Annotated in this window: 49 protein-coding genes (1 of these 49 running past the window's edge); 23 read left to right on the forward strand and 26 right to left on the reverse strand. The window is 63.7% G+C overall.

The genetic code is table 11. The features are described from left to right. Positions 1-233 precede the first annotated feature (233 nt). The 3 genes from ACXAF5_RS20325 to ACXAF5_RS20335 are packed head-to-tail and all read left to right on the forward strand — an operon-like array spanning position 234 to position 7344. Complete coding sequence (locus ACXAF5_RS20325; RefSeq protein ID WP_474947990.1) at positions 234-1736, forward strand: hypothetical protein; 1503 nt, start codon at positions 234-236, stop codon at positions 1734-1736. A 30-nt stretch (positions 1737-1766) separates the two neighbouring features. Then, positions 1767-4211 carry a hypothetical protein gene (locus ACXAF5_RS20330; RefSeq protein ID WP_474947991.1) on the forward strand — a complete coding sequence of 815 codons (2445 nt, stop codon included), beginning with the start codon at positions 1767-1769 and terminating at the stop codon, positions 4209-4211. Positions 4212-4236: 25 nt separating this feature from the next. Next, positions 4237-7344 (forward strand): hypothetical protein, encoded by a 3108-nt coding sequence (locus ACXAF5_RS20335; RefSeq protein WP_474947992.1) that lies wholly within the window; start codon positions 4237-4239, stop codon positions 7342-7344. Positions 7345-7391: 47 nt separating this feature from the next. Here the strand turns inward: ACXAF5_RS20335 and ACXAF5_RS20340 are convergent, their stop codons facing one another. Beyond that, positions 7392-8087 (reverse strand): FadR/GntR family transcriptional regulator, encoded by a 696-nt coding sequence (locus ACXAF5_RS20340; protein WP_474947993.1) that lies wholly within the window; start codon positions 8085-8087, stop codon positions 7392-7394. Positions 8088-8167: 80 nt separating this feature from the next. On the opposite strand from ACXAF5_RS20340, the gene ACXAF5_RS20345 reads away from it, so the two are divergent. Beyond that, entirely contained in the window at positions 8168-8920 is a 753-nt protein-coding gene (locus ACXAF5_RS20345; protein ID WP_474947994.1) for a sulfite exporter TauE/SafE family protein, read from the forward strand. Positions 8921-8973: 53 nt separating this feature from the next. Further along, the gene (locus ACXAF5_RS20350) at positions 8974-10122 is read left to right on the forward strand and encodes an HPP family protein (RefSeq protein ID WP_474947995.1); all 1149 of its coding nucleotides are present in this window, start codon (positions 8974-8976) and stop codon (positions 10120-10122) included. A 51-nt stretch (positions 10123-10173) separates the two neighbouring features. On the opposite strand, the gene ACXAF5_RS20355 is transcribed toward ACXAF5_RS20350, so the two are convergent. Beyond that, positions 10174-10695, reverse strand: a complete 522-nt coding sequence (locus tag ACXAF5_RS20355) for a CBS domain-containing protein (RefSeq protein ID WP_474947996.1) — start codon at positions 10693-10695, stop codon at positions 10174-10176. A gap of 78 nt (positions 10696-10773) precedes the next feature. Between ACXAF5_RS20355 and ACXAF5_RS20360 the strand changes: the two genes are divergently transcribed. Further along, positions 10774-10956, forward strand: coding sequence for a hypothetical protein (locus ACXAF5_RS20360; RefSeq protein WP_474947997.1), 183 nt, complete (start codon positions 10774-10776; stop codon positions 10954-10956). 80 nt (positions 10957-11036) lie between these two features. Here ACXAF5_RS20360 and nqrM read toward each other — a convergent pair whose 3' ends face one another. Both nqrM and ACXAF5_RS20370 read right to left on the reverse strand, forming a co-directional pair. Continuing rightward, on the reverse strand, positions 11037-11276 hold the full coding sequence (nqrM, locus tag ACXAF5_RS20365) for a (Na+)-NQR maturation NqrM (RefSeq protein WP_474947998.1): 240 nt from the start codon (positions 11274-11276) through the stop codon (positions 11037-11039). A 40-nt stretch (positions 11277-11316) separates the two neighbouring features. Continuing rightward, complete coding sequence (locus ACXAF5_RS20370; RefSeq protein WP_474947999.1) at positions 11317-12306, reverse strand: FAD:protein FMN transferase; 990 nt, start codon at positions 12304-12306, stop codon at positions 11317-11319. 211 nt (positions 12307-12517) lie between these two features. On the opposite strand from ACXAF5_RS20370, the gene ACXAF5_RS20375 reads away from it, so the two are divergent. The 7 genes from ACXAF5_RS20375 to ACXAF5_RS20405 all read left to right on the forward strand — a co-directional run bounded on the left by ACXAF5_RS20375 (position 12518) and on the right by ACXAF5_RS20405 (position 20162). Continuing rightward, positions 12518-13861 (forward strand): Na(+)-translocating NADH-quinone reductase subunit A, encoded by a 1344-nt coding sequence (locus tag ACXAF5_RS20375; protein WP_474948000.1) that lies wholly within the window; start codon positions 12518-12520, stop codon positions 13859-13861. A gap of 4 nt (positions 13862-13865) precedes the next feature. Then, positions 13866-15065: an NADH:ubiquinone reductase (Na(+)-transporting) subunit B gene (locus tag ACXAF5_RS20380; protein ID WP_239325152.1), complete on the forward strand. Its 1200-nt coding sequence runs from the start codon at positions 13866-13868 to the stop codon at positions 15063-15065. Continuing rightward, complete coding sequence (locus ACXAF5_RS20385) at positions 15058-15870, forward strand: Na(+)-translocating NADH-quinone reductase subunit C (protein WP_474948001.1); 813 nt, start codon at positions 15058-15060, stop codon at positions 15868-15870. The genes ACXAF5_RS20380 and ACXAF5_RS20385 overlap by 8 nt, the downstream gene beginning before the upstream one ends. Continuing rightward, positions 15870-16523 (forward strand): NADH:ubiquinone reductase (Na(+)-transporting) subunit D, encoded by a 654-nt coding sequence (locus tag ACXAF5_RS20390; RefSeq protein ID WP_239325156.1) that lies wholly within the window; start codon positions 15870-15872, stop codon positions 16521-16523. The genes ACXAF5_RS20385 and ACXAF5_RS20390 overlap by 1 nt, the downstream gene beginning before the upstream one ends. Continuing rightward, positions 16523-17131, forward strand: coding sequence for an NADH:ubiquinone reductase (Na(+)-transporting) subunit E (gene nqrE / locus ACXAF5_RS20395; RefSeq protein WP_239325158.1), 609 nt, complete (start codon positions 16523-16525; stop codon positions 17129-17131). The genes ACXAF5_RS20390 and nqrE overlap by 1 nt, the downstream gene beginning before the upstream one ends. Before the next feature lie 13 nt (positions 17132-17144). Further along, a complete protein-coding gene (gene nqrF / locus ACXAF5_RS20400) occupies positions 17145-18368 on the forward strand; it encodes an NADH:ubiquinone reductase (Na(+)-transporting) subunit F (protein WP_474948002.1) in 1224 nt (407 codons plus the stop codon). A gap of 219 nt (positions 18369-18587) precedes the next feature. Then, positions 18588-20162 carry an HAL/PAL/TAL family ammonia-lyase gene (locus ACXAF5_RS20405; RefSeq protein WP_474948003.1) on the forward strand — a complete coding sequence of 525 codons (1575 nt, stop codon included), beginning with the start codon at positions 18588-18590 and terminating at the stop codon, positions 20160-20162. Here the strand turns inward: ACXAF5_RS20405 and ACXAF5_RS20410 are convergent. Beyond that, positions 20122-20628 carry an RES family NAD+ phosphorylase gene (locus tag ACXAF5_RS20410; RefSeq protein ID WP_474948004.1) on the reverse strand — a complete coding sequence of 169 codons (507 nt, stop codon included), beginning with the start codon at positions 20626-20628 and terminating at the stop codon, positions 20122-20124. The genes ACXAF5_RS20405 and ACXAF5_RS20410 overlap by 41 nt on opposite strands. Further along, positions 20628-20978: an MbcA/ParS/Xre antitoxin family protein gene (locus tag ACXAF5_RS20415; RefSeq protein ID WP_474948005.1), complete on the reverse strand. Its 351-nt coding sequence runs from the start codon at positions 20976-20978 to the stop codon at positions 20628-20630. The genes ACXAF5_RS20410 and ACXAF5_RS20415 overlap by 1 nt, the downstream gene beginning before the upstream one ends. 179 nt (positions 20979-21157) lie before the next feature. On the opposite strand from ACXAF5_RS20415, the gene ACXAF5_RS20420 reads away from it, so the two are divergent. The 4 genes from ACXAF5_RS20420 to arsB are packed head-to-tail and all read left to right on the forward strand — an operon-like array spanning position 21158 to position 25328. Continuing rightward, positions 21158-21988 (forward strand): metalloregulator ArsR/SmtB family transcription factor, encoded by an 831-nt coding sequence (locus ACXAF5_RS20420; RefSeq protein WP_474948006.1) that lies wholly within the window; start codon positions 21158-21160, stop codon positions 21986-21988. Between the two features lie 42 nt (positions 21989-22030). Continuing rightward, entirely contained in the window at positions 22031-23029 is a 999-nt protein-coding gene (locus tag ACXAF5_RS20425; RefSeq protein ID WP_239325170.1) for an ArsJ-associated glyceraldehyde-3-phosphate dehydrogenase, read from the forward strand. Then, positions 23026-24300, forward strand: a complete 1275-nt coding sequence (arsJ, locus tag ACXAF5_RS20430; RefSeq protein ID WP_239368489.1) for an organoarsenical effux MFS transporter ArsJ — start codon at positions 23026-23028, stop codon at positions 24298-24300. Before ACXAF5_RS20425 ends, arsJ begins: the two co-directional genes overlap by 4 nt. Continuing rightward, positions 24297-25328 (forward strand): ACR3 family arsenite efflux transporter, encoded by a 1032-nt coding sequence (gene arsB / locus ACXAF5_RS20435; RefSeq protein ID WP_474948007.1) that lies wholly within the window; start codon positions 24297-24299, stop codon positions 25326-25328. Before arsJ ends, arsB begins: the two co-directional genes overlap by 4 nt. Positions 25329-25340: 12 nt before the next feature. On the opposite strand, the gene ACXAF5_RS20440 is transcribed toward arsB, so the two are convergent. After that, positions 25341-26642 (reverse strand): replication initiation protein, encoded by a 1302-nt coding sequence (locus ACXAF5_RS20440; RefSeq protein ID WP_474948008.1) that lies wholly within the window; start codon positions 26640-26642, stop codon positions 25341-25343. A 696-nt stretch (positions 26643-27338) separates the two neighbouring features. Between ACXAF5_RS20440 and ACXAF5_RS20445 the strand changes: the two genes are divergently transcribed. Both ACXAF5_RS20445 and ACXAF5_RS20450 read left to right on the forward strand, forming a co-directional pair. After that, positions 27339-28718, forward strand: a complete 1380-nt coding sequence (locus ACXAF5_RS20445) for an AAA family ATPase (protein ID WP_474948009.1) — start codon at positions 27339-27341, stop codon at positions 28716-28718. Next, positions 28711-29799 carry a ParB/RepB/Spo0J family partition protein gene (locus tag ACXAF5_RS20450; RefSeq protein ID WP_474948010.1) on the forward strand — a complete coding sequence of 363 codons (1089 nt, stop codon included), beginning with the start codon at positions 28711-28713 and terminating at the stop codon, positions 29797-29799. The genes ACXAF5_RS20445 and ACXAF5_RS20450 overlap by 8 nt, the downstream gene beginning before the upstream one ends. Positions 29800-29810: 11 nt before the next feature. Here the strand turns inward: ACXAF5_RS20450 and cobA are convergent, their stop codons facing one another. The 14 genes from cobA to ACXAF5_RS20520 all read right to left on the reverse strand — a co-directional run bounded on the left by cobA (position 29811) and on the right by ACXAF5_RS20520 (position 48202). Further along, positions 29811-30710, reverse strand: a complete 900-nt coding sequence (gene cobA / locus ACXAF5_RS20455; RefSeq protein ID WP_474948011.1) for a uroporphyrinogen-III C-methyltransferase — start codon at positions 30708-30710, stop codon at positions 29811-29813. Next, positions 30707-33358, reverse strand: coding sequence for a molybdopterin-dependent oxidoreductase (locus tag ACXAF5_RS20460; protein ID WP_474948012.1), 2652 nt, complete (start codon positions 33356-33358; stop codon positions 30707-30709). Before ACXAF5_RS20460 ends, cobA begins: the two co-directional genes overlap by 4 nt. Beyond that, entirely contained in the window at positions 33355-33687 is a 333-nt protein-coding gene (gene nirD, locus ACXAF5_RS20465; RefSeq protein WP_474948013.1) for a nitrite reductase small subunit NirD, read from the reverse strand. Before nirD ends, ACXAF5_RS20460 begins: the two co-directional genes overlap by 4 nt. After that, a complete protein-coding gene (gene nirB, locus ACXAF5_RS20470) occupies positions 33684-36122 on the reverse strand; it encodes a nitrite reductase large subunit NirB (protein WP_474948014.1) in 2439 nt (812 codons plus the stop codon). The genes nirD and nirB overlap by 4 nt, the downstream gene beginning before the upstream one ends. 4 nt (positions 36123-36126) lie before the next feature. Then, on the reverse strand, positions 36127-37812 hold the full coding sequence (locus ACXAF5_RS20475; protein ID WP_474948015.1) for an ABC transporter ATP-binding protein: 1686 nt from the start codon (positions 37810-37812) through the stop codon (positions 36127-36129). 5 nt (positions 37813-37817) lie between these two features. Then, complete coding sequence (locus ACXAF5_RS20480; protein WP_239368473.1) at positions 37818-38891, reverse strand: ABC transporter permease; 1074 nt, start codon at positions 38889-38891, stop codon at positions 37818-37820. 124 nt (positions 38892-39015) lie between these two features. After that, positions 39016-40383: a CmpA/NrtA family ABC transporter substrate-binding protein gene (locus ACXAF5_RS20485; protein ID WP_474948016.1), complete on the reverse strand. Its 1368-nt coding sequence runs from the start codon at positions 40381-40383 to the stop codon at positions 39016-39018. Positions 40384-40654: 271 nt separating this feature from the next. Beyond that, positions 40655-41824, reverse strand: a complete 1170-nt coding sequence (locus ACXAF5_RS20490) for an ABC transporter substrate-binding protein (RefSeq protein ID WP_474948017.1) — start codon at positions 41822-41824, stop codon at positions 40655-40657. Continuing rightward, positions 41821-42405, reverse strand: a complete 585-nt coding sequence (locus ACXAF5_RS20495; RefSeq protein WP_239325210.1) for an ANTAR domain-containing response regulator — start codon at positions 42403-42405, stop codon at positions 41821-41823. The genes ACXAF5_RS20490 and ACXAF5_RS20495 overlap by 4 nt, the downstream gene beginning before the upstream one ends. A 152-nt stretch (positions 42406-42557) precedes the next feature. Then, positions 42558-43847, reverse strand: a complete 1290-nt coding sequence (locus ACXAF5_RS20500; RefSeq protein ID WP_474948018.1) for an amidohydrolase family protein — start codon at positions 43845-43847, stop codon at positions 42558-42560. 105 nt (positions 43848-43952) lie between these two features. Further along, a complete protein-coding gene (locus tag ACXAF5_RS20505; protein WP_474948019.1) occupies positions 43953-45068 on the reverse strand; it encodes an ABC transporter ATP-binding protein in 1116 nt (371 codons plus the stop codon). Positions 45069-45072: 4 nt separating this feature from the next. Further along, positions 45073-45951 (reverse strand): carbohydrate ABC transporter permease, encoded by an 879-nt coding sequence (locus tag ACXAF5_RS20510; protein WP_239368463.1) that lies wholly within the window; start codon positions 45949-45951, stop codon positions 45073-45075. After that, positions 45951-46847, reverse strand: a complete 897-nt coding sequence (locus ACXAF5_RS20515) for a carbohydrate ABC transporter permease (protein WP_474948020.1) — start codon at positions 46845-46847, stop codon at positions 45951-45953. The genes ACXAF5_RS20510 and ACXAF5_RS20515 overlap by 1 nt, the downstream gene beginning before the upstream one ends. A gap of 119 nt (positions 46848-46966) precedes the next feature. Further along, a complete protein-coding gene (locus ACXAF5_RS20520) occupies positions 46967-48202 on the reverse strand; it encodes an ABC transporter substrate-binding protein (protein WP_474948021.1) in 1236 nt (411 codons plus the stop codon). 213 nt (positions 48203-48415) lie between these two features. On the opposite strand from ACXAF5_RS20520, the gene ACXAF5_RS20525 reads away from it, so the two are divergent. Both ACXAF5_RS20525 and ACXAF5_RS20530 read left to right on the forward strand, forming a co-directional pair. Continuing rightward, positions 48416-49444, forward strand: a complete 1029-nt coding sequence (locus ACXAF5_RS20525) for a LacI family DNA-binding transcriptional regulator (RefSeq protein WP_474948022.1) — start codon at positions 48416-48418, stop codon at positions 49442-49444. A 29-nt stretch (positions 49445-49473) separates the two neighbouring features. Continuing rightward, on the forward strand, positions 49474-50697 hold the full coding sequence (locus ACXAF5_RS20530; RefSeq protein WP_474948023.1) for an AGE family epimerase/isomerase: 1224 nt from the start codon (positions 49474-49476) through the stop codon (positions 50695-50697). Between the two features lie 66 nt (positions 50698-50763). Here the strand turns inward: ACXAF5_RS20530 and ACXAF5_RS20535 are convergent, their stop codons facing one another. The 5 genes from ACXAF5_RS20535 to ACXAF5_RS20555 form a co-directional block, all read right to left on the reverse strand. Continuing rightward, on the reverse strand, positions 50764-52092 hold the full coding sequence (locus ACXAF5_RS20535; protein WP_474948024.1) for a sensor histidine kinase: 1329 nt from the start codon (positions 52090-52092) through the stop codon (positions 50764-50766). Beyond that, on the reverse strand, positions 52092-52751 hold the full coding sequence (locus ACXAF5_RS20540) for a response regulator transcription factor (protein ID WP_474948025.1): 660 nt from the start codon (positions 52749-52751) through the stop codon (positions 52092-52094). Before ACXAF5_RS20540 ends, ACXAF5_RS20535 begins: the two co-directional genes overlap by 1 nt. Positions 52752-52847: 96 nt before the next feature. Beyond that, the gene (locus ACXAF5_RS20545) at positions 52848-53348 is read right to left on the reverse strand and encodes a phosphatase PAP2 family protein (protein WP_474948026.1); all 501 of its coding nucleotides are present in this window, start codon (positions 53346-53348) and stop codon (positions 52848-52850) included. A gap of 213 nt (positions 53349-53561) precedes the next feature. Further along, positions 53562-53876 (reverse strand): MazG-like family protein, encoded by a 315-nt coding sequence (locus tag ACXAF5_RS20550; RefSeq protein WP_474948027.1) that lies wholly within the window; start codon positions 53874-53876, stop codon positions 53562-53564. 36 nt (positions 53877-53912) lie between these two features. Next, positions 53913-54971 carry a LacI family DNA-binding transcriptional regulator gene (locus ACXAF5_RS20555; protein WP_239325234.1) on the reverse strand — a complete coding sequence of 353 codons (1059 nt, stop codon included), beginning with the start codon at positions 54969-54971 and terminating at the stop codon, positions 53913-53915. Between the two features lie 238 nt (positions 54972-55209). Here ACXAF5_RS20555 and ACXAF5_RS20560 point away from each other — a divergent pair, with 238 nt between their 5' ends. Next, positions 55210-56193: a substrate-binding domain-containing protein gene (locus ACXAF5_RS20560; RefSeq protein ID WP_474948028.1), complete on the forward strand. Its 984-nt coding sequence runs from the start codon at positions 55210-55212 to the stop codon at positions 56191-56193. A gap of 75 nt (positions 56194-56268) precedes the next feature. After that, a protein-coding gene (locus ACXAF5_RS20565; protein ID WP_474948029.1) for a sugar ABC transporter ATP-binding protein crosses the window boundary here: on the forward strand, positions 56269-57302 show its 5' portion. 472 nt of this gene lie beyond the right edge of the window; 1034 of the gene's 1506 nt are visible here — the first part of the coding sequence; the start codon lies at positions 56269-56271; its stop codon lies beyond the right edge, outside the window.

Consider the following 57302-nt stretch of genomic DNA (forward strand, 5'->3'; position numbering starts at 1 on the left):
CCCGGCCACAGCTGCACCGTGTGGCCGGGTGCGCGTTTTTGATGTCATCCCCCTGCGTTTACTGGCCCCACTGCGCATCCGTGCCCGCACCGGCTGGCCGTCGCAGCGGGGCCGGATCCGCAACAATTCCCCCGACCCGCATATAAGATTGTTACTGACCCCACGTCGCGAAAGGTGTACGGAATATTAAGACGACTTAACAGATAACATTATTACTTTGCCTGGAGGCGTCCATGGCCGAAGAACCGCTCAGCGGCCCCGAGATCAAGAAGATCATTTCAAAGAGCCGCAAGAAGCCCGTGAGCTTTGCGTTCAATCCCGGCAAGGATGATGCCGACGGTTACCTGCTGCTTCACCTGAAGAAACCCGCCAAGATGCTGGGCAAACAGGCGAAGTCCGAAGGCGACGGCGGCAAAGCCGCTTTTGGCACCTTTGAGACCGAAGGCAAGGTGATGAAGCTCGAGTGCGAGCTGTCGATCCCCGCCCTCAGCAAGAAGCTGAAGAAATACCTCAAGACGCAGAAGATCAGCCTGCAGCCCGTTGTCCTTGGCGAAGAGGATCTGGAGGCCGCCCTGGCCGAACACAACGCCGATCCGGACGCGTTTTATGACGAATTCGCGGACGCGGAGGACGACGACGACGCAGAGGATGACGGCCCCGACGCCGGTGCCGTCGGCACTCGTATCAAGGCCATGGTGACGGCGTTCAAGGCACTGCCCGATCCGGCACAGGCCAAGCTGGCAAAACCTGTCGAAACCGTGGTTGCTGCCTTCAAGGCCGGCAAGCTGGAGCAGGCCAATGCCGCCATCGACAAGGTGATGCCCGCCATCGAGGCCGCGCAAGCGGGCTCTGGCGATCCGGTTGGCCAGACGGACACCGCGGATCGCGCCGGGTTGGAAACCCAGCTGAAATCGCTCGCCGGGCGCGTCAAACAGCTTGAAGAACCGCAAAAGTCCAAGCTTGCCAAAGTGGTGCAAACCCTGGCCGGCACCCTGAAAGCCGGGGATCTGGACAAGACCGCTGCCGGGCTGGCCAAACTGGCGCAGGCGCTTGACACCGTCGCACCTCAATCCACCTCGGACAGCTCCGGCACCAGCCCCGAACAGGAACACTACACCAAGCTTTTTGCCGAAATGGAGCCGCAGGTGCAGACAGCCCTGCGCGACAACCGGTTCCCGGACGAAAAAGCGCGGGGCGATTTCCTCAAGCTTTGGGAATGGGGCAACAACAACGCCGCAGACGGGATCTATGACAAGGCCGTCGCCGCGCTGACCCGGGCGCAGCCCTTGCTGGCCGCCGCGATGGCGTCCGAAGGGTCCGATTACGCCGCCGATGTGCCAGAGGATGTAAAGCCTTTCGCGATCTCCCGGCTGAAATGGCAAAGCACCCTCACCACCATGCACAGCGAACTGAAGAAGCTTCAGGACGCGATCCGAACCGTGTGCAATGGCGACCCCGAATTGCAGCCGGTGGCCGACAACGTCGGAGAGTTGGACGCCTACCTGGATCGGCTTGACGACCGCCTGTCCGACAAGCTGGACGAGGTGGTGAACGCCGCGCCCGGCAGTGACCGGGAGGCCCTGAAAGCGCAGGCCCGCGGATTGCTGAAGGAATATCAGTCAGAACTTTCTGGCGACTTCTTTCGCGTGATCGACGCCGACAACGGCTTTGCCAATGTGGCGATCACGTCGTCCGCTGCGTCGGCGCTCTCCGAAATCGAGAGCGCACTCAAATAACGAGGTCTTTGACCGACAGGAGTTTCCGTCATGCCCTGGGATGATCTTTCCAAACCGCAGCAGACGTTTATCAAATCGTATTTCACCACCGGCAAGGGCCTCGCCAAACTCGGCAAGAAGCGCAACCTGAAGGAAAACAAGGACCTGATCGAAGGCTATCGGACCTATCTGAGCGCCGAACAGGCCGCCTTGTCGGCCTTGCGCGGCCTCGAAGGTTCGCCCGAGCACACCTTCTTTCACGATGAATATCTGAACGCCAAACGCATGAGCGAGGCCAACGGAACCTTTGTGATCGGTGCCGGCGACTTCCAGAATATCGCCCGCCGCGCCCTGCGTCAGGGCATCACAAACGCCCGCAAGGGCAAGGAAGGCGGCGAAAAAGCCGAACTGGCCGAGGGTTTCTACCGCCAGATCCAGAGCGCGGTCAGCGAGGATCAACCCAGACTCAAGGAGTTGGAGACCAAGGTCGAGGGTCTGGCGCAGCTTGATACCGAAAACGTGCTCCAGGTGCCGGACACCGCATTTGCCCAGGCCCACGCCAATCTCTCCTCGCAAAAGCACAATGCCATCCGACACGCCGTCGAGGACAAGAGCCTGTCGCTTGAGGACGCGAAGCAGGCCATGGAAACCGCGCTGAAGGAGTTCATGGCCACCCGCAAGACCCTGATGGAAAAGGTCGATGCCGCGCTCAAGGACACCGCCGCGCTCGAAACCCTGGCCGAGGCCATGCGCAAGGCGCCGGAGTTCCGCCAGACCATACAGGAATGCCAGACGATCGCCGACGATCTCATCGACTGGGAGGTCGACAAGGCGGATGCCTTTGCCAAGACGCTGCGCGACATCGGCACCAAGGCCGAAAAATCCCGCCGGTACGATCTGGAACTGGCCACCCTGACCAAGTGGAAGACCCAGGCCGAAAAGGCCCGCACCGACGCGGCGCAGGCCTTCGACACCGAAGCCCAGAAACACCGGACCAAGATCAACACGCTGACAAGCGGGCTGGCCGGGCTCAGCACCAAGGTGCCCGCCGCGCAGAAGGAACAACTGGCAGACCTTATCGCCATGGCGGAGCTGGTGCTGAACGAGGGCAAGAACATCGGCGCGCTCGCGCCGCTTGCGGGTCTGTTGGACAAGGCCGATACGCTGCTCGTCGAACTGAGCCACGCCGAGGTCATCAACCAAAAGAGCGCAACCCTGATCGCCCAGATTTCCGAAGTGATCGGCAAACCCGGCGGCACCGAAAAATTGCCCGCCGCGGAAATCCAGCCGACCAAATATGACGAGCTGAAAACCCGCTTCAACGAGCTGCACGAGAGCTGGCAGGAGCAATCCCCCGACACCGCCCACACCGCATTTGATGCGCTGGCCAAGCAGGTCGACGCCTTCAAGACCGCCACCGATGACATGCGCGTCTGGCGCGATGACACGCTGGTCAAATACAAGGCGGTGGAAAAAAAGGTGAACGCGCTGGCCAAGGCGATCTTTGACTATGGCAAGGAAGACCACGGCACGGTCGCGACCATGCTGCGCAAGGCCTTTGGTGTGACCGGTGACAAATACGAGGGCGCTCTGCGCGACACCCTGACCGAGGCCCATGGCATGATCGTGGGCGAGGATCCGACGCTGCAGAACTATGCCGAGATCAAACTGACCGACGTCGAAACCAAGGCCGATGCCTGGCTCAACGCCACCGCCCGTCTGCGGGCCGCCGAAAAGGCCGGCACCGCCCCGGACCCCGCGGATATGGGGGTGGTCGCCGAACTGCTGACCGATCAACAGGCCGCCGTCGACGCGCGAGAGGAAAAAGAGCGCAAGATCAAGGATTTCGAAGCCCGCACCAAGCAGACCGCAAGCAATCTGAAAAAGCTCAAGGCCAGCGACCAGATCACCGAGCAGACCCGCGAAGAATACGAGGCCATCGAAAAGCTGAACGAGTCTGCGCTGAGCCAGGCCAAGGGCGGCAATCTGGAGGCGGCGGAGGAAATCCGGTCGCGCGTTCAGCACCGCATCACCCGCGCCATGGGCAACCCGCCCAAACCGGTCGACAATTTCGACAAGCTCGCCGGCATCGGCAAGAGCTGGGCCTCGGCCGTCAACCGGCTCAGCCAGGATCTGGCAACCCTGGCGCGCACCGCCGGTGACGCGGTCGACGAAGACAGCGGCTTTGACGGGGACAAGGCCAGCAAGGCCAAGTCCGGCCTGACGGCGATGGAGAAGGTCGCAACCGCCTTTGACGCGACCGCCTTTGATGCCGCCGCCTCGGTGCTGGGCGACCCGGACACCGCAGGCGACGAGAAAGCGCGCAAAAAGGCCCGCGAGGATGCGCTGCGCCTGGTGCGGCTCTATCGCGGCTACATGAAGGGCAACGCGCTGGTCAAACACGCCGCCATGAACCCGTTCAAGGTCAACGGTATCGCCGTGCCCATGAACGCCATCCTGAATTACATCGAACTTGAAGTCCTGCGCGGCGTTTGAGCCGACCGACGAGGGAGGACCCCCCATGCCCATGACGCCCGAACAGACAACCTGGGTTGGCCAGGTCACCGGCGTTGCCGCCCAGGCCCAACAGGCGGATACGGATTTCGAGCAGCGCCAGGCCGGCGCGCAGATGATCGCCGAAACCCTGACCGACGAAGCCCTGCAAGAGTTGCAGGACGCCTTTGCCGCCATTCAGGTGGAATTGAAGAACGGCAAGTCGATGCCGCTTCTGGACACCGCCAAGCACGACCCCTTTGCCGAGGTGGACACCTACGCCGACATGCCCGGCGCCAAGCCCATCGACGGCGACAAACTGGGGCGGCTGCAAGAGCAATACCAGAAGATCCTCGCCATGCAGGCGGAACTGGAACAGCTCGACTACTACAAGGTGCCGGAACCGGCAGATCCGGATTTCCCGACCTACGAAGAAGCGCAGGCGATCAAGGACGCCCATGACCGTATGGCGCGGGACCTGTGGCAGCCGTTGATGCGGCAGGGGATCATTCCGGAAAACATGATCAACGACCGCCACTCCGAAGTGGTCCAGACCTTTCAGGAAAGCTCCGCCCTCTACGAGGCGCGTTTGCAGGAGCATTCCAAGAACATGTCCAAGGCCGATATTTTCCTGGAGAAATTCGCCCCGGTCGAAACCATCGGCAAGGCCACGATCAACGCGGCGGGCAAGCTCACCGGCTTTGCCGGATCGGTCGCGGCTGTGACCGAAAACGCCAAGGTGCTCACCGACACCAAGGAGGCCGCCGAGGTCATCGAGATGTGCGACGTGGTGTTTACCGCCACCTGCAAGATCGTGCCAACGGTGGTCAAGGAACGCGACGCCATCAAGGCGGTCGACATCTTCAACGAGGCCCTCGGCACCACCCTCAAGAGTGCGGGCGTTGATCCCACCGTGGCCGATTGCGTGACCGGCATCATCAATGGCGCCGCGCGGTCCGCTAATGCGGGCAAACTGATTGCCCAAGGCGACCTCGAAGGGGCGTTCAACGAATTCGGCAAGGCGATCACCTCCAGCTTTGCCGCCACCGGCGACAAGCAGCTGACCGAAGTGGGCAAGCTGATCGGCGAGAATATCTCGCGACTCGCCACCGCCACCGGCGCCGCCAAGGCCCTGGCAGAAGATCCGCCAAAACCGGGCAAGGCGATGGATTTCATCCTCGCCGAAATCGGCAATGCCGTCGGTTCTCCCGAGGTGAAGGCCGTGATCGGCATCCTGCGCACCGGCGCGCAGGAACTGCCGGACGCCATCGCCCAGAAAGACGCCTTTGCGGTGACCGATACGCTGACCAAGATGCTGGGCCAATCCCTGACCACCGCCGGTGTCGACGCCAAGGTCGCCACCGCGATCACGGGCACCATCACCGCCGGGGCGCGCGGTGCAGCCGCCGGCAAGCATCTGGCCGAAGGCAATGTCGAAGCGGCGTTCAAATCCTTTGGCGACGGGATCGCCACCGGGCTTGCCGGGACCGGCAACAGCGATGTGGCCGCCATCGGCGAGTACATCAAGACCGGCCTCGAAACCGCCGCACATGCCACCGCCGTCAAGCAGGCCATGGCGAAGACGCCGCCCGACACGCTGGCCGCGATGAAGGCGATGGAAGACGCCGCCGCAGGCATCATCGGGTCCAGCGGCGTCAAGGATGCCATCAAGGCGATTGCCGCCGCCGAAAACAGCGAGAAGCTGGGCGAGGATCTGGAAACCGCCCGCTCCAAGCTGGAAGAGGCCACCAAGCTTGCCCAGGAGAGCACCGAGGAATACGGCAAGATCGACGGGCCCGACACCGCGCCGATCTCGATCGAGGCGATCAACAAGCTGAAGGAACAAAAGGCGCTTGAGGAAGCCGCCGCCGCGCGCTCCGAAGAGGAAAAGCTGCGCGCCTTCATGGAAGAGAAGGACGCCGCCTTCGAGGAACTGCTGGTCACCGGCTTCCCACCGCCCAGCTCCGACGCCGAGGAAATCGCCGCCGCGGAACAGAAGCGGCTCGATTCGATGGAGACGCTGATCGCCATCGTTCAGCGCGACAAGATGACCTTTCAGCTGGCCCAGAAGATCGTCACCAAGGGCCCCGGGCTGATTGCCGACCTGGTGCCCGGCATGGGGCTGGTGCAGGCCTGCGCCGAACTGGCCTTTGCTATCGCCGAAGCGGTCAAACACGCCGAGCAGCTCCTGATCTGGATCGAAAACGTCGAGGACGCGGGCGCCGCTGCAACGGTGCAGCTGGATGCGATGATGAACCGCTACGGGCTTGAAACGAAACAGAACATCATTGCCGACATCAGGGTGGGCATCAAGGCGGTCAAAGTCGCGGGCGAAGCCACCAAACTGTCCCCCGCCGCCCCGATCGGGCTGGCGATCTCCTCTGGTGCGGACGCCGGCGAGGCGCTGCTCGACCTCGGTGTCGAGATTGAGAAGAACGTCGCCATCGCGCAGGCCTGGGCCGCATACAAGACAGCGCTGGAGCAGCCGCAGAACCGCAAGGCTGCGCGCATGGCCCTGCGCAAGAACCCGACCCTGTCGAAATACGCCATGGCCTATGGGGCCAAGGTCGAGGGCAACGCCATCGCCAAGGAGGCCATGCGCCGCTGCGGCATCAATGAACGCACGCTTGCCCAACCCGAGACCAATGTCGACAAGGTGGTGACCTATCTGGAGCAGCTCTATGACGAGGACCCGGTGGTGGTCCGCGCCGTCGGGGTCGCCAATGACTGGCACCCGGGCGAGATCGAACTGACCTATGAGAGCTTCTGCCGCTTCCACATGAAGGCCACCAGCGTCGCCAAGCCGACTGTCACCGGACCCGATGCCGGACGCATCAAAAGCACGCTGGCCACCTATGAGACCGCCGTGCCCGCGTTTGAACAGGCGGTCGAAACCGCGGCGCGCACCGGCACGCCGCCGGACGAGACGGTCGAACGGGCCGCGGTGGAGGCCGTCGTCGCCCTCGGCAAGGCGCTCAAGGCCTATAGCCCCGAGGCGGAGACCGGCGGCCTGCATCAGGAAATGGCCGATTATGTTCACACCCTGGGCGCCAAGACCTCGCTGAAGCATCGCGCGCTGCAAAAACTCATCGCCGAAGTGGTCGCGCCACAACGAAAGCTGCTGGAAACCACCTGAGCCACCGCGATCAGATCCTTCGGGGGATCTGACCCCGGCGTCAGAATTCAGGCCGGCAAGCCAGCCCCGCGCATGGCGTCATCTATGGTCATCAGATGGCCGCGCATGGCCTCTGCCGCCTCGGTGGCAGCGTGTCTGGCGATGCCGTCGACGATGGCCTGATGCTGCTGGCTGTGGCGCTCGGTAAAGGCGGTCACGCCCAATCTGCGGTAGGTCATCTCCCATTCCCGCTGCCAGGCGGCGTGCCGCCGCACGCCCGCCAGATAATCCAGCAGGCCAAGCAGGATGGGGTTGCCGGTCACCTCGGCGATGCCGCGATGAAATGCGGCATCAATCTCCTCGCATTCGGTCCGGGTTGTCGCCCCGGTGCCCCGGCGCACCAGATCGGTCAGATAGGCCACATCAGCGCGCGACGCCAACAGGGCCGCCTCGGCCGCCACAGAGGGTTCGATGGTCAACCGCGCCTGCATCAACTGAAGCGGCGACGCCCCTTGCACCAGAATCCGCTCCCGGATCGGATGCCCGCGCGGGCGCGGACCGTAGAATGTCCCCTGCCCGACATGGCGCCAGATCTCGCCCGCCTGCTCCAACTCAGCGAGGGCCTTGCGCAGGGTTTCGCGACTGCATCCCAGGCGGCGCGCCAGATCCCGTTCACACGGCAGGCGATCCCCCGGCAGGATGCGCTGCGCTGCAAGCACCGCCTGAAGATCGGCCAAGACCTGTTGTACCCGCCGGGTTGTCATGCGCCCTCCCCCCATTTCAGACCAATTTGCAGACCATTTCACATCCATGCAACAGCCGCGTCAGCCACAGGAGAAACACCATGCTGACCACCATTGCCCTGATCCTGACGGGGCTTGCCGCAGGCGCCCTGAATGCCATCGCCGGGGGCGGTACCTTTCTGTCCTTTCCGGCGCTGGTCTGGGCAGGCGTGCCGCCGATCATGGCCAATGCCACCGCGACCCTGTCTGCGTTGCCCGGATACGCCGGCAGCGCCTGGGCCTATCGCCACGACATCGGGGATGGGACATCCGCCCTTGCGCGCATGATCCTGATTGCCAGTATTGGCGGGCTGATCGGCGCGGGGTTGCTGCTGGTGACACCTGGCGAGCTGTTTTCCGGCATCGTGCCCTGGTTCCTGCTGCTCGCCACCCTCGCCTTTGCCTTTGGTCCGGCCTATCTGCGCCACCAGATGAGATCCGGACGTCACCTCTCCGAAACCGCCGGTCATGCGGTGATCTTTGCCGTTTCGATCTATGGCGGCTACTTCAATGGCGGGCTTGGCATCATGCTGCTTGCCGCCTTTGGCGTGATCGGCATGACCGACCTGCACCAGATGAACGGGCTGAAGAACCTGATGTCGGTGATTCTGTCGCTTGTCTCGGTCGCGACCTATACCCTCGCCGGGCTGATCGACTGGAGCACAGCCGTGATCCTGGCGCCGTCCTGCGCCGCCGGCGGCGTTCTGGGCGCGGCGCTGGCCCGGCGGGTCCGGAATACCGCCCTGCTGCGCCTGTTCATCATCGCCGTGGGCCTCATCATGACCGTGGTGTTTTTTGTGCAGTCACGGAGTTGACCATTCCTGCAAGGTGATGAATTTTCGGGCACACAGCGATAAAGGCCCAATGCGTGCAACTCCTCAGATCCCTCGGACCCGCAGTGTCCCGCGTCCCTCTGCACGAAGCCATCCGGGCCGGCACCGGCGCCTTGCTTGGTTTGGGGCTGGCCGGGATGTTCCTGCTGTCGCCCGGCGTCGACCTCGAGCTGGGGCTCTATCTGGTTGCGCCCTTCGGTGCTTCCTCGGTGTTGCTGTTCGCGATCCCGAACAGCCCGCTGGCGCAGCCCTGGTCCGCCATCGTCGGCAATACCGTCGCGGCGCTGGTCAGTGTTGCAGTCTGTCTGCTGATCGCGGAGCCCACGGTGCGGATCGCGGTCGCCGTCGGTCTGGCGATCTTTGCCACGCTGCTGTGTCGTGCGGTGCACCCACCTGCGGGCGCGGTTGCCATGACCGCGGCCATGAACCCGGAGGCCATCGCCGAACTAGGCTTCTGGTTCGCGGTCGCCCCGATCGCGCTGGGAACAATCGCGCTGGTGATCTGCGCAGCGGTCTATGCGCGCCTTACGGGGCGGCGATATCCGTTCCGGCAATTCGACAGCCCGGGCCCGCATCAGACCGATGATCGCACCCCGACCGAACGGCTCGGCCTGACGCAGGCAGAGCTGACGGCGCTTCTCGAACGCTACAGCCAGTCCTTCAACCTCGGGGTGGAGGATCTCGCCCGACTGATCGGGGCAGCGGAATTGCAGGCGGCCAGCCATGCCTCCGGTCCGCTGACGGCCGGTGAGATCATGTCGCAGGACCTGATCACGATCACGCCGGCAACGCCACTCGCGGATGTCGCCGATCTGTTCCGGCAGCACCGGTTCACCTCGCTGCCGGTCGTCGACTTGGACACAAAGTTCATAGGTGTGATCTTCCAGATGCATCTCATCACCCAGGCACGGGCGGATGCGCTGCGGCTGGATCGCGGCTACTGGTCCGCCCTCCGTCGGATGCTGGACCGCACCCTGAGAAAACCCACCACCGCTGGCGACATCATGAGCGTCGCCGGCCCCCGCGCCACCCCGGATACCCCGGTCGGAGCGCTGCTGCCGATGATGGCCGACGGGGAGACCGACGCGGTTCCGATCCTCAAATACGGGCGGATCGCGGGAATCGTGACCCGCACCGATCTGATTGTGGCCCTGGCCCGCTCCACTGCGCGCCAGAACGTCTAGCCGCCTTTGGCGCGGGATCAGATCAACGTGCCGTTCAATGGCGCATCTTGGTCAGCCGACGATCAGCTGCTTCATCTGCAACGCCTCATATTCCAGCGCCGCGAGGCGGAAATTCACCACGTCGCCGATGGTGATCATGCCGACAAGCTGATCCTGTTCCACCACCGGCATGTGACGGAAACGCCCGTCGGTCATCCGGCGCAGCACCTCCACCACCGATTGATCCGGCGTTGCGGTGACCACATCGGTCGACATCAGATCCTTGACCGTCTGCGGCAGGGTCTTGCCCGGCGTGTCCGCAAGGCGCCGCACGATGTCGCGCTCGGAGAGAATCCCCACCAGGTCTCCTTGCGGGTTCTTCACCAGCAGCGCGCCAATCCCCTTGTCGCGCAACACCTCGACCGCATGGGCCACCGTGTCATCCGGGTTGATCCAGAACAGACCCCCGTCCTTGCTGGCCAGAACATCGCTGACCTTGGCCTCGGCGGCGGACATGTTGGTGCTCAGCGTCTGGCTGCTGGTCTTTCCCTTGCTCTCGGAGCCCCGTGTTTTCGGAGTGAATGAAGCAGGCATGGCATTTCCTCCCTTTATCATCTTATACGGTATTACAATTCTCGCCCGAGTAAACGCTTTCCGATCAGAGAGGTTCCATTGATCGACGTCACCCTCACCCCCCTCAGCGCCACGCTGCTCTTTGTGATCGCCTGCCTGGCGGGGTATCGCTATCGCACTGTCTGGAAGACTGAAGGCCCCCGCAGCCATCTGTGGCTGTTTGGCGTGATCGCGGCGCTGTGCCTGCTGGTGCTGGGCTTTGTGCCGATGCGCACCGGCTGACACCCGCCCCAACAGAAAAACCCCCGAAGATGTCTTCGAGGGTCTTTATGATTTTTCGAAAAAAGGGACAGGCCGGACGTTCAGCCCTGATCCCGCTCCATCTCTTCCAGCATCTTGCGGGCCCGCGGACAGGCCAGACGCTCGCGCAGGGGGCTGTCGGGGTCGATGTCCTTCTTGCAGACCAGGCACTGATCCGCGTCTGCAATCGCGTTCAGCCCGCCGCAGCTGCCCTTGATCGTGCGGCCGCTGAACAGGACGCCAAAGGCCATGCCCAGCATCACGATCAGGAACAATCCGAAGGTCAGCAGAAAGGTCGACATTGAAGGCTCCCTGAGCTCAGGCGGCGCCGGCGGACAGCACTCAGGCTGTCAGCGCCTTGAAACGGTCGGATGCGGTGGAGGTAAACCCGGTGGCACCGTTTTCAACCGCACGATCCAGGAACAGCACCGCCATATCACGCTGATTTGCGATCTCGAGACCGCGCTCACGGCCCAGCACCAGCATTGCGGTTGCCCAGGCATCCGCCAGCATCGCGTTGTCGGTCAGCACCGTGACCGACGCGGTGTCGTGCTCGACCGGGCGACCGGTGGTGGCGTCGATGATGTGGGAATAGCGCTTGCCGTCGTGATCGAAGAAGTTGCGATAGTCGCCGGAGGTCGCCATGCCCATGTCCGACAGGCCCACCACCTGGGTCACGCCGCGATCATAGGCCTCGGGCGTCTCGATCCCGATCTGCCAGGGCTGACCGTCGGGGTTGCGACCCGCCGTATAAAGATCGCCGCCGATCTCCACCATATAGTCGGTGATGCCATACCCCTTGAGCACGCGCGCCACCTGATCGACGCCAAAGCCCTTGCCGATGGAGGAGAGATAGACCTCTGCCCCGGCGTTGAGCTTGGTCAGACCGCCGTTCTGCACGGCCACCGACTGCGCCTGACCGCAGCAGCCCATGGCGGCGGCAATATCGGCCTCGCTCGGCAGGGTGCCCGGCGTCTGACCGGCGCCAAAGCCCCAGAGGTCGATCAACGCCCCCACGGTGACGTCAAAGGCACCGTCGCTGGCCATATGCACATCCTGCGCGGCCTGCATCACGTGGTGCAGCTCGGCCGAAACGGCGACATCCGCGCCCTGAGCCGCCGCATTGAAGCGCGAAATCTCGGAGCCCGCATCCCAGTTCGACATCTGGCGATTGACCTGCGCCAGTGCCTGATCGACAGCGCCTTGCAGCTCTGCCTTGTCGATGGATTTGCTGTGATCGACAGCGACGATCGAGTAGCTGGTGCCCATCGTCAGCCCGCTGAGTTCCAGCAGGGACCATCCTTTCTTGCAAGCCATCAGTGCAAGTGGCATGACGATGAAGCTACGGCGAGAAAGGAGAAGAGGGTTCGACAAGGGCCTACTCCGCTAATGCTGCTAGTTGTTGGACGCGTTGTTCCCGAGAGCTTCTGGGGCAGAAAGAACCCGGGTTCAACAGTAAATTGGAAAATTTCCGTCTAAAGAACTTTCAAACCGCGTCGCAGTAACGCATAAGAGCGCCGGAAAATGGACAGGACATGAAGACGTGCAGCAACATTCGTTGAAAAAAGGTCTCGATGTTCCGGTGCTGGGGGCACCTGACAACAAGATCGAAGAGGCAGCAGAAGTCCGGACCGTCGCCGTCCTCGGACAGGATTATATCGGGCTGAAACCCCGGCTTTCGGTTCAGGAAGGCGACGTCATTGCCGCAGGCGCCCCGGTGTTTGCGCATAAGGATACGCCCGAGGTTTTGGTGACCGCCCCCGCGTCGGGCCGGGTGAAGGCGATCAACCGCGGCGCCCGTCGGGTGCTTGTCAGCGTCGAGATCGAGGTCGACGACGACGCAGCCGAACCGGTGGATTTCTCTGCTGTCGGTGATGACAGCACGGCGCAGGGGCTGCGGGAAAAACTATGCACGGCCGGTCTCTGGACCGCGTTTCGCACCCGTCCCTATTCCAAGGTGCCCGCCCCGGACAGCAGCCCGGCGGCGATCTATGTCACCGCCATGGACAGCGAACCGCTGTCGGGGGATGCCGCCACCATCATCAACGACCAGCCCGAAGCCTTTGCCAAGGGTCTGGCTGCGGTGACCGTGCTCACCGAGGGCAAGACCTATCTCTGCCAGGACAGCGGTGCGACGATCCCCGGCGCCGATCTGGCCAGCGTGACCGCGGTGGGCTTTTCCGGCCCCCACCCGGCGGGCCTGGCCGGCACCCATATGCATTTCCTGGAGCCCCCGTCGGCAGAGAAAACCGTCTGGACCATCGGCTATCACGATGTGATCGCCATCGGCCGTCTGTTGCAGACCGGCCGGCTGGACAGCAGCCGCGTGATCGCGCTCTCCGGTCCCGAATGCAGCCGCCCCCGGCTCGTGCGCAGCCGCGATGGCGCGTCGATGACCGATCTCTGCGCCGAGGATCTCTCCGGCGACACACCGATTCGGATGATTTCCGGCTCCATCCTCTCCGGCCGCGCCGGCGACGGTGCCACCGCCTATCTGGGGCGCTACGCCCGTCAGATCACCCTGATCAAGGAAGACCACGATCAGATCCCGATGGGCTGGATTCGCCCGATGGCCTCGAAATACGCGGTGCAGCCCGTACTCGGCTCGGCCTTTTCCAAAAAGCTCTATGCGCTGACCTCGAACCTCAACGGCGGCCGCCGCGCCATGGTGCCGATCGGCACCTTTGAACAGCTGATGCCGCAGGATTTCCTGCCGACGCAGCTGTTGCGGGCGCTCTTGGTGATGGACACCGATCAGGCCCAGGCGCTGGGTGCGCTTGAACTGGACGAAGAAGACCTCGGGCTCTGCGGTTTTGCCTGCCCGGCCAAATATGAATATGGCCTCGCCCTGCGCGACAGCCTCAGCAAGATCGAAAGAGAGGGATAAGACTTTGGGTCTTCGCAATTTCTTTGATCGCATCGAGCCGCAATTCCTGAAGGGTGGCCGGTACGAAAAATTCTTCCCCATCTACGAGATGGTGGAGAGCTTCATCTATACGCCCAAGACGGTCACCACCGTCGCGCCGCATGCCCGTTCCTATATAGATATGAAGCGGATCATGACCTATGTGGTGCTGGCGACCATCCCCTGCATCCTGTTCGGCATGTACAACACCGGTCTGCAGACCAATATGGCGATTGCCGAATACGGTGCATCGGGCTGGCGCGCCGCCATCATCGAGACGCTGGGCATCGGATTTGATCCCAACAACCCCTTTGCCAACATCATGCACGGGCTGTTGTATTTCCTGCCGATCTACATCGTGACGCTGGTTGCTGGTGGTATTTTCGAGGTGATCTTTGCCGTGGTGCGTGGTCACGAGGTCAACGAAGGCTTCCTCGTCACCTCCATGCTCTACACGCTGATCCTGCCCGCCACGACGCCCCTGTGGCAGGTGGCGCTTGGCATCATCTTTGGTGTGGTGATCGGCAAGGAGGTCTTTGGCGGCACCGGCAAGAACTTCCTCAACCCGGCACTTGTGGGCCGTGCCTTCCTGTATTTCGCTTACCCCGCCTATATGTCGGGTGAATCGGTCTGGACGCCTGTCGACGGCTTTTCCGGCGCCACCGCACTGGCGATCGGCGCCTCCGAGGGCCACGCAGCCCTGCCGGAGCGCGGGATCGAATGGATGGACGCCTTTGTCGGCACCATTCAGGGCTCCTTTGGCGAAACCTCGACCCTTGCGATCCTGATCGGTCTCGCCTTCCTGCTGATCGTCAAGATTGCCAACTGGCGGCTGATCGTCGGCTGTCTGGGGGGCATGATCGCCTTTTCGACACTGCTGAACTGGATCGGCTCCGACACCAACCCGATGTTTGCGATGCCGTGGTACTGGCACCTCGTGATCGGCGGCTATGCCTTTGGCCTCGCCTTCATGGTGACCGAACCGGTCTCCGCCTCGCACACCAACCTCGGCCGCTACATCTACGGCGCGCTCATCGGGTTCATGGTGGTGATGATCCGCGTCATCAACCCCGCCTTCCCCGAAGGCATGATGCTGGCGATCCTGTTCGGCAACGTCTTTGCCCCGCTGATCGACTACTTCGTCGTGCAGGCCAACATCAAACGGAGGGCCAAGCGCAATGTCTGATGCAAACCAGCAAAAAGGCCTGATCCGCCGCTTCCTCGACGCGCCGCCGGATTCCGTTGGCAAGACCGTCTTTGTGGCTGTGACCCTCTGCCTTGTGGCCTCCATGATCGTGTCCGCCGCCGCCGTGGCCCTGCGTCCGGTGCAAGAGGAAAACAAGCTGCGCGACAAGCGCATCAACGTCCTCCAGGTCGCGGGCGTCTATGACGAAAACGTGCCGGTGGCCGAAGCCTATGCCGCGTTCGAGCCGCATGTGCTGGACCTGTCCTCCGGGGAATACACCGACCAGTTCGACATCGAGACTTTCGATGCGCTGGCGGCCTCCGACGACCCGGCCATCGTGCGGGCGCTGGACGAAGATCCCGCCGGTCTGGGCGGCACCATGCAGGCCTATCGCATGGTCTACGTGCTGCGCGATGATGCGGGCGCAGTCGACAAGGTGGTGCTCCCGATCGAGGGCTATGGCCTGTGGTCCACGCTCTATGGCTTCATCGCGCTCGAGGAAAACGGCAACGACATCTTCGGCTTGCAGTTCTACCAGCACGGCGAAACGCCGGGCCTCGGCGCCGAAGTGGACAACCCGCGCTGGAAAGCGCTGTGGAACGGCAAGAAACTCTTCACTGAGGATGGTCAGTTGGCGATCACCGTGGCCAAAGCTGCACCGCCCGCCGGTCAGGACTACCACGTGGATGCGCTGGCCGGTGCAACGCTGACATCTGTTGGCGTCGACAATCTGGTGAAATTCTGGATGGGCGAAGCCGGCTATGGCGCCTTCCTTGAGCGGCTCAAAGCAGGAGAGATCGACTGATGGCACAAACCTATCGTTCGCAACTCGTCGATCCGCTGGTCGACAACAACCCGATCACCCTACAGGTGCTTGGTATCTGTTCGGCGCTGGCCGTGACCTCCTCGATGCAGGTGGCCTTTGTGATGGCGCTGGCGGTGACCCTGGTGACGGGTTTTTCGTCCTTGTTCATCTCGATGCTGCGCAACCAGATCCCCTCCTCGATCCGGATCATCGTGCAGATGGTGATTATTGCGTCCCTGGTGATCCTGGTGGATCAGCTCCTGAAGGCCTATGCCTATGAAATCTCCAAGACGCTTTCGGTCTTTGTGGGTCTCATCATCACCAACTGTATCGTCATGGGTCGCGCCGAAGCCTTTGCGATGAAGAACCCGCCCGTCGCGAGCTTCATCGACGGGGTCGGCAACGGTCTCGGCTACGGGCTCCTGCTGATGATCGTTGCCTTCTTCCGCGAGCTGTTTGGCGCGGGTTCCCTGTTTGGCGTCACCATCCTTGAGACCGTGAACAATGGCGGCTGGTACGTGCCAAACGGCATGTTGCTGCTGCCGCCCTCGGCCTTCTTTGTGATTGGCCTGCTGATCTGGGGCATCCGCACCTGGAAACCGGCACAGGTCGAAGAGCGCGAATATAAAATTCAGACGGTGGAGGCACACTGATGGAAGGATTGCTTTCCCTCGCGGTCAAGGCCGTATTTGTTGAGAACCTCGCCCTGTCGTTCTTCCTCGGCATGTGTACCTTTCTCGCCGTGTCGAAAAAGATCTCGACCGCGATCGGTCTGGGTATCTCGGTCATGTTGGTGCAGGGCATCACCGTGCCTGCCAACAACCTGATCCTGACCTATCTGCTGGCGCCGGGTGCGCTGGCATGGGCGGGGTTCCCGGATGTGGATCTGACCTTCCTTGGCCTGATCTCCTATATCGGTGTGATCGCGGCCATGGTGCAGATCCTCGAGATGCTGCTCGATAAGTATTTCCCGCCGCTCTACAACGCGCTTGGGGTCTTTCTGCCGCTCATCACCGTGAACTGCGCCATCCTGGGTGGCTCGCTCTTCATGGTGGAGCGCAGCTATGACTTTGCCGAGGCGACCACCTACGGTCTGTCCTCCGGGTTCGGCTGGGCGCTGGCGATCACCGCCATGGCGGGTGTGCGCGAAAAGCTGAAATACTCCGACATTCCCGACGGGCTTCAGGGTCTCGGTATCACCTTCATCACCGCAGGTCTGATGGCGATGGCCTTCATGTCCTTCAGCGGCGTGAAACTCTGAGAGGAGCGCAGACGTGACTACATTCGGACTAGGCGTTCTCCTGTTCACATTGATCGTTGTCGCACTGGTGACGATCATTCTGGCGGCCCGTTCCAAGCTCGTCAGCTCGGGCGACGTCAACATCACCATCAACGGTGAGAAAACCATCTCTGTTCCGGCGGGCGGCAAACTGCTGCAAACGCTGGCGGCCGAGAAAATGTTCGTCCCCTCCGCCTGTGGCGGGGGTGGCACCTGTGCGCAATGCCGCGTGCGTGTGCATTCCGGTGGCGGGTCGATCCTGCCCACCGAGGAAAGCCACATCACCAAGCGCGAAGCCTCCTGTGGCGACCGCCTGTCCTGTCAGGTGGCGGTCAAGCAGGACATGGACATCGAAGTGCCCGAAGAAGTGTTCGGCGTGAAAAAATGGGAGTGCACCGTGCGCTCCAATGAAAACGTCGCAACCTTCATCAAGAACCTGGTGCTGGAACTGCCCGAGGGGGAGGATGTGAACTTCCGCGCCGGTGGCTATATCCAGATCGAGGCCCCCGCGCACAAGCTGTCCTACAAGGATTTCGACGTCGAGGAAGAATACCGCCCCGATTGGGACAAGTTCAATCTGTGGCAGTATGAATCCATCGTCGATGAACCGATCGAGCGCGCCTATTCGATGGCCAACTACCCGGACGAAAAGGGCCTCATTATGCTCAACGTCCGTGTTGCCTCGCCGCCGCCGGGCTCCACCGGTATTCCGCCGGGCCAGATGTCGTCCTACATCTTCAACCTCAAGCCCGGTGACAAGGTCACCATCTCCGGCCCGTTTGGTGAGTTCTTCGCCCGGGACACGCAAAAAGAGATGGTCTTTATCGGCGGTGGTGCCGGTATGGCACCGATGCGGTCGCACATCTTTGACCAGCTCAAGCGTCTGGAAAACCGCGACCGGAAGATCACCTTCTGGTACGGGGCGCGCTCCAAACGCGAGATGTTCTTTGTCGAAGATTTCGACCAGCTGGCCGAAGAGTTCGACAATTTCGAGTGGCATGTGGCGCTCTCGGACGCGCTGCCCGAGGACGACTGGAAAGGCTACACCGGCTTCATCCACAACGTGCTCTATGAGGAATACCTCAAGAACCACCCGGCGCCCGAGGACTGCGAGTTCTACATGTGTGGTCCGCCGATCATGAACCAGTCGGTGATCAACATGCTGCTGGAACTGGGCGTGGACCGCGAGGACATCATGCTCGACGATTTCGGCGGCTGACACCACGCGCCGCGGTCTGCGGACATGACATACGGATCACAGGGGGGCCATTGGCCCCCTTTTTCGTGGGACAACCCCATCTGCCGTGGCGCACCGTGTCGCAAACAGGCTTGACGGGGGACGTATTTGACGCTGCATTATGTACACTCATAATATTATTTGTGATGTACTTAATGTGCAGCCGGCGGGACACCCGCCCTCAACCATTGGAACCGCCAGATGTCCGCCCACGCCGCTTTGTCCGCGCAGGACCATGTCCTGCTCGACCGTCCGCTCAGCCCATTTGACATCGAGCAGATTGCCAAGGGTGCAGATCTGGTGCTGTCGGATGCGGCCATCGCCCGGATCAAGGCGGCCCGCGACATCGTGGATGCGATCGTCGACCGGGGCATCCGCGGCTACGGCATCAACACCGGCGTTGGCGCGCTCTGCGATGTCATCATCGGACCGGCGGATCAGTCAGCACTGTCCCACAACATCCTGTTCAGCCACGCCTGCGGTGTTGGCGCCCCCCTGCCTCCGGATGCGGCCCGGGCCATCATGGCGGCCCAGATCAACAACTTCTGCCATGGCCGCTCCGGTGTCCGCTGGGAAACGGTGGAGACGCTGCTGGCACTGCTGAATGCCGGGATCACGCCGGTGATGCCGTCGCAGGGGTCGGTGGGCTATCTGGTGCATTCGGCCTGCATCGGGTTGCTGGTGATCGGCGAAGGCGAGGCCATACTGAACGGGGACCGGGTCAGCGGCGCCCAGGCCCTGCGCCACATCGGGCGGGCCCCGCTTAAACTCGGTGCCAAGGAAGGGCTGAGTCTGGTCAACGGCACCCCCTGCGCAACCGGTCTCGCCGCGCTGGCCTTTGCCCGCCTGTCGCGCCTGGTGGATTGGGCCGATGCCGCTGCCGCCTTCAGCTATGAGCTGCTGGGGCGGCAAAGCGACCCCTTCGAGGAACAGGGCCTGGGCCTGCGCATGTCGGAGGGGATGCACACCTCGGCCAATACGGTGCGAACCTGGCTCAGCGGTCGCGGCCATGTCGCGGCGGATCGCGCCCGCACCCAGGATCCGCTCAGCCTGCGCGCGGTGCCGCAGGTGCACGGCAGCGTCCGCGACGAGCTGGGCAATATCGCCGATATCCTGCGCAACGAATTGCACAGCGTCACCGACAATCCCGTGGTTTGCGGCAGCCCGGAGGCACCGGTGGTCTCCAGCCAGGCCAACGCGGTGGGCGCGGCCATCGGTTTTGCGGCGGACCGGCTGGCGATGATCGCGGCCCAGCTCGGCGCGATTTCCGAACGCCGCATCGACCGGATGGTCAATCCACTGGTCAGCGACCTGCCGCCGTTCCTCAGCGCCGATGGTGGCCGCTGTTCCGGCCTGATGATCGCTCAATATTCCGCCTCGGCCCTCTGTGGTGAAAACCGCCGCCTGTCGGTCCCCGCGAGCCTCGACGGCGGCGTCACATCCGCCTTGCAGGAGGACATCCTGACCCATGCCACACCCGCCGCGGAAAAGGCGCTGCATGTGATGCAGAACCTGTTCTACATTCTGGCGATCGAATTGCTGTGCGGGGCGCAGGCGCGTGACCTGCATCCCCTCCGCGGCGGGGCGGAGGCCAATGCCCGTCTGTACGCACGTTTGCGCGGGCGGGTGGCCGTGTATCAGGATGACCGCCCGCTCAACCGCGACATCGAAGATGTGGCGGCGCTGCTGCGCGATGAATGTGCCTGCGCCCCGGATCTTGCAGACCGCAGGCCCCTCAGATCCGGTTCAGACGGTCTTCATCATCCACCACTGTAAGGTCCCCCGCGTGCCAGCGCCACAGCACCAGGTTCAGACTGCTGTCACCGGTGCCGGGAGCAAAGCTGCGCACCAGCAGACCCGCATAGCCCGCGCCAATCAGGCTCCGGGCCAGATCCTGTGTCGGAACCTCTCGCCCATCAAGCATTGCCGCACGCCAGCCCGGGTCCGCCAGCCCGGCCGGTGTCATGCCCTGCTCCGCCAGCGCTTCCGTGTCGCGACTGTCGAATACCGGTCCGAGGTCGGCACGATACGAGACCAGCGTGGTCGGTTGCAGATCCCCCACCTGATTGGCCTCGCGAAGGGCCGTCGCCGGATCGAGCGCGGTATTAAGCGCGGCACAGCCCTTCGGGTTGAAGCGGCCGCCGTAGCGCGCCGCCCCCACACCCGAGAGCGGCTCGCGCGCATAGACCGGGTTCAGCGCGCGATAGAGCGGCCCGTTGTAGTGCCCGTCTGTAAGGGGCATCAGGCGTAGACGCCCGCATCGACCGCGTCGATATACTCCAATACCGCCTGCGCCTTGCCGTCCTGGACCAGCTGCATCGCGGTGCGCCCGTCAAAACCCGCCAGCGGTTCGGAACGATACCAGGCATAGGCCATCAATTCGGAGCCGAACCGGGGCTGCACCTTGTTCAGCACCTCCACCAGTTCCCGCAGGCGCCGCTGCGTCTTGGCCGATTGCACCCGCGCCCGGCGCTGCAACGCATCCTTGCCAAGCCCCACTGTCATCGCCACTTCCTCGGAGGAGGTGCGCAGCACGGCTGCGATCTTGCGCGGGTCGAACAACCCGCCTTCTGCAAATTGCATGATCTGCATCTCAGCCTCCATTCAGCAATACTGACGTTATATAGTGTAATTTCGTGCGTCAATCAAGGCATCACAGAGAGTGGAGCCCCGCACGGTAAAGATTCAGGCGACGCAGCACGGCGACAGATCGGGCCGCAGGACGCAAACGCAGTCTTGCAATCTGCTTATATTTCGATAAAACGCGAATTATGGAAACACTGATTCCCCTCCGCCTGTCCGTCCTGGGCCATCCGCAACGCCTTTCGGTGTTCCGGCTCTTGATGCGCCGCTACCCTGATCGGGTGCCCGCCAGCGAGATCGCGGCGGCCCTGGAGGTCAAACCGAGTACACTGTCGTCATATTTGTCTGCTTTGATGCAGGCCGGATTGGTGACGCAAACCCGCGAAGGGACATGGCTGCACTACCAGGTTGATATGACAGGCATGCGCGAAACGATGGATGCGCTGTTTTTCGACTGCTGCCGTGGCCGCCCCGAACTCTGCTTGCCTGCACATCCTGATGAGACCCCGGAGACCCCTGCCATGACCGACTCGAAATACAACGTCCTGTTCATCTGCACCGGCAACTCGGCCCGGTCGATCTTTGCCGAATCGATCCTGCTTGCCGAAGGGGGTGACCGGTTCAATGTCTACTCGGCCGGCACCAAACCCTATTCCGAGCTGAACCCCTTCGCGCTTGAGGTGCTGCGCAACAAGGGACACGACACCGACAAGCTGCGCGCCAAGAACGTCAGTGAGTTCACCACCGACACCGCGCCAAAGTTCGATTTTGTCTTCACCGTCTGCGACCGCGCCGCCAATGAGGAATGCCCCGCCTGGGACGGCCAGCCCATTTCCGGTCATTGGGGCATGCCCGACCCGGTCAAGGCCGAGGGCAGCGACGCCGAGCAGAGCCTCGCGTTCCAGCAGGCCTATGGCACGCTCAAGAACCGCATCCGCGCCTTTGCCGCCCTGCCCTTTGCGGAACTGGACCGGATTTCACTGCAAAAGGCGGTGGACGACATCGCGCGCGACCACTGAGGCCGCACCGCCCTGACCCTCACGGAAATATAAGGACAGCACATGACCGTCTATGCATTGAACGGCCTTGGCCGGATGGGCAAACTGGCCCTGAAACCGCTGCTGGAACGCGGCGCCCAGATCGCCTGGATCAACGATGCGGTGGGCGATGCGGCGATGCACGCCCATCTTCTGGAGTTCGACACGGTGCATGGCCGCTGGGACGCGGAGATCACAAGCGATGACGACAGCATCACCATCGATGGAACCCGCCTGCCCGTCCTGAACCAGACCCGCATCGCGGATCTGCCGCTCGACGGCGTCGATGTGGTGATCGACTGTACCGGGGTTTTCAAAACCGAGGCCAAACTCGCCCCCTATTTCGAGGCGGGCGTCAAAAAGGTCGTGGTCTCCGCCCCGGTCAAGGATGGCGATGCCGCCAATATCGTCATGGGCGTCAATGACGACATCTATGATCCGGCCCGCCACCGCATCGTGACCGCCGCAAGCTGCACCACCAATTGCCTCGCGCCGGTGGTGAAGGTGCTGCACGAGGGGATCGGCATCAAACATGGCTCGATCACCACGATCCATGATGTGACCAACACCCAAACCATTGTTGATCGCCCGGCCAAGGATCTGCGGCGGGCGCGCTCTGCGCTCAACTCCCTGATCCCGACCACCACCGGCAGCGCCACCGCGATCACGCTGATCTACCCGGAGCTCAAGGGCAAGCTGAACGGCCATGCAGTGCGGGTGCCGCTCTTGAATGCCTCGATCACCGATTGCGTGTTTGAGGTCGCCCACGAGACCACCGCCGAGGAGGTGAACGCCATGTTCCAGGAGGCGGCGACCGGCGCGCTCTCCGGGATCCTCGGCTATGAGGAACGCCCGCTGGTGTCGGCGGACTACACCAATGACACGCGCTCCTCCATTGTCGATGCGCCCTCGACCATGGTTGTGAATGGCACCCAGGTGAAGATCTACGCCTGGTACGACAACGAGATGGGCTATGCGCATCGCCTGGTGGATGTGGCGCTGATGGTGGGTGAGAGCCTGTGACCTCCACGCCCGCGCAAAACGGCCTGGCCGCCTATGTGGCGGTGACGGCGGCCTATTGGGCCTTCATGCTGACCGATGGCGCACTCCGGATGCTGGTGCTGTTGCACTTTCATACGCTGGGGTTCAGCCCGGTGCAGCTGGCCTATCTCTTTGTCCTCTACGAGATCGCGGGCATGGTTACCAATCTCTCGGCAGGCTGGATCGCGGCGCGGTTTGGCCTGACGACGACGCTTTATGCCGGGCTCGGCCTGCAAGTGGTGGCGCTGGTGGCGCTGACGCAGCTTGATCCCACCTGGCAGATCGCCACCTCGGTGGCATTCGTCATGGCGGTGCAGGGGCTGTCGGGCGTGGCCAAGGATCTGGCCAAGATGGCGTCGAAATCTGCCGTCAAACTGCTCGCCCCGCGCGAGGGCGACGGGCTGTTTCGCTGGGTGGCGGTGCTGACCGGCTCCAAGAACGCGGTCAAGGGACTGGGCTTCCTGCTGGGCGCAGCCTTGCTCGCGCTGGCGGGGTTCACATGGGCAACGCTGGGCATGGCGATCATCCTCGGCCTGATCCTGATCGCGGTGCTGATTGCCATGCCCGCGGGCCTGCCCACCGGGCGCAAGGGCGCAAAGTTCTCCGAGGTGTTCTCCAAATCCGCCAATATCAACTGGCTGTCGGCAGCGCGGGTGTTCCTGTTTGGCGCGCGCGATGTCTGGTTCGTGGTCGGCATTCCGGTCTATTTCTACGCGGTGCTGTCGGACGGCACCGAAGAGGGCAACCGCGCGGCGTTCTTCATGATCGGCACGTTCATGGCGATCTGGATCATTTGCTATGGCGCCGTGCAGGCCGCCGCGCCCCGCATCCTGCGCGCACCCTCGCGCAGTGAGGCTGACCTGATCGCCGCCGCCCGCCGCTGGGCTGCAATGCTCGCGGTGGTGCCCGCCATTCTCACGGCGGCCGTGCTGATGTCGGGCGGACCTGCGCTGTGGCTCACCGTGACGCTGGTGGCTGGTCTCTTGCTGTTTGGTGCGCTTTTTGCGGTGAATTCCTCGCTCCACTCCTATCTGATCCTCGCCTTTTCCAAGGACGAACGGGTCACGATGGATGTGGGATTTTATTACATGGCCAATGCAGGCGGGCGGCTATTGGGCACCGTTCTGTCGGGCCTCACCTATCAACTGGGCGGCGTTGCAGCCTGCCTTGGCACGGCCACCGTGATGATCGCCCTCAGCGCGCTGATCGCCGGGCGCCTGACCGCCCCAACACCAGAAAGCACCCCGGCATGAGCATCTTTGAAAAATACCTGAGCATCTGGGTGGCGCTGGCCATGGTTGCAGGCATTGCGCTTGGCAATCTCTCCCCTGCCCTCGTGGACACCATTGCCGCCGCCGAGGTCGCCAGTGTCAATCTGGTGGTGGCGGTGCTGATCTGGGCCATGGTCTACCCGATGATGATCGGCGTGAACCCCAAGAGCCTGCGGGATGTGGCACGCCAGCCCAAGGGGCTTGCGATCACGCTGGTGGTCAACTGGCTCATCAAGCCCTTTAGCATGGCTGCCCTCGGCGTTTTGTTTTTCGAGGTGGTCTTTGCCCCCTTCCTGACCCCCGCAGACGCCCAGCAATATATCGCCGGGCTGATCCTGCTCGGGGCCGCGCCTTGCACCGCCATGGTGTTTGTCTGGTCGCAACTGACCAAGGGCGACGAGAGCTATACGCTGCTGCAAGTCTCGGTGAACGATCTGATCATGGTGGTGGCCTTTGCCCCCATCGTGGCCTTCCTGCTTGGGGTCACCGATATCGAGGTGCCATGGAGCACGCTGATCCTCTCGGCGGTGTTGTTTGTGCTGCTGCCCCTTGTGGCCGGTCTCTGGACCCGGGGGCGTCTGGGGGATGAGGCGCGCATCGCCGCCTTCCTGGCACGGATCAAGCCGCTGTCGATCATCGGCCTGATCGCAACCGTGGTGATCCTGTTTGGCCTGCAAGGTCAGGTCATTCTCGACCGCCCCGCCGTGATCGCCATGATCGCCGTGCCGATCCTGATCCAGAGCTATGGCATTTTCTTCATCGCCTATGGCGCTGCCTATGCGATGCGGGTGCCACATCGGATCGCCGCCCCCTGCGCGCTGATCGGGACGTCGAACTTCTTTGAACTGGCGGTCGCGGTGGCAATCAGCCTCTTTGGCCTCAATTCCGGCGCAGCATTGGCCACCGTCGTCGGCGTGCTGGTCGAGGTGCCGGTGATGCTCACCCTGGTGGGTTTTGCCAACCGCACGCGGGCCCGGTTTGCCTCGGCGCCCGCACTGTCCACACGCTAAGCCCGGCCCTGCTCAGGCCTCTGCCGCATCCGCTGGGTCGTCAAAGGCGTCGGGCTCCAGCTCCTGCCAGAAGGCAATGATGGCGCCGGCGTTCAGCGCCGAGCGCCACCCGTGCTGGCGGAAATGCTCGCGGTCGAGATCACTGTCGAGCCGCGACAGGAACAGGCGCTTGTCGGCATCGCGTTGCGTCGGGTTTCGCCGCGAAACCAGGGTTTCGACAACATCGAGGTGGCGCGCCCTGTCTCGCCGCTCCGCCGCCCGCGCGGCAAAGGCTGCATCCTCCGCCGCCTTTTCCGCCGCGCGGGCCTCGCGTTCCGCCGCCAGGCGCGCTTCGGTCTCCGGGTCCGGCTGGGACGGGGTCGCGCGCCCCTCTTGCGCCACGGAGTAATCACCGTTGATCGCCGCCCGCAAATAGCCGACGCGGGATTTCACCTCGCCCTGCCCCGACACATAGTCGAGCTTTTCCTGAACATAGTCCTGCCCATGTTCGGTGATCCATTGCCGCGCCAGCCGGTCCGAGACCCCCTGCCCGCGCAAGGACTTGTAGACCGGCAGATTGCGCAGCCCGTCGCTATCATCGATCTGGAACATCGCCATCTGCGGATTTTCCTTGATCAGAAAACGGATCTCGCTGACCGCACGCCCTTTCTTGCGGGTCTGCGGCTCGATGATGATGTCGGAGCTTTTGTTGACCTCGGCCACCGCCGGCTTGATGATCTTGGCGTTGAGGTGCTTGAAACTCTCGTAATAGGCGGACCCGTCCACCCCCATCAGTTTGCGAAAGATGTCGAGGCTCCACCACCCCGTCGATCCCGTCCGCACGAAGCGATAGCAGTTTTCATACAGGGCCAGCCCGTGGCCGGAGGTGAAGTTGCGCTGTATCTTTACATTGATCAGCGCGTAGATCTTCGGGTCATGCAGCTTCTGCGCCAAGGCCGGGGAATAGGCATATTCACAGACGCCGTTCTTCAGCTTGGCATAGCTCAGCAGCGCCGAGACCCCCCATTCCTGGTGGCCCTGCTCATCCAGCATGTCCCATTCCGCAACCGTTTCCGCCAGCGCCCGGAGACTGGCGCGCAGACTGTCCACATCGTTGGAGTTGTATCCCACCATCATCGCCAATGTGCGCGCGTCGATGGTGTGGCTGCGGGCCGAGGTCAGCGTGTCGTAGGCATTCAGCAACAGCACATTGGACAGCTTGCGCTGCAACAGAGTCAGCTTGCCACTGATGTGGATTGCGGCGACATTCTTTTTCACCGTCTCTCGCGTCAACGCGCCGGTCAGCCGTTCCGCATCGAAAGCCTGCTCTGCCATGGAATCATCTGCCTTGATGTTTTTTGCAACTCTGCCACAAAAGGAACCCGGCAGACAATTACCTATGGGTTCCTTTCACGCGGCACGACAGAGGTCCTCCCTTGGTCCCAAAGGTACCCATCCACGGGATCTCCGAAGCGTTTCTACGAGGAATGCGAATCATGCGCCCTCGCAACTCCACGCCTCAGACCGCCAGAGCGCGGCGGAGAAAACAGGGTCTAACCCGGGCCTTCAGTGTCGAATTTCGAGTCCGAAACCGCTCCACGCGCGGCTCTGGCGCTCTGTGTCACAGGTTTCGCGCCGGAGGACCCATCCCGAGAATCGGGACCTTTCCTCCCGCTCAAGGGACCTGTTCATCCTGCATACGGGTCCCTTTCATCCTGCATATAGGTACCCATCTTCCTGTAAAGTGGCACCTTTGGCCACTTAAGGCGTTGAGTACAAATGATTTCCCCGACCTAAAGATTCTAAAGACTCTAAAAAAACTAAACGCTTTGTTGTGTTTCCATTTCTGGGTTTTTCGATGCAATGCCGCCAAGGATGATGCCAACCCCCTACGTTTCGCCACGAAACCGCTGACAGGAACCTGAAAAATCTCCGCACCGGGTCCGTATGACCTATGCAGGCGCAGGGATGTTCTCTATTCTTGGGCATATAACAAAAAACCGCAGACATTCATCGAGATCGAGCAACCTGATGAGTACCCCTCCATTGCCCCCCTATTTCAATCTGGACCCGGAGAAAGCCGCAGGCAAGCTGCCCGATCCGATCCAAACCACCCGCTTTGCCAAAGCCGCTGCCTTGTGCACCAAGGGACGCGAGGATCTGGCCCGACGCGGCTATGCCCCCGACGGTGAAAAGCGGCTGCGCAAGTTCTCCGTTTGGGAAATCACCCGCTATCTGATCCCGGTTGCGCCGCAACACCTGCGCCGGGTTCTGAAGGCGCATCCGGATCTGCCCCAGGGCGAAGGCGAAGGTGGCTCCAAATGGTTCACCCTCGAAGAAGTCCTCGCGCTGCGTCAGCACTTCGCGAGCGAGGGGATCTCGACCAAGGAATACCTGCCCTACCGGCCGGAAGGTTTGCCGGCCAAGGTCACCGCGGTTGCCAACTTCAAGGGCGGCGTGGGCAAGACCTCGACAGCTGCGCATCTGGCGATGTCGGCGGCGCTGGACGGTTACAAGGTGCTGGTGATCGACCTCGACAGCCAGGGCTCCATGACCTCGATCCTCGGCGGCACCGTGGAGGACGAATGGTCGACGGTGTTCCCGCTGGTGGCCAAGGATTACGCCAAGGCCGTGCTGGAAGAAAACGCTGTCCGCGCCGCCGCCGGCGAGCCGGAGCTGGCGCTGGATGAAACCCTGAACGAGGCGCTGACGGTTTCGCCGCGAAACGTCATCCAGAAAACCCATTGGCCCAATATCGACCTGATCGGCGCGCAGCTGAACCTCTATTGGGCGGAGTTCCAGATTCCGGTCTGGCGCATGGGGTTGCGGAGCTGGCCGCTCTGGGATGCGTTGAGCAATTTTCTTCAGGACGAAGGTATCCTCGACGAGTACGACATCGTCTTTCTCGATACGCCGCCGGCGCTTGGCTATCTGACCATCAACGCGCTGGCCGCTGCCGATATCCTGCTGGTGCCGCTGGGGGCATCGTTTCTGGAATTCGACAGCACGGGGCGGTTCTTTGATATGCTCTATTCGACCTTTGCGTCGATCGAGGAGGGCGAGAACGTTGCGCAGCGTGCGGCCGGTTTGCCTGAAATTAAGTTCGAATGGGATGTAGTAAGGGCGCTGATCACGCGCTTTGACGCCAGTCAGCAGACGGATATGGCGAATGTGATCCAAGCTTACTTCGGCGATTTCATGAATGCCTACCGTCAGGATGTCACGGCCCTCGTGGGCCAGGCGGGAGAGCAGGTAAATGGGATCTATGAAGCGGATTATCGCGACTTCAACCGCGATACCTATGTACGCGGGCGGGAAACCTTTGATCGCACCTATGCCGAGTTCAAGGAACTCCTCATCGGCAGCTGGTGGCGCGATGCCCGGATGGCAGGGGACCACCAGGATGGCTAAACGCAGACGACTGACCGCACCGGATGCCTCGGAGATCGAGGCGCTGGAAGAGGGTTTCGCGACGAAACCAAGCGTCAACCCGTTCGAAACAGGCACCCAGAGCGCGCCGCCGATCGCCAAGGTCTCGGCCGAAACCGCCAAGCTGCGCGGCATGGCGGCGGTGACCGACCGGGTGGAGATGGCCCGCGACAAGGCTGACGCGGGTCGCTGGCGCAGCGCGGAGGAAGCGGGGCAGGTGGTGCAGCCGGTGCCGCTGGAGCAGATCGACCGCGACTACCTGCGGCGCGATCGCATGGCGGTGGACGAGCAGGAGCTGCAGGAGCTGATTGCCTCGGTGCGCCAGAACGGCTTGCGCAGCCCGGTCGAGGTGGTGGCGCTGGAGGATGGCGGCTATGGTCTGGTGTCCGGGTTCCGCCGGCTCGAAGCCTATGCGCGCCTGAACCGTGGTCACGAGGGGTTCGCCGAGATCCCCGCCTTTGTGCGCCAGGGCAGCGACAGCGCCGCGGCCTATGTTTCCATGGTCGAGGAAAACGAGCTGCGGGCCAATCTGACGCCCTATGAACGGGGCCGCATCGCGGTTCTGGTGACGGGGCAGGGGGTCTTTGCCTCGGTCGAGGAGGCGGTGGATGTCCTGTTCGCGGCGGCGTCCAAGGCAAAGCGCTCCAAGGTGCGCAGCTTTGCCGCCGTGCATGAGGGGCTGGGCGATCTGCTGCGCTATCCCAGTGCGCTGTCGGAGAAGGCCGGATTGCGGTTGGCGGCGGCGCTGCGGGCCGGGGGGCAGGCGGGTTTGCGGCAGGTCCTAGCCGGCGCCGCACCGGACAGTGAACGCGCGGAATGGAAGCTGCTGGAAACAGCGCTGAATGCCCAGGACCAGGGCGGGGCAGCTGCCGTAACAGCCCGCGGTGGGCGCCCGCGTAAGGTCACCCGGCTGAGCCCGCGCAGCCTGCAAGGGGGCGGAGATCTGAGCGCTGAGGTCTCCCCGAAAGCGGTCCGGATCGACCTCAAGGGGCGCGGGTTGTCACCAGAGCAGGTCGAAACCTTGCTGACACTGATCGAAGCCCACGTCAGCGACGCGGAGTGAGCGCAGCGGGGTCACCCCGGCGCCGGTTGCCTCTGCGCCGGATGTGAGTGTCCCAAGGCCGAGTCTGGCTGCCTGGCGGGTTTCGGCCAGGTCACGATGATCAGGGCGCAGCCGGTGATGGCGGCGGCGCGGAGAGTGTCCGGCAGCTGGTCGAGGCGGCACGCCAGGTGTTGTTCACCGGGTTTCGCCACATCAGCCGCGATCCGAACCGGCGCCCGGTGCGGCAAACCCTGGGAGATGAGCCCGTCCCGGATGCGGCTGGCCTGTCGCACCGACATGTAGAACACAGAAGTGGTTCCGGGGCCGGCATGACGGGTGCTGTCGGGCAGGGCGCTGCCGTGTCGACAGGTGCCGGTGGTCAGGATCAGCGTATCTGCCACGCCGCGTTCCGTGAGGCTGATCTGCTGATGCGCCGCCGCAGCGCAGGCGGCGGTGATACCGGGCACGACCTCCACCGGGAGGCCGGCCAGCCGGGCGGCGGTGAGCTCTTCGGTCAGCCGTCCAAAAATGCCCGGATCGCCGGATTTGAGCCGCACCACGCGCTGGCCCTTCAGGGCTTCGGCAACGATGCAGGCGTCGATCCGGTGTTGCGGCCAGGCATGTGCGCCCACCTCCTTGCCGACGTAGATCTTGCGACAGCCGCGCCGGGCGAGGGCGATCACCTCCGGATCGACCAGCCGATCATAGAGCAGCACATCGGCGGCGCGAATGCGCGCCAGGGCCCGCAGGCTCAGCAGGTCGGCAGCACCGGGTCCCGCGCCCACCAGGGCGACATGGGATCGTGCCCGGCGCCGGGCCAGGTCACGGGAGGGGCGCACCGTAAGAGGGGTCTGGAGCAGGCTGGCGGTCTGACGACACAGGCGCAGCCCCCAGTCGAGGGCGCGGGTGGCTTGTGCGGGCAGGGCGGTCATTCTGCGGCCTCCTGGACCTGGATACGCGCCAGAAGCGCGGCGATTTCGGGCTTGCAGGAGCCGCAATTGGTTCCGGCCTGAAGCGCTGCGCCGACGTCATCGACCGTCATCAGGCCGCCGGTTTCGATGGCGGTGAGGATGCTGTTCACCCCGACCGAGAAACAGGAGCACAGGATCGGGCCCGGATCGGGCTGGTCCACCGGTGCACGGCCGGTCAGGACGGTGGCGGCTGCGGTGCCGGGCACGCCGGTCAGGTAATCGCGCATGACGGCAACGGGCTGCGGGGCAATGAACAGGGCGGCCTGCACGCGCCCGCCGTGCAGGAAGGCGAGCCGGGTGGTGCCGCGCGCCGGATCCGACACCAGCTGCACATCCGCCCGTGGCAGGTCGAACAGGCGGCGGGCGATGGCGTCCCAATCGGCAATGGCGCGGCACCCGGCAAGCTCCAGTCGCCAGCCACCCGGGGTGCGCGCCCGGGCCCAGTAGTCGGCGATCTCCAGCGTGTCGCGATCAAGAGGCGTGGCAGAGACGGCAAACCCGTACCAGCGGGCCTCGAACCGTGACACGGCAACCACGCTTGCCTTGCTCTCGGGCTGGCCGGAGACCGGATCCACCACCGGAGCCACCAGATGGTCGATCCGCGCGGCAGGGGCTGTCTCTGCGGTCCAGTGGATCGGGGCAAAAACCGTGCCTGGCTGACCGTCATCGGTGATGCGCGCCCGCAGGAGGGCGCGGCCGTAGGGGCTGCTGAGCTGCACCAGATCCGCCGGTTTGATCGCCAGCCGGGCGGCGTCTTCAGGGTGAAGATCCACATAGGGTTCGGCCAGATGCGCCGAGAGCCGCGGGGACAGGCCGGTCCGCGTCATCGTGTGCCATTGGTCGCGAATGCGCCCGGTGTTGAGCCGGAACGGATAGCGCGGGCTGCGTTTGGCGACCGGTGGGCGGTGCTGAACCGGGATCATCTGCGCCTTGCCATCGGCGTGGTAGAAGCGCCCGTCGGCAAAGAAGCGCCCGCCGGACCGCTCCGCAGTCAGGGGCCAGCGCCCGGGAGGGAGCCTGTCATAGGCGTCATCGTCCAGCGCCGAGAGGGCCGAGATGTCGAAGTCGCGCCCCAGCGCGGCGGCCTTGCCGGAGAGCGCCGCATAGTCTCTGAAAATCGCGGCGGGGCTGTCGTAGGCGAAGGCCTGCGGCCAGCCCATACGCCGCCCCACATCGCAGAGGATCTGCCAGTCGGGGCGGGCCGAGCCCGGGGGCGGGCGTAGCGCGCGTTGGCGGCTGATGGTGCGGTCGGAGTTGGTAACGGTGCCGGATTTTTCGCCCCAGGCGGCGGCGGGCAGCAATACGTCGGCGAGCCGCGCGGTATCGGTTTCCGCGCTGATGTCGCTGACAACGGTAAACGGGCAGCAGGTGATGGCCTGTGCAACCCGATCCGCATCCGGCATCGAGACGGCGGGGTTGGTGTGAATGATCCAGAGTGCCTTGATCTGCCCGGAATGGATCGCCTCGAACATGTCGACGGCCTTGAGGCCGGGGGCGTCGGGCAGGGTGGGGGCGGCCCAGTGATCCTGCACGATGGCCCGGTGATCGGGCGATTCCAGATCGAGATGACAGGCAAGCATATTGGCCAGCCCGCCGACCTCGCGCCCGCCCATGGCGTTGGGCTGACCGGTGACAGAGAAGGGGCCGGATCCGGGGCGTCCGATGCGTCCGGTGGCCAGATGGCAATTCAGGATCGCGTTCACCTTGTCAGCGCCGGCGGCGGATTGATTGACGCCCTGGCTGTAGAGGGTGACGACGCGCGGGGTCTCGATCCACATCCGGCAGAAGCGGTCGATCTCTTCGGGCGGCAGGCCGGTTGCGCCCGGATCGTCATCCTGCGCTGCGGCGAGGGTTTCGTCCAATCCATTGACATTGCGCAGAAAATCAGGATTGAGCGCAGCAGAGCGCGCGATCCGGGACAAGAGGTGGTTGAACAGGGCGACATCCGACCCGATGCGGAGTTTCAGGTGCAGATCGGCGGTATCGCAGCTTGCCGTGTGGCGGGGGTCTATGACCACGATGCGGGTGCCGCGTGCCGCGCGGGCCGCCAGCAGTCGCTGGTGCAGCACCGGGTGGCACCATGCCAGGTTGGAGCCCACCAGCACCACCAGATCGGCCTCGTCAATATCCTCATAGGTGCCAGGCACGGTGTCACTGCCAAAGGCGCGTTTGTGGCCGGCGACCGAGGACGCCATGCAGAGCCGCGAATTGGTGTCGATATTGGCGGACCCGATGAAGCCTTTCATCAGCTTGTTGGCGACATAGTAATCCTCGGTCAGCAGTTGGCCGGAGACGTAGAAGGCGACGCTGTCGGGACCATGGGCGGCAATCGTCTCGCGGAACCGGGTGGCGACCAGATCCAGGGCGCTGTCCCAATCGGTGTCCGCGCCGTGAATGCGGGGCGCGCGCAGGCGGCCCTCCAGCCCGGTGGTTTCCGCCAGCGCCGCGCCTTTGGAGCACAGCCGCCCCCGGTTGGCGGGGTGGTCCGGGTCTCCCTTGACCTCCAGCCCGTCCGGGCCACCCCGCCGCATCAGGACTCCACAGCCAACGCCGCAATAGGGGCAGGTGGAGCGGGTCCAGCTCTGTTGATCCTGCGCGGGCGATGTCATGCGGCGTCTCGCTTGCCAAGTTCGGTGGCATCCATCAGCAGGCGCCCGTCTTCGATCCGTACGGAGTAAGTGGTGACCTGGCCCTGATCCGCGCCCTGTGCGGCGCCGGTTTCGAGGGAGAACACCCAATTGTGCAGCGGGCAGGTCACCTGTTTGCCGTGCACGATCCCATCCGACAGCGGCCCACCCTTGTGCGGACAGCGGTCGGACAGCGCATAGACCTCGTCCTCGGCGGGGCGGAACAGCGCGACGCAACCCAGCGGGGTCTTGACCACCCGCGCACCGCGCAGGGGGATGTCGTCCAGGGTGCCAATATCGATCCAACTCATTCCGCGGCCTCCAGGGTCAGGTCTGCAAGGGGTTGATAGGTTTCGGCTTTGTCCTTGGCGTGCTCTGCCCAGGGGTCTTTGCGATAGATGCTCTGTGACAGCTCGAACCGCTCCACCAGCGCGCGGCGCTCTGCGGCATTGTCGACGATGCGCTCGCGCACCCACTCCAGGCCGACTTTGGCGAGCCATTTATAGGGTCGGTCCAGGTATTTGGCGTGTTCGCGATAAAGCTGGACAAAGGCCACGGTCATTTCCATCGCCTCCTTCTCGGTGGCGACATCCGCCAGCCGCTGGGTCTCCTTCAGGTCCATGCCCGCCGCGCCGCCGACGCCGATCTGATAGCCGCTGTCGACGCAGACGATGCCGACATCCTTGCAGGTGGCCTCGGCGCAGTTGCGGGGACAGCCGGAGACCGCGAGTTTGACCTTATGCGGTGTCCACGATCCCCAGAGGGCCCGCTCCAGCTTGACGCCCAGCCCGGTGGAATCCTGGGTGCCAAAGCGGCAGTGATCGGTGCCAACGCAGGTTTTGACGGTCCGGAGCCCCTTGGAATAGGCGTGGCCCGAGACCAGCCCGGCCTTGTTCAGATCGGCCCAGATCGCGGGCAGGTCCGTGCCCTTGATGCCCAAGAGGTCGATGCGCTGGCCGCCAGTGACCTTCACCGTCTTGGCGTCGTATTTCTCGGCTGCATCGGCAATGGCCCGCAGCTCGCGCGGGTTGGTGAGGCCCCCCCACATGCGCGGCACCACCGAAAATGTGCCGTCTTTCTGGATGTTGGCGTGTTTGCGCTCGTTCACGAACCGGCTTTGCGGATCGTCCTGATATTCCACCGGCCAATCGGCGAGCAGGTAGAAGTTCACCGCCGGGCGGCAGACATGGCAGCCGTTGGGGGTCTTCCAGCCCAGTTCCTGCCAGACGGCGGGCTGGCTTTTCAGCGCCTTGGCCTTGATCAGGCGGCGGACGTCCTCGTGGGTGTGGTCGGTGCAGGCGCAGATCGGTTGCGCCTGCGGGGCCTCATAGCCATCGCCCAGCGTCACCTCCAGCAGCTGTTCCACCAGCCCGGTGCAGGTCCCGCAGGAGGCCGAGGCCTTGGTGGTTGCCTTCAGGGCGGGCAGGTCGGTTGCACCGCCTTCGATGGCGTCGACGATGGTGCCTTTGCAAATGCCGTTGCAGCCGCAGATTTCCGCGTCACGCGGCAATGCTGCAACGGCTGAGAGAGGGTCCGCGGCGGCCCCTCCCTGATAGGCGGGGCCAAAGATCAGCGTGTCGCGCATCTCTGACACATCGGTGCCATCCTTGATGAGACCAAAGAACCAGTTGCCGTCGCTCGTGTCGCCATACATGACCGCCCCGACCAGCCGGTCGCCTTCCAGCACCAGCCGCTTGTAGACGCCCCGTGCGGGGTCGCGAAACACGATGTCCTCGCGGGTGTCGCCTGCGGAGAAATCACCGGCGCTGAACAGGTCGCAGCCGGTGACCTTGAGCTTGGTCGAGAGCGATTTCTGCCGGAACGCGGCGTCCTGGCCGAGCAGGGTTTGCGCGGCCACCTTGGCCTGATCATAAAGCGGCGCCACAAGGCCGAAGATCGCGCCATCATGTTCGACACATTCGCCCACGGCCAGCACATCGGCGTCCGAGGTCAGCATCTGGTCGTCCACATGAATGCCCTTGCCCACCGCCAGGCCGGCCTCGGCGGCCAGGGCGGTATTGGGACGGATGCCCACGGCCATCACCAGCAGATCGCAGGGCAGCTCGGTCCCGTCATCCAGCACCAGTGCGCGCACCTTGCCATCCGCGCCTGCGATCTCCTTTGAGTTCGCAGAGAGCCGCACGGTGATGCCCTTTTCCTCCAGCGATTTTTTCAGCAGATAGCCTGCGGCCTCGTCCAGCTGGCGCTCCATCAGGTGGCCCATGATGTGCACCACGGTGACATCGGCGCCGCGCGCCGCCATGCCGGCAGCCGCTTCAAGACCGAGGAGACCGCCGCCGATCACCACCACCTTGTTGCCCGTCTGCATCTCCATCATGCGGTGGGTGTCTTCAAGGTCGCGATAGGCGATGACGCCGTCGAGATCATGACCCGGAAGCGGGATGATGAAAGGGTTGGAGCCGGTGGCGAACAGCAGCTTGTCATAGGCCAGAACCTCGCCCGTGTCGGAGGTCACGGTCTTGGCGCTGCGGTCGATCCGGGTGATTTTCTGGCCAAACCGGGTGTGCACGCCATTGGCGGCGTACCAGTCATCGGAATGGGTGATGATCTCCGCGTAGGTCTTGTCGCCCGACAGCACCGGGCTCAGCATGATGCGGTTGTAATTGCCGCGGGGTTCGGCGTTGAAGAGGGTGATGTCATAGGCGTCGGGGGCAGTCTCCAGCAGATGCTCGATGACCCGGCCCGAGGCCATGCCAGCGCCGATGATGACGAGTTTTTTGGTCATGATGTCACTCCGCCGCTATCTTTTTTGCGGTTGCTGTGGGTTTTGGTTTGGCGCCGTGTTCGTATTCCTCGAGGAAATCGAGCACGTCCTGGCGGTAGGCGTAATAATCCGGGTGTTCCAAGAGCGCCTTGCGGGTGCGCGGGCGGGGCAGGTTCACATCGGTGATCTTGCCGATCGTGGCCTGCGGCCCGTTGGTCATCATCACCACCCGGTCGGCCAGCAGGATCGCCTCGTCCACGTCATGGGTGACACAGATCGCGGTCACCTTGGTGCGCGACCAGACCTCCATCAGCACCTCTTGCAGCTCCCAGCGGGTGAGGCTGTCGAGCATGCCAAAGGGTTCATCCAGCAAGAGCAGTTTCGGTGACAGGGCAAAGGCGCGGGCGATGCCGACCCGTTGCTGCATGCCGTTGGACATCTCGCAGGCGGGCTTGTCCATCGCCTCGGCGAGGCCGACCCGTTCGAGGTAATAGTCCACCACGTCCTGACGTTCCGCTTGGCTGGCCCTGGGATAGACCTTGTCCACCCCGATGGCGCAGTTTTCCCGTGCCGAGAGCCAGGGAAACAGGTTGGGCGACTGGAACACCACCGCGCGCTCCGGGTCGGCGCCTTCGACATGTTTGCGGTCGAGTTTGATCGCGCCCTTTGAAATCGGGTTGAGACCGGCGGCCATGGTCAGCACCGTGGATTTACCGCACCCCGAATGGCCGATCAGCGAGATGAACTCGCCCTTGTTGATCTTGAGGTCGAAATCCTCGACCACGGTCAGCGGTCCCTTGGGCGTGGGGTAGATCTTGTGCAGCTGCGAAAAGTCGAGATAGCGCTCCTCGGCGAGCGCGGTCCCGGTCCCGGCCTCGGCAACGGCAGCCGGCAGCTGGTGGATCGGCGTCACATCGGGCAGCAGCTTTGTGCCCTCGACCCGTGACTTGATCCCCACATCCATCAGGTGCCCGGTGACGGCGACGCGCAAGTGCTTGAAGCGATCATCGGTGTTCATGGCGCTGCGATCCCGGGGCCGGGGCAGAGACACCACGAACTCCTCACCCAGCGTGCCGTCGGGGTTCAGGGCGATGATGCGGTCGGCCAGAAGGATGGCCTCGTCGACGTCGTTGGTGATGAGCACGCAGGTCTTCTTGTCGGCCTCCCAGATCGCTTCGATCTCCTCGGCGAGATTGGCACGGGTGAGCGCGTCGAGCGCCGAGAGCGGTTCGTCCAGCAGCAGCACCTCGGGGTCCATCGCCAGGGCGCGGGCGACATTGACCCGCTGGCGCATGCCGCCGGACAGTTCGGCCGGGCGGCGGTGGCGGGCATGGGACAGCCCCACCATCTGCACGTAGTGGTCGACCTTGGCGGTCTTTGCCGCCCGGTCCAGCCCGGGAAAGATCGCATCCACCGCAAGCCCCACATTGCCGGCCACGGTGAGCCAGGGCATCAGCGCGTAGTTTTGAAAGATCACGCCGCGTTCCGGGCCGGGGCCGGTGATGTTCTGGCCCTTGAAGGTCACGCGCCCGCTGGTGGGGCGCTCCAGCCCCGCCATCAGGTTGATCAGGGTAGTCTTGCCGGTGCCGGAAAAGCCAAGGAGAACAAGGAACTCGCCTTCTTCGACCCGGAGGTTGACGGTCTTCAGCACATCGGTGGTGGTGCCGGTGCCAAAGGATTTGGAGACGTCGGAAAATTCCAGAATGCTCATGACGCTCACCGGTTGTTCGAGAAGGTGAACAGGGATTGCAGCGCAAACATCACCCGGTCGAGGAGGAAGCCGATCAGCCCGATGGTCAGCACCGCGACGATGATCCGGGCCAGCGACTGGCTGGAGCCGTTCTGGAATTCATCCCAGACGAATTTGCCGAGACCGGGGTTCTGGGCCAGCATCTCGGCGGCGATCAGCACCATCCAGCCAACTCCGAGCGAGAGCCGCAACCCGGTAAAGATCAGGGGCAGCGCGGAGGGCAGCACCAGTTTGGTGATCTTGGTATAGGTGTTCATTTTCAGGACCTTGGAGACATTGACCAGATCCTTGTCGATCGACGCCACGCCAAGCGCCGTGTTGATCAGCGTGGGCCAGAGCGAGCACAGCGTGACGGTGATCGCGGAGACCAGAAAGCTCTTTGCAAAGAGCCCGTCCCCCGAGGCGGCCAGCGCAGACACCACCATGGTGACGATCGGCAGCCAGGCCAACGGCGAGACCGGTTTGAAGATCTGCACCAGCGGGTTGATGGCCGCATTGGCCATCGGCGAGAGCCCGGCAAGGATGCCCAGCGGAATCGCCACCACGGAGGCCAGCAGGAAGCCGAAGAACACGGTCTGGATCGAGGTCCAGATCTGGTCGTAGTAGCTTGGCGCGCCGGTATAGGCGATGTGTTTGACCTGATCCGCGCGGCCCTGTTCGATCATGCGCTGGTTGCGCTGCTCCACCCGCTCGCGGAACTGCGCCTCCTTTGCGGCCTTGGCGCGGGCGTCCTGATGCAGGGTCAGGGTTTCCTCCCAGACCTGCACCGGGCCGGGGATGGCGCCAAGCGAGGTCTGCACCCGCGGGGCAAGCGTGCCCCAGAGCAGCAGGAAGCCGACGATGGCAAGCAGCGGCACCGCCAGAAGGCGCCAGAGCTCTCGGGCCTGGGTGCGGGGGGTGTCGCCGGCGGCGAGCTTCAGCAGCGGGGTGATCCAGGCCAGGCCGAGAACCTGAAACCAGGAATCGAGTTGGTTGATGCGTGTGAAGCGCCGGGCGCGCCGGGCTTCGGCGGAGAGGCTGTCGGGGTCGACGGTGGTCATGGCGGGATCCTTCGGATGGGGGTCCTGGCGAGAACGGGCGAGAAAGAGATATGCAGCGTGCGGGAGGGGACCGGCGCTCGCTCCTGAAGGAGCCTCGCCCCGCCCGCCCTCCCGTCGGGGCGGGTCAGCCCTGCACGGCCTCGCCGACGACGGTCTGGCGGCCCTTCAGGCCGATGGGCAGGCTGTCGATATAGGCGTTGGGGCTGCGGCCATCGAAGGGGATGCCGTCGATGATGTCGGTGGCCGGGGTGGGGGCCTTGTAGCCGTCGCTGTCCCAGGGAAAGTCGGCGGCGTCGGCCTTGCCCTCGTCGACCAGCATCCGGGCGGCCTCGAGATAGATCTCGGGCTTGTAGACGGAGCGGGCGACCTCATCGAACCAGCTGTCGGGCTTGGCGTCGGCGATCTGGCCCCAGCGCCGCATCTGGGTCAGGTACCAGACCGCGTCCGAGTAGAACGGATAGGTCGCGTTGTGGCGGAAGAATGTATTGAAATCAGGGACATCCCGCACGTCGCCCTTTTCGTATTCGAAGGTGCCGGTCATCGAGTTGGCGATCACCTCGGCATCGGCACCGACATATTCCGGGCGGCTGAGGATCTCGACCGCCTCGGCGCGGTTGGCGTTGTCGTTCTCGTCGAGCCAGATCGCCGCCCGGATCAGCGCCTTGACCACGGCGCGGGTGGTGTTGGGGTTCTGTTCGGCGAAGTCGGCCGTGATGCCGAAGACCTTTTCGGGATTGTTCTTCCAAAGTTCGTAGTCGGTGATGACCGGCACGCCGATGCCCTTGAACACTGCCTGCTGGTTCCAGGGCTCGCCGACGCAATAGCCGGAGATGGTGCCGGCCTCCAGCGTGGCGGGCATCTGCGGCGGTGGTGTCACCGACAGGAAGGCCTCGGCGCCGATCTGGCCGGTGACGTTCTCCGGACTGTAGTAGCCCGGGTGCACCCCGCCGGCGGCCAGCCAGTAGCGCAGTTCGTAGTTGTGGGTGGAGACCGGAAAGACCATGCCCATGTTGAAGGGCTTGCCCTCTGTCCTGAAGCGCTCGATGACCGGTTTCAGATGCGACGCCGAGATCGGATGGGCCACCCGGCCGGTGTCATCCCGCGGCAGGTTCGGCTTCATCATCTCCCAGACCTCGTTGGAGAGGGTGATGCCATTGCCGTTCAGGTCCATGGAAAACGGGGTGACGATATGGGCTTCGGTGCCGTAGCCGATGGTGGCGGCCAGCGGTTGGCCGGCCAGCATATGGGCGCCGTCGAGGCTGCCGTCGATCACGCCGTCCAGCAGCACTTTCCAGTTGGCCTGCGCTTCCAGCGTGACAAACAGGCCCTCGTCGTCGAAGTAGCCCTGTTCATAGGCCACGGCGAGCGGTGCCATGTCTGTCAATTTGATAAAGCCAAAGGTCAGGACGTCTGTTTCCAGCTCCAGCATGTCTGCATGGGCGGGGCTGACAAGCGCCGCTGTGGCTGCCAAGGTCAACATCAGTTTCTTCATCGGTTCGGTCCCCTCATGGTGTGATGCGGTGGTTCAGCCGGGCGCTGAAACCAAAAAAGCCGCCGACCTTATCCGCCGGAAGGAGAGGCGGAGCGGGTCGAGCGGCTTTGCTCTTCTGAAAGTCCCATTCACTGGGAGAAATTCTGCGGCTGGCGTCGTTGCGAGCCTGAGTTCAGCATGTCAGAGGGGGCGGTGGCCTCAAAGCCGAAACTGGCCGGAGGTGCGAAATTCTTCTGCGATGCGGCATCGCGCGGCCTATCTGCCGCTTTTTTCATCGCTGGGGCCGCTGCGGGTCGAAGATCTGACCATCGAAGAATCGATTGTCCGGGGCCGGATGGGCGCGTGTGGAGAGATTGGAGCTGTCACGCCCTTCGACTCGCTGCGGATGCTGGGGGAGCTGCGGGCACAGGTCGCCGAGTGCACTGCGGTAGAGATCATCGCGGAACACAGGCGCGGCGGCGCGCAGGGCGGCGGCGCGGTCCAGGCCGGTGCGTATCGCCAGTTGATGCGCGATCCATTGGGCCTGGCTGGTCCAGGGGTAGCTGGCGTCTCCAAGGTGGAACCGCAGAAATCCGGGCACGTCGCGTTGCAGACCCTGTGGCGTCACGGTGAGCCCGCCGGAGAGTGCCCGGTCGATGATTTCCGGGGGCAGGCTCAGATAGGGCTCGCGGGCCAGCAGTTCGGCGGCCAGAAGGCGGCTTTCGGCGCTGGCGAGCCATTTGCCCGCCCGCCACACGGCGCGGATCAGGCGGTGCGCCAGCGGGGCCTCCTGCGTCAGCCAGGGGGTGCGCACGGCCAGCACCTTTTCCGGGGCGAAGGACCAGATTGCGGCGCCGGGCAGCAGCAGCGCCCCGAGACCGTGCTCCACCACGATCGAGCCCCAGGGTTCGCCCACGCAGAAGGCGTCCACCTCGCCCGCGCGCAGGGCGTCGGCCATCAGCGATGGGGGCACGGTGCGGATGTCGATGCTCTGCGGTGCGGGAAAACCAAGCGCGCTGAGCCAGTAGTAGAGAAGTTCCGCATGCATGGAGAAGGGAAAGGGCACCGCGATGCGAAGCCGGTCCGGGGCGGCTTCGATCAGGGCATGGCCCGCCGCCCGCGCATCGGCAAAGGCAAAGTCGTGACCCTGGTGGCGCATCCGGTCGGCAAGCGCGGCGCTGACGCCAATCACGGTACCATTGACCGAGAGCACGGACATCACGCTCAGCGGGCCACCGGTATTGCCCAGCCCCATCGCTGCGGCCACCGGCACCGGGGCGAGCATATGGGCGGCGTCCACCTGGCCAAAGGCCAGCATGTCACGCAAGGAGGACCACGACGGCGCCCGTTTCAGCAGGAGATCCAGGCCTTCTTCGGCGGCAAAGCCCATTTCCTGGGCGACAATCAACGGCGCGGCGTCGACCAGAGGGATGAAGCCCACGGGGATCTGTGCCCGCTTCATGACAGCAGTTCCGCAGCGGTGACCAGCGCCTGGGCCACGTCGGCCATGCGTTTGTTCTTGTCCATTGCCGTCTTGCGCATCAGGGCATAGGCCTCTTCTTCGGTGATGCCGCGGGCCTTCATGATCATGCCCTTGGCCCGGTCGATGACCTTGCGTTCTTCGAGGGCGCGCTTGGTTTCGGCCAGCTCGGTGCGCATCCGGTGCACCATGTTGAAACGGGCGATGGTGGCATCGAGGATCGGCTTCAGCCGGGCGGGCTGCATGCCGTCGACCACATAGGCCGAGACCCCGGCTTCGATCGCCGCGGTGGACAGGCCCTCGCCCGATTGATCGACGAACATGGCGACCGGGCGCTCCAGCGGGCCGGAGGCGAGGGTCAGCTCTTCCATCATGTCGCGCGAGGGGTTTTCGAGGTCGATCAGCACCACATCGGGGTTGAGAGACCGGATCTGCCGGGCCAGCCGGGTCGGATCGGCGATCACATGCAGGCGATAGTCCCCGGCCGCGCGCAGGCTCTCGCTCACCTGGGCGGCGCGATCCGGGTCGGATTCGACGAGTATGACGGAAAGGGGCTCGGCCATGGCTCCACATACGCCGCACCGCAGCATGCCTGTAAAGCCGGCATGACCACCTGCGGCGCTGTGGGGGAGGCGCTTGCCTGTTTTCTGTGCAACGGGCTGCCTGTGGCGCTCTTTTCAGGGCGCGGGGGCAGTCGTGCCGCCAAGCGGTCAGGTCAGTGTCGTGGACTGTAGCTCGATGGGTCCAGCGTTTCGGGGCGGCCGGGCAGGGCGAGCGTGGCCACCTGTGGCGCGGTGCGTGAAATCACCCGGCCGCGGCGGATCACCGCCAGCCGGTTGGGTTTCAGCCGCAGCGCCTCGATCGGGTCCTTCGCCTGCAACAGCACCATGTCGGCGTGGTTGCCGGGCGCGATGCCGTAGCCGTCCAGCCCGAGGATGCGGGCGGGGATCTCGGTCACCGCATCAAAGCACCAGCGCATGTCCGCCCGCGACGACAGCTGCCCCACATGCAGGCCCATCGCCGCCACGTCGAGCATGTCCGCCGCGCCCAGCGAATACCACGGGTCCATCACGCAATCGGCCCCAAAGGCCACCGGGATGCCCGCATCGCGCAGCTCTCGCACCCGGGTCAGCCCGCGCCGTTTGGGATAGCTGTCATGGCGCCCCTGCAACATGATGTTGATGAGCGGGTTGGCGATCGCCTGCACCCCGGCCTCCTGCATCAGGGGGATCAGCTTGGACACAAAGTAATTGTCCATCGAATGCATCGAGGTCAGGTGAGAGCCCGCCACCCGGTCCTGGAGGCCGAGCCGCTGGGTCTCGAAGGCGAGGGTCTCGATATGGCGCGACATCGGGTCGTCGCTCTCGTCGCAGTGCATGTCGACGCGCAGCCCCCGCTCCGCCGCCACTTCGCAGAGCCAGGTGACCGAGCGCGCACCCTCCTGCATGCTGCGTTCGAAATGCGGGATGCCGCCCACGACGTCCACCCCCATATCAAGCGCCCGCAACAGGGTGTCGGTGGCACCCGGGGCGCGGAACACGCCGTCCTGCGGGAAGGCGACCAGTTGCAGATCGAGGTAGTCGCGCACCTGGTCACGCACCTGCAGCAGCGCCTGCACGGTCTTGAGGTCGGCGTCGCTCACATCCACATGGCTGCGCACGGCCAACAGGCCCTGGCTGACCGCGAGATCGCAGTACCGCAGCGCCCGCTCGATGATCTCCTCCACGGTTTGCAGGGGTTTCAGCTCACCCCAGAGGGCGATGCCCTCCAGCAGGGTGCCGGAGGTGTTCATGCGAGGGCGTCCCAGCGACAGCGTGGCATCGAGGTGGAAATGCGCATCCACAAAGGGGGGCGAAACCAGCAGCCCGCCGGCATCGATGACCTGGCCTGCCGGGGCGCTGATCCCCGGCTCGACCGCCGCGATGCGGCCCTTGTGGCAGGCGATGTCGACGCCCGCGCGCCCGTCGGGCAGCGTGGCGTTGGTGACGATCAGATCATAACTCATGCGAGCGGCTCCCGGTGGCGTTTGCCCGCCCATTCGACAGCCCCGCGCGGCGGGGATCAAGCGCAATCGCCCCGCCCGCCTGCCGCAATCCGGCGGGGCAGGGGATCAGGCCCCGGGGATGCTGGTTTCGGTTTGGGGATCGAAGGCCACCGCCTTTTCCATGTTCACGGCAAAGTCGAACATGTCTCCGGCTGTGGCCTCGGCGTCCGCGCGCAGGCGGGCGATCACATCGCGCCCGCCAAGCGTGGTGGTGACAAAGGTGTCGGAACCGGCGGCCTCGGTCACCTCGATGCGGCTGCGCAGCGGGACGATATTGCTGGATTTGCGATCCGCCCCATCCGGGTCGGTCAGCGCCTCGGGGCGCAGGCCCAGCAGGATCTCGCGACCCTCCCATGCGGTCAGGGTCTGCTGGCTGAACGGCAGTTCCGTCTGCGCCCCGTCGGAGGGGGTCACCTGCGCCATTGCGCGGCCATCGCGTACCACCACGCGGGCGGGCAGGATGTTCATCGCCGGGCTGCCCATGAAGGTGGCGACAAAGACATTGGCGGGGGTGTCGTAGATCTCCTTCGGCGTGCCCAGCTGCTGCACATGGCCCTCATACATCACCGCGATGCGGGTGGAGAGGGTAAGCGCCTCGATCTGGTCATGGGTGACATAGACCATGGTGGTCTTCAGCTTCTCGTGCAGTTTCTTGATCTCGGTGCGCATGTCGACGCGGAGCTTGGCGTCGAGGTTGGACAGCGGCTCGTCAAAGAGGAACACATCCGGGTTGCGCACCAGGGCCCGGCCCATGGCCACCCGCTGGCGCTGGCCGCCGGAGAGCTGTCCGGGCTTGCGCTCCAGCAGGGTTTCGATCTGCAACAGCTTTGCCACATCCGCCAGCGCCGCGGCGCGCTCTGCCCGGGGAACGCCGTGCATTTCCAGTCCGAAGGTGATGTTCTGGCCCACCGTCATGTTCGGATAGAGCGCGTAGCTCTGGAACACCATGGCGATGTTGCGCTGCGCGGGATGCACCCCGTTCATCACCCGCCCGTTGATCGAGATGTCGCCGCTGGAGATCTCCTCCAGCCCCGCGATCATGTTCAAAAGGGTGGATTTGCCACAGCCGGAGGGGCCGACGAGGACGAGGAATTCGCCTTCTTCAACCGCGATGTCGACGCGGTGCAGCACCTCGGTGCTGCCATAGGATTTGGTGACATTGGAGATTTCGAGAAAACCCATGAATTCAGCCTTTCACGGAGCCCGCCATCAAGCCGCGCACAAAAAAGCGCCCGGCGACGACATAGACCAGAAGAGTGGGAAGCGCGGCGAGGATGGCGCCGGCGAAATGGACGTTGTATTCCTTCACCCCGGTGGAGGATTGCACCAGGTTGTTGAGCGCCACGGTCATCGGCTGGGCGGTGCCGCCGAAGGACGCGCCGAACAGGAAATCGTTCCAGATATTGGTGAACTGCCAGATCACCGAAACCACGGTGATCGGCCCCGACACCGGCAGCAGGATGCGCCAGAAGATGCGGAAGAACCCGGCGCCGTCGATCATCGCGGCGCGGATCAGCTCGGTCGGGAAGGCGGCGTAGTAGTTGCGATAGTAAAGCGTGGTGAAGCCGACGCCATAGACCACATGCACCAGCACTAGCCCGGGGATGGATCCCGCCAACCCCAGCTTGCCCAGCACCGTGGCCATCGGGATCAGCACGATCTGGAACGGGATGAAGCAGGAAAACAGCATCAGCCCGAACAGGATGGTATCGCCGCGAAACCGCCATTTGGTCAGCACATAGCCATTGAGCGCCCCCAGCACGGTGGAGATCGCCACCGCAGGCACCACCATCAGGATCGAGTTGAGGAAATAGGGGCGCAGGCCGGTGGGCTCGATGCCGATCTGGGCGCTGGACCAGGCGGTGAGCCAGGGCGCGATGGTCCAGTCCTGTGGCAGCGCCAGCATATTGCCGCCGGTGATCTCCGACAGCGGTTTCAGCGAATTGGCCAGCATCACGAAGAACGGCAGCAGGTAGAACAGGGCAAACAGCAACAGCACCAGATAGATCAGCACCCGGCTGGCCCGGGAGGTGCGCAGCGCGCTGTCCTGGGTGACATGGGACATCAGCGCTTCTCCTTCAGTTCGGCATAGAGATAGGGGGTCATGATCGCGGCGATGGTCATCAGCATGATGACCGCGCTGGCAGCGCCGACGCCCATCTGGTTGCGGGTGAAGGTGTAGGAATACATGAAGGTGGCGGGCAGTTCGGTGGCCCGCCCCGGCCCGCCGCCGGTGAGGGCGATCACCAGATCATAGGATTTCACCGCGAGGTGAGACAGGATCACGAAGGCCGACAGGAAGGCCGGGCGCAGCATGGGGATGACGATGCGCCGGTAGAGGTTCCAGTTCGACGCGCCGTCGATCTGCGCCGCCTTCAGGATCTCGTTGTCGATGCCGCGCAGTCCGGCAAGAAACATCGCCATCACAAAGCCCGAGGTCTGCCAGACCGCCGCGATCACGATGGTATAGATCGCCATGTCGCGATCCTTGATCCAGCCGAACTCGAAACTCTCCCAGCCCCAGAGATGCAGGGTGTTCTCCAGCCCGATGCCGGGATCCATGAACCATTTCCAGGCGGTGCCGGTGACAATGAAGCTCAGCGCCATCGGGTAGAGGTAGATTGGCCGCAGCAGGCCCTCGCCGCGGATCTTCTGGTCGAGAAAGATCGCCAGCGCCAGGCCGATGGCAATGCAGAGGCTGATGTAGAGCAGGGCAAACACCGCCAGGTTGCCCACCGCCGTCCACCAGGCCGAGAGCCCCCAGAGCTTTTGATAGTTTTCCAGCCCGATCAGGTCGTATTTCGGCAGCATCCGCGAATTGGTGAAGCTCAGATAGACCGTGTAGAGGATGAAGCCGTAGACGAAGGCCAGCATCATCGCGATGGTCGGTGACAGCACCAGTTTTGGAATCCAGGCCTGAAGCCGGCTGCGCAGGTCGGGTGCAGGTGTTCGGGCGGGCATCTCCGCTCCTCTGTTGGCTGGGGGCTGTGTTCGGAAACAGGGGCGACCGGCCGAGGGCAAATCCCGGCCAGCCGCATGGGGTGGCGGTCAGGAACCGCCTTCGGGGGAGATCTCTGCGCCTATTGGGCGAATTCGACCGCGTTCACCAGTTCCTCGGCGGCGGTGGCGGCGTCATATTCGCCGTTGAAATGTGCGGTCACCACGTCGTAGATCGCGTTTTTCACCGAGGCCGGCACCGAATGGCCATGCGCCATGGAGCCGAACAACCGGCCATTGCTGCCCGCCTCGGCCAGATCCGCCATGCCTTTCTTGCCGCAGCCGTCGAAGGCGTCATTGGGCACATCGGTGCGCGCCGGTACTGAGCCTTTGACCACGTTGAAGGCGGACTGGAAGGCCGGGTTCATCACTGCCTTGGCCATGGCCAGCTGTGCGGCGTCGCCGTCGGCCACGTCGAACATCACGAACTGGTCGGAGTTGAAGGTCACCGCGCCCTGGGTGCCGGGAAAGCGGATGCAGACAAAATCCTCGCCCGGGGTCATGTCGGCGCGCAGGAACTCGCCCTTGGCCCAATCCCCCATCATCTGCATGCCCGCCTCGCCATTGATCACCATGGAAGACGCCAGGTTCCAGTCCCGCCCGGAGAAATTGTCGTCGACATAGCTGCGCAGTTTGGCCATGCGTTCAAAGGCCTCGACCATCGTGTCGCCCCCCAGCGCATCGGGGTCGAGGTCGATCATCGAGGCGGTGTAGAAGTCATCGCCCAGGCTCAGCACCACCGCGTCAAAGATGGTGGCGTCCTGCCAGGCCTGGCCACCATGGGCCAGCGGGGTGATGCCGTTCGCCTTCATCGCATCGAGCACGGCGATCAGCTCTTCCCAGCTTTGGGGCGCGTCGAGGCCGGTGGCGTCCAGCGCCGATTTGCTGATCCAGACCCAGTTGGTGGAATGCACGTTCACTGGCGCGGCGATCCAGTTGCCATCGTCCTTGGAGAAATACTGCAACGCCTCCGGCACCACCTTGTCCCAGCCTTCGGCCTCGGCCACCTCGTTGAGGTTGCCCAGAACGTCCTCGGCGGCCCAGTCCTTGATGTCGAAGCCCAGCATCTGCACCGCCGTGGGCGCGTCCCCGGCGGTGACCCTTGCGCGCAGCGTGGTCATCGCCGCCTCGCCGCCGCCGCCCGCAACCGGCATGTCGACCCAGCCGATGCCCTGGCCCTGCAAATCGTCCTTCAGCACGTTGAGCGCCGCCGCTTCGCCACCGGCGGTCCACCAGTGCAGCACTTCGACGTCCTCTGCCGCCGCGACAGAGGCCACAAGGGCCAGGCCCGCAACACCCGAATAGAGGTTCTTCAGCATGGTTTTCTCCTCCCTGAGATCTATGCTTTGCATTTATAACGATTTAAATTTGGCCATGAGTCAATCGTGAATTTTTGATTTTCCTGCGCGGGATCAGTGTATAGATTTGATAAATCAAGAGTATAGCAGGCATATCCGGGTTGGTCTGCCATTTGCGTTGCTTGTGAAAACGTTATAAATTACCATTTTGTCATTCACACAAGGACCCAGCCGGTGCCGAATCGCACGTCAGATCAGAAGCCAACCCAGAAGATGATCGCCGACCGGGCGGGCATTTCCGTTGGCGCGGTGTCGCGGGCGCTGGCCAATGACCCCAAGATCGCCGAGGACACGCGCCGCATGGTGCAGGCGCTGGCGACGGAGATGGGGTATTCGCCGGACCGCGCAGCGCAGCGCCTGCGCACCGGGCGCACCCAGGTCATCAACCTGATCCTGCCGCCGCATGAGGAGATCTTTGGCTTTGGCACCTCGCTGATCCGCGGGATCACGCGGGGGCTGGAGGGATCGTCCTTCCATCTGGTGGTGATGCCGGACTTTGACGCGGATGCTGCGGGCGAGGACACCCTGCGCCGGATCGTGCGCAACCGGCTGTCGGATGGGGTGCTGTTTTCACGCACCGAACCCGATGACGCCCGGGTGCGGTTTCTGGCAGAGGCCGGGTTTCCCTTTGTCTCGCATGGGCGCACCGAGCTGGCGACGCCGCATCCCTATGTCGACTACGACAATTATGGCTTTGCCTATGAGGCGGCGCGGCGGTTGATCGCGCGCGGGGCGCGGAGCCTGTCGATCCTGCTGCCACCGCCGACGCTCAGCTTTCGCCAGCATCTGCTGCATGGCTTCATGACCGCGGTGCGCGAGAGCGGTGTGCGGCACGAAATCTTTCAGGGCGCGGATCTCGACAGCACGCCGGAACAGGTGCGGGCCGCGGTGGAGGCCCGGTATCGCGCCCCGGACGCGCCGGAGGGCCTGATCCTGCCCGGCGAGGTGTCCGGACTGGCGGCGCTGGCGGCGGTACAGGACATCGGCCTGGTGCCGGATCGCGACGTCAGGCTGGTGGTCAAGCAGACCACGGGCCTGTTTGATCTGGTGCGCCCCCGGGTCGACAGCATTTTTGAAGATCTGCCCGAGGCGGGTGTCCAGATGGCGCAGCTGCTGCTGCGCCGGATTGCGGGCGAGGCGCCGGAGGCCCTGCAATATCTGCAACCGATCAGCGCGCCGGTTGCCTCCGGCCCGGACCGCTGAGTCGCGGCACAACAATAAAGGTCACACCCATGTCCACAGCCCCAGATGACTGGATGCGCAGCCCCGACCACCGGGCGTTTCTGAGTGCGGATGCGCGGCGTCAGTTTGATTTCTTCAAGGCCAGCGTGAACCCGGCGGGCGGTTTTTTCACGCTTGGCATCGACGGCGCGGCGCTGCCCTCTCCGGTGCAGGAGCTGCACAGCACCACGCGGCTGATCCATTCCTATGCCCTTGGGCAGATCGCCGGGCACCCGGGGTGTGAGGCGGTGATCGATCACGGCATGGCGTATTTGCAAAGCCACCATCTGGATCGCGAGCATGGCGGATTTCTCTGGGCGCTGTCGGGGGAGGATGTGCAGGACGGGCGCAAACTGGCCTACGGGCATGTCTTCGTGCTGCTGGCGGCCTCCAGCGCGGTGGCGGTTGCGCATCCAGGCGCGCCGGCGCTGCTGGCGCAGATCGATGACATCCTCGATACCCGGTTCTGGGACGAGGCGCGCGGGCTGTTTGTGGACGAGTGGAACCGCGACTGGACGCCGTTCTCCAGCTATCGCGGCCTCAATGCCAATATGCACGGGGTCGAGGCGCTGCTGGCGGCGTATGAGGCGACCGGGCGGGCCCGCTATCTGGAGCGCGCCGGACGCATTCTCGATTTTCTGATCGGACGTATCGCCCCGGCGGAGGGCTGGCGCCTGCCCGAACATTATACCGAGGACTGGCAGGTGGACCGGAGCTATAGCGGCAATCCGATGTTTCGGCCCGCAGGGACGACGCCGGGGCATTCCTTTGAACTGGCCCGGTTGCTGCTGCACTATGATGCACTGTGTCCGGCGTCGGAGGAGACGCGGATCGCCACCGCGCGGACGCTGGCCTATCGCGCGCTGGAGGATGCCTGGGACGCGGAGCGCGGCGGGTTTGTCTACACGCTGGATTTTGACGGCAGGCCAGCGATCCGGGATCGATACTGGTGGCCGGTGACCGAAGCGATCGGGGTGGTTGCGGCCTTGTTGAAGGTCGATCCGCAGGCGCAGGACGGGCGCTGGTACAGCCGCCTCTGGAACTGTGCCGAACGCCTGTTTATTGACAGCACCCGCGGCGGCTGGGTGCCGGAGGTGGACGACGCTGGCGTTGCTGTCAGCCGGCAGTTTCAGGGCAAGCCGGATATCTACCATTCGGTTCAGGCGGCGTTGTTCCCGCTGGCCCCGTCGGTGGCGGGTCACTATCGCGAACTGGCGGGTGTTCTGGCCTGCTGAACCCGGAGGAGCCCGGTCACGCGTTCTCAGGTGGAAGGCTCTATTGGCGCCGGATCTGTGGTGGCTTCACAGCTTTGGTCCTGCGGGAAGATCATAGCGCGCCTCGAAACCGGAGGATCGCCCTGGCTGGGGGGCGCGCAGCGTCAGATGTCCACCTGCCTGTCGCGCAATCGTCTCCGCAATATGCAGGCCGATCCCAAACCCACCCCGATGCCCCTTGGATGTCTGGTAGCGCGTTTTGAGGCTGGCGAGGTCCGCATCGGTCATGGGGCTGCACTCATTCCGGACGATGACCCGCGCCTCTGCGTCCACTTCGATGCAGATACGCGAGGCATCAGGCGAATGCCTGAGCGCATTGTCGATCAGCACGCTTGCAAGGATGGCAAAGGAATCCGGATCGATGAAGGCCCAGACCGGGCGCGGCGGCAGGGTTACGTCAATCCGAGATCGGAGGTTCGCATCGGGAACCGCCCCGTCGAGGACATGTGGAATCAACCGGCACACATCGGTCCGTCGCGGGGTTTGTGTCTGATCGGCTCTGGCGAGTTGCAGCAGTCGCGTGACCAGCTTGCCCATACGCTGAAGGGCGGTTTCGATCCGTTGCAGGCCGGGGCGGACTTCGTCCGAGGCCGGGCCCTGCAACTGCTGCGCCTGGGCAAGGGCGATCGCGACCGGGGTGCGCAACTCATGTGCCGCATTGGTGGCAAAGGCCCGTTCCCGCTCCACAGCCTCTTGCAGCTTCTGCATCAGACTGTTGACGGCATTGGTGATCCCGCGAAGCTCTTTGGGTTGCGCGCTGACGTCGATCGGGTCGAGGTGCTTTTCGTTTCGCCTGCCAAGGTCCCCCCGCAGGCGGTCAACCGGAGACAGCGAGGCGCGGGCGATCCACCCCGCCGACAGATAAACCAGCGGCAAAAGCGCCAGCATGGGCAGAGCAAAGGCGATGAAGCCCCGGCGCAATACCCTGGTGCGGTCCTGTCTGCTGTCGCCGAAGGCCACGATCTTGCCGGCGGCATCAGGGGCGGTCACATAATAGACGTGGCTGTCGGTGACTTGAAAACCCGGCTGCAAGGGGTTCAGGTCCTGAGCATCCGGGGCGTTCCCTGCGCTGTGCAACAGCGCGCGTCCCTGGGGGTCGAACAAGGCATATCGCGGTTGCCTGAGTGATCGCGGGTCTGATCGCGTTGGTGTTGCCCTTGCCGCGGGGGCGGATGCGGGTAGGCGGGTCAGGACTGGATGCAGCGTTTCGGCGATCTCGCGCAGCCGCATGTCGCTGAACTGTTTCTGTTCCCTGGTGATGACAAACGCCGCCATGAGGATCGCCAAAAACCAGATGACCAGGAAACCGAGGCTGGTGGTCAGGGCGACGCGTCGCCACAGGCTCATTCGACGCATTACGTCTCCCCCATGCGATAGCCAAACCCGCGCTGCGTGGTGATCGCCCCATGGCCGAGCTTGGCCCGAAGCCGGCTTATGTGGGCTTCGATCGCGTTGCTTTCGATCTCCCGGCCGAATTCATAGAGCGTGTCTTCCAGGTCAGATTTTGCCACCGCGATCTGCGGGGTGCGGCTCAACCGGTCCAGGATCGCCCATTCCCGGTTGGTGAGCGCAATAACCCGATCCCCCAACAGGACGCGCCGTGCTTGGGGAAGGATCCGCAATTGGCCAAAGATACGTTCCGGCGCGTAATCGTCGTCCTGCCGTCTGAGGATGGCATTGATCCGCGCGAGCACCTCATGGAGATCATAGGGTTTTATCACGTAGTCGTCTGCGCCGGCTTCGAGGCCCTCGATCCGTTCGGAAATGCGATCATGGGCAGAGGCGATCAGGACCGGTGTAGAGTCCCTGTGATCCCGAATATGCCGCAGAAGTTGCAACCCGTTTCCGTCCGGAAGGCGCAAGTCCAGAACGATCAGCGCATAGGACACGCTGCGTACCGCAGCCATAGCATCCGCGACACAGGTCACATGGTCCACCGCATGGGCGGCCTGGCGGAAGTGGTCCGTTACCGCCTGTGCCAGATCGGTTTCATCCTCAACAAGCAAAATGCGCATGCGGTTTCCTCGCGGATAGGTCAAAGCGGTATGTGACGGCGCTCCGGCCCGCACGGCCCGCGTTTACGCGTACCACACGGACACCTTGGCGCGTCATCAGGTCAGAGCCCGTCTGCGGCGCAGACGTCTCCATGTCCGCGTCAGGCCCGACCAGGTCAAGGTCTGGGCGAGAATTCCCCAAAGTCCACCGGCAACGCTTTGCCACAGCGTGTGTTTTTCGGCTTCGATCCGGCTGCCGGCGACATATCCTGCGGACAGCACCGCGGCCACTTGTCCCACCCGGCTGCTGTTGAGGCAGGTTTGCAGCAATCCCGTCGCGCCGAATGCGGCGGCGGCGGTGTGCCCGGAGGGCATGCCTTTCAGGCCGCCATTGGGGCGCCGGTTGATATTATGACTGCCGAGCAGATGTTTCGGGGTTTGAATGCCAAAGGTCAGCAGCACAAAGCGGCCGAGGTATTCGGGGCCGCGCCCGCGGGCCACAGTGCATACCAGCGCCGCCATCGGCAGCGTCACCTGGAGCCTGTCTCCGACTCTTTCGTTGGTGCCGCGTCCGGTCACCACACACATGAGGAGGAGAACCAGGAGAATCTGCGTCATGTATCGCGCTGCCCAAGCGATGATGTGTGTGGCACGTCGGGCCGCCATTGGCCCCCATTGGAATATGCGCATCGTGAGACCCTGATGTCTGTTGTCGATCTGCGCATCTGTGTCGCGTGAAGCTTACGGCGGGCTTACGGGGGTGGGTCACCCTGCCAATAAAGTACACCTGCGGGTGGGCGCGGCAGGGGGCAGGCGTTCTGCGACGCGGTGTCAGGCGCCGTCCGACCCTGCCGAACCCCGGCGTTGCAGGCGATCCTTGTATTTTGCCAGCGCCCGGTCCAGAGCCGCGTCCGCATCGATGTCATTCTCTGCGGCGAAGGCGAGAAGGCTGAACAGAAGATCCCCCAGCTCGTCGCGCAGCGCATCGGTTACCGCCATCGGATGCGCGCCATAGTCGGTTGCCTTGAGGATCTCCTTGCAGACTTCGCCAAGCTCGCTTTGCATATCCAGCAGACGATGTGCGGCGGGGCAGTGCAGCCCGGCGTCGGCAATAAACTGGCTCACTTTGTCTTGCGATGATGTCATCTTGGGTCTCCTGTGCGGCGAGGGCGCGGCCTTGTCCTAGAGCGGCTCGATCAGCGGCAGGTCCGGCATGGCGGAGGGGCGGGCGCGATAGAGCTCCGGTTGTACGTGTTCGATTACCGGCGGGCTGTCCGCCTCGAGCAGGGCAAAGGCGCGCTGTACCAGCATCTTGTGCCGCTGCCGCATCATATGGACCGGAAAGCGCAGCAACTGGCCAAAGGGCTCGTAGTCGAAACAGCCAAAGGCGCAGGCCGACAGCTCGTGTTCGGGCAGGGTCGCCAGAAACCGGAGCGCGCCCTCGAACACCGAGTCGGAATTGATGAACAATCCTGCCGGCAAGCCGCCAAGGCGGGTGTAAAGCTCGGTGATGCTGCGGGTCGCGGCATCCAGATCGTAAGTCGAGGCCAGGATCTGGTCAGGCGCGACCCGACCGACCTGTGCGTACATTTCTTCGCTAAAGCCCGCGACCCGGTTCTTGGTCGAAGGCAGGGTCTGATCGCCGCCGAGGAAATAGATCGTATCCCGCGGACCGGGGCCCAACGTCGTGCCACGTGCGGCCATCGAGGCGATGATCTCGCGCGTCAGGATGCGCGCCCCGGTGCGGCTGTCCGTGACCACAGAAGGGGCGATGTCGCAGGGCTGGTCGACAAACACATGGGGAATGGCCGCGGCCCGGCATTGGCGGCTCAGGTCATCCGGGGCGACGGAGCCGACAAAGAAGATCGCATCGATCGACCAGGAGGTGAGGTCGGCAACGGTGGAACGTTCTTCCTCGGGATCGCGTTCGGTGGAGATGATCACGGGGCATTGATTGCGGGCCCGCACCTCGCGCGAGAAGGTCTGGGCAATGTTTGAGAAGAACCGGTTGTACTCCGGCATCAAGAGCGCCACCAGACCGGAGCGCGACGTACGCAGGGCGCGGGCTTGAAGGTTCGCGGAATAGCCGTGTTCCCGGGCGATCGCGATAATGCGTTCGGCCGTTGCCTGTGCGATGCGACGTTTCTTCCACGTGCCATTCAACGCGGCGCTGACCGTGGACGGCGAGGCGCCCGCGCGTTTGGCGATATCGTAGATCGTCTTTTTCTGCGTGTCCGTCATGACCATGACATAGGCGACAAATGCGCGGCTGACTATCGGATGTGAATAGCCGTTGACAGTTTGTCCTGTTTGCGTGTTACTTTGCAACATCGATTGTGCAGTCAGGAATCGCTGTTTGCCACGACCGCCGGGGAGGCGCGTGGCTTTTTTAAGCGCTCGGTGCGCAATCGGTTGTGCAACCTTTAACGGGTGCTGCATCAACAGCGGCACGGGCGTGGTCCGTGCAAGGGAGGAAGACATGAACACAATGACCGGACTGGTCAGCGCATTGGCGTTGACCGTTGGAATGGCGACCACTGCGGTTGCCGAAACATCCATGGGGATCGTCGTCAAGATCGGCGGCATTCCGTGGTTCAACGCCATGGAAGACGGGATCGCGCGCCGCGCCGCCGAACTGGGTGTCGATGCGGAAATGATCGGCCCGGTTTCGGCAGATCCCGCCCTTCAGGTGCAGGCGATCGAGGATCTGATCGCAAAAGGTGTCGACGTGATTGGCGTGGTCCCGAATGACGAGGCCGCATTGGAACCGGTGCTCAAGAAGGCGCGCGATGCCGGCATCATCGTGATCTCGCACGAGGGGCCGGGGCTTGAGAATGTCGACTGGAATTTCGAACTGGCCTCGGCCGAGGGCTTTGGCGAGGCGCATGCCAAGCTGCTGTCCGACAAGACCGAAGAGGGCGGCAGCTATGCGGTCTATGTGGGGTCGCTGACGGTGCCTTTGCACAATGCATGGGCTGATGCCGCCATGGCGTGGATGGAGGAAAACCGTCCTGACATCAAGATCGTGGGGGATCGCTATGGCGTCGCGGAGAATGTCGATGACAGCCGGTCGACCGCGCTTGACCTGATTGCCGCAAATCCGGACCTCAAGGGCTTCCTCGCATTTGGCAGCCAGGGACCGATCGGGGCTGGCCGCGCAGTGGAGGAACGCCGCAAGACCGGTGAAATTCAGGTCATGGGACCATTCTCGCCCGGGCAGGGCCGCAAAATGATCCACTCGGGCGTGCTGACCGGCGGCTACATGTGGAACCCGGCGCAGGCAGGCGAGGTATTTGTCACTCTCGGCGAGATGCTGGTGAAGGGTGAGAAAATCGAGTCCGGCACCGATATTCCGGGTCTCGGCGTGGTCGAACCCGATGTCGAAGGCCGCGATATCATCACCGACAACCTCTTGGAGATCAACGCCGAGACGGTGGACGATCTGGCCGAAAAAGGGCTCTGAGCGCCTGACCATCCGGCGGATGAGGGCACAGGCACGGCCTTGCCTTCATCTGCCACCAGCAAACAGAGGTGATCCATGACACCTGCTCCGGCAGAACAATTTGCGCTGCGCTTGCACAAGGTCTCCAAGTCCTTTGGCGGGGTGCAGGCGTTGAAACAAGTCGATTTCGAAGTGCGCGCGGGCGAGGTGCATTGTCTCGCGGGCGAGAACGGTTGCGGAAAATCGACCCTTATCAAAGTGGTAACAGGGGTGCACCAGCCTGAACAGGCAGGGTTGATCGAGCTTTTCGGCGCGGCTGTGGACCGGATCACGCCGGTGCAGGCCCGTCAGCGCGGCGTGTCGGTGATCTGGCAGGATCTCGCGCTGTTTCCACATATGAGCGTGGCGGAGAACATCGCCTTTGACGATCTGGTTGGCCTGCGCCCCAAGTCGGTGCGCTATCGCGAAATGGTTGAAAGATCCGGCGAGGTTCTGTCCCGTCTGGGGGTCAACATGGATCTGGCTGCGCCGCTCAACGATCTGCCGATTGCGCAGCGACAGGTGGTGGCGATTGCGCGGGCGTTGATGAACGATGCGCGGCTCATTTTCATGGATGAACCAACAGCGTCTTTGACCCAATCCGAAACCGACCGCTTGCTGGACATTGTGCGCAAACTCTCGGCCGCCGGGGTCGCCATTGTGTTTGTCAGTCACCGTCTGGCCGAGGTGCTTGATATTGCAGAGCGGGTCACGGTGGTCCGGGATGGCAATCTGGTCGGAGTGTACCCGACCGAGGGCATGACGCAGGCCCGATTGGGCGAACTGATGACCGGGCATCTGATCGAACACGAGGTGGTCGCGCGGGATCTGCCTGACACTGATGTTGTGTTCGAGGCCAAGGGCCTGTCGCGTCAGGGTGAATTTGCCGATGTGTCTTTTGACATTCGTGCGGGAGAGGTCCTGGGGCTGACCGGGCTGATCGGCGCCGGGCGAACCGAGCTGGCCCATGTGATGATGGGGCTGCGCCCCGCCGATACGGGAGAGATGCGGCTGGAAGGAGCGTCTTACCGGCCCGGCAGCATCCGCGACGCAATCAGGCGCGGGCTGGCGTATGTTTCCGAAGATCGCCT

The organism is Epibacterium sp. ABV4_022, from assembly GCF_056159345.1.

What these genes read in the sequence shown, in the direction of transcription:
- ACXAF5_RS20510 (WP_239368463.1), bottom strand. Translation starts at nt 45,951, where the DNA reads ATGTCCCATGTCACCCAGGACAGCGCGCTGCGCACCTCCCGGGCCAGC.
- ACXAF5_RS20550 (WP_474948027.1), bottom strand. Translation starts at nt 53,876, where the DNA reads ATGACATCATCGCAAGACAAAGTGAGCCAGTTTATTGCCGACGCCGGG.
- ACXAF5_RS20555 (WP_239325234.1), bottom strand. Translation starts at nt 54,971, where the DNA reads ATGACGGACACGCAGAAAAAGACGATCTACGATATCGCCAAACGCGCG.
- ACXAF5_RS20560 (WP_474948028.1), top strand. Translation starts at nt 55,210, where the DNA reads ATGAACACAATGACCGGACTGGTCAGCGCATTGGCGTTGACCGTTGGA.
- ACXAF5_RS20450 (WP_474948010.1), top strand. Translation starts at nt 28,711, where the DNA reads ATGGCTAAACGCAGACGACTGACCGCACCGGATGCCTCGGAGATCGAG.
- ACXAF5_RS20385 (WP_474948001.1), top strand. Translation starts at nt 15,058, where the DNA reads ATGTCTGATGCAAACCAGCAAAAAGGCCTGATCCGCCGCTTCCTCGAC.
- ACXAF5_RS20545 (WP_474948026.1), bottom strand. Translation starts at nt 53,348, where the DNA reads ATGACGCAGATTCTCCTGGTTCTCCTCCTCATGTGTGTGGTGACCGGA.
- ACXAF5_RS20475 (WP_474948015.1), bottom strand. Translation starts at nt 37,812, where the DNA reads ATGAGCATTCTGGAATTTTCCGACGTCTCCAAATCCTTTGGCACCGGC.
- ACXAF5_RS20420 (WP_474948006.1), top strand. Translation starts at nt 21,158, where the DNA reads ATGGAAACACTGATTCCCCTCCGCCTGTCCGTCCTGGGCCATCCGCAA.
- ACXAF5_RS20335 (WP_474947992.1), top strand. Translation starts at nt 4,237, where the DNA reads ATGCCCATGACGCCCGAACAGACAACCTGGGTTGGCCAGGTCACCGGC.
- ACXAF5_RS20460 (WP_474948012.1), bottom strand. Translation starts at nt 33,358, where the DNA reads ATGACATCGCCCGCGCAGGATCAACAGAGCTGGACCCGCTCCACCTGC.
- ACXAF5_RS20425 (WP_239325170.1), top strand. Translation starts at nt 22,031, where the DNA reads ATGACCGTCTATGCATTGAACGGCCTTGGCCGGATGGGCAAACTGGCC.
- ACXAF5_RS20515 (WP_474948020.1), bottom strand. Translation starts at nt 46,847, where the DNA reads ATGCCCGCCCGAACACCTGCACCCGACCTGCGCAGCCGGCTTCAGGCC.
- ACXAF5_RS20330 (WP_474947991.1), top strand. Translation starts at nt 1,767, where the DNA reads ATGCCCTGGGATGATCTTTCCAAACCGCAGCAGACGTTTATCAAATCG.
- ACXAF5_RS20490 (WP_474948017.1), bottom strand. Translation starts at nt 41,824, where the DNA reads ATGAAGCGGGCACAGATCCCCGTGGGCTTCATCCCTCTGGTCGACGCC.
- ACXAF5_RS20480 (WP_239368473.1), bottom strand. Translation starts at nt 38,891, where the DNA reads ATGACCACCGTCGACCCCGACAGCCTCTCCGCCGAAGCCCGGCGCGCC.
- ACXAF5_RS20445 (WP_474948009.1), top strand. Translation starts at nt 27,339, where the DNA reads ATGAGTACCCCTCCATTGCCCCCCTATTTCAATCTGGACCCGGAGAAA.
- ACXAF5_RS20415 (WP_474948005.1), bottom strand. Translation starts at nt 20,978, where the DNA reads ATGCAGATCATGCAATTTGCAGAAGGCGGGTTGTTCGACCCGCGCAAG.
- ACXAF5_RS20370 (WP_474947999.1), bottom strand. Translation starts at nt 12,306, where the DNA reads ATGCCACTTGCACTGATGGCTTGCAAGAAAGGATGGTCCCTGCTGGAA.
- ACXAF5_RS20500 (WP_474948018.1), bottom strand. Translation starts at nt 43,847, where the DNA reads ATGAGTTATGATCTGATCGTCACCAACGCCACGCTGCCCGACGGGCGC.
- nqrM (WP_474947998.1), bottom strand. Translation starts at nt 11,276, where the DNA reads ATGTCGACCTTTCTGCTGACCTTCGGATTGTTCCTGATCGTGATGCTG.
- cobA (WP_474948011.1), bottom strand. Translation starts at nt 30,710, where the DNA reads ATGACCGCCCTGCCCGCACAAGCCACCCGCGCCCTCGACTGGGGGCTG.
- ACXAF5_RS20405 (WP_474948003.1), top strand. Translation starts at nt 18,588, where the DNA reads ATGTCCGCCCACGCCGCTTTGTCCGCGCAGGACCATGTCCTGCTCGAC.
- ACXAF5_RS20345 (WP_474947994.1), top strand. Translation starts at nt 8,168, where the DNA reads ATGCTGACCACCATTGCCCTGATCCTGACGGGGCTTGCCGCAGGCGCC.
- arsB (WP_474948007.1), top strand. Translation starts at nt 24,297, where the DNA reads ATGAGCATCTTTGAAAAATACCTGAGCATCTGGGTGGCGCTGGCCATG.
- ACXAF5_RS20440 (WP_474948008.1), bottom strand. Translation starts at nt 26,642, where the DNA reads ATGGCAGAGCAGGCTTTCGATGCGGAACGGCTGACCGGCGCGTTGACG.
- nirD (WP_474948013.1), bottom strand. Translation starts at nt 33,687, where the DNA reads ATGAGTTGGATCGATATTGGCACCCTGGACGACATCCCCCTGCGCGGT.
- nqrE (WP_239325158.1), top strand. Translation starts at nt 16,523, where the DNA reads ATGGAAGGATTGCTTTCCCTCGCGGTCAAGGCCGTATTTGTTGAGAAC.
- ACXAF5_RS20355 (WP_474947996.1), bottom strand. Translation starts at nt 10,695, where the DNA reads ATGCCTGCTTCATTCACTCCGAAAACACGGGGCTCCGAGAGCAAGGGA.
- ACXAF5_RS20495 (WP_239325210.1), bottom strand. Translation starts at nt 42,405, where the DNA reads ATGGCCGAGCCCCTTTCCGTCATACTCGTCGAATCCGACCCGGATCGC.
- ACXAF5_RS20410 (WP_474948004.1), bottom strand. Translation starts at nt 20,628, where the DNA reads ATGCCCCTTACAGACGGGCACTACAACGGGCCGCTCTATCGCGCGCTG.
- ACXAF5_RS20505 (WP_474948019.1), bottom strand. Translation starts at nt 45,068, where the DNA reads ATGGGTTTTCTCGAAATCTCCAATGTCACCAAATCCTATGGCAGCACC.
- ACXAF5_RS20530 (WP_474948023.1), top strand. Translation starts at nt 49,474, where the DNA reads ATGTCCACAGCCCCAGATGACTGGATGCGCAGCCCCGACCACCGGGCG.
- ACXAF5_RS20325 (WP_474947990.1), top strand. Translation starts at nt 234, where the DNA reads ATGGCCGAAGAACCGCTCAGCGGCCCCGAGATCAAGAAGATCATTTCA.
- ACXAF5_RS20485 (WP_474948016.1), bottom strand. Translation starts at nt 40,383, where the DNA reads ATGAAGAAACTGATGTTGACCTTGGCAGCCACAGCGGCGCTTGTCAGC.
- nirB (WP_474948014.1), bottom strand. Translation starts at nt 36,122, where the DNA reads ATGACCAAAAAACTCGTCATCATCGGCGCTGGCATGGCCTCGGGCCGG.
- ACXAF5_RS20540 (WP_474948025.1), bottom strand. Translation starts at nt 52,751, where the DNA reads ATGCGCATTTTGCTTGTTGAGGATGAAACCGATCTGGCACAGGCGGTA.
- ACXAF5_RS20520 (WP_474948021.1), bottom strand. Translation starts at nt 48,202, where the DNA reads ATGCTGAAGAACCTCTATTCGGGTGTTGCGGGCCTGGCCCTTGTGGCC.
- ACXAF5_RS20390 (WP_239325156.1), top strand. Translation starts at nt 15,870, where the DNA reads ATGGCACAAACCTATCGTTCGCAACTCGTCGATCCGCTGGTCGACAAC.
- ACXAF5_RS20535 (WP_474948024.1), bottom strand. Translation starts at nt 52,092, where the DNA reads ATGCGTCGAATGAGCCTGTGGCGACGCGTCGCCCTGACCACCAGCCTC.
- ACXAF5_RS20340 (WP_474947993.1), bottom strand. Translation starts at nt 8,087, where the DNA reads ATGACAACCCGGCGGGTACAACAGGTCTTGGCCGATCTTCAGGCGGTG.